The 57,671-nt window shown below is 36.2% G+C and carries 67 protein-coding genes (2 of these 67 running past the window's edge); 5 read left to right on the forward strand and 62 right to left on the reverse strand.

What is annotated here, in order from left to right:
• A protein-coding gene (locus ILS93_RS12815) for a PBP1A family penicillin-binding protein (protein ID WP_088048409.1) crosses the window boundary here: on the forward strand, positions 1-1,777 show its 3' portion. It extends 911 nt beyond the left edge of the window; the window shows 1,777 of its 2,688 coding nt (coding positions 912-2,688); its start codon lies beyond the left edge, outside the window; it ends in the stop codon at positions 1,775-1,777.
• A 23-nt stretch (positions 1,778-1,800) separates the two neighbouring features.
• Here the strand turns inward: ILS93_RS12815 and ILS93_RS12820 are convergent, their stop codons facing one another.
• The 10 genes from ILS93_RS12820 to panB form a co-directional block, all read right to left on the reverse strand.
• Positions 1,801-2,319 (reverse strand): YpoC family protein, encoded by a 519-nt coding sequence (locus ILS93_RS12820; protein ID WP_222660655.1) that lies wholly within the window; start codon positions 2,317-2,319, stop codon positions 1,801-1,803.
• Between the two features lie 3 nt (positions 2,320-2,322).
• Positions 2,323-2,970, reverse strand: a complete 648-nt coding sequence (gene nth, locus ILS93_RS12825; RefSeq protein WP_002158563.1) for an endonuclease III — start codon at positions 2,968-2,970, stop codon at positions 2,323-2,325.
• A gap of 15 nt (positions 2,971-2,985) precedes the next feature.
• Entirely contained in the window at positions 2,986-3,693 is a 708-nt protein-coding gene (gene dnaD / locus ILS93_RS12830; protein ID WP_064476605.1) for a DNA replication protein DnaD, read from the reverse strand.
• A gap of 121 nt (positions 3,694-3,814) precedes the next feature.
• Positions 3,815-5,002, reverse strand: coding sequence for an aspartate transaminase AspB (gene aspB / locus ILS93_RS12835; RefSeq protein ID WP_000761545.1), 1,188 nt, complete (start codon positions 5,000-5,002; stop codon positions 3,815-3,817).
• 18 nt (positions 5,003-5,020) lie between these two features.
• Complete coding sequence (locus ILS93_RS12840; protein ID WP_000758745.1) at positions 5,021-5,524, reverse strand: cell wall elongation regulator TseB-like domain-containing protein; 504 nt, start codon at positions 5,522-5,524, stop codon at positions 5,021-5,023.
• A gap of 7 nt (positions 5,525-5,531) precedes the next feature.
• Positions 5,532-5,702, reverse strand: a complete 171-nt coding sequence (locus ILS93_RS12845) for a YpmA family protein (protein WP_000358354.1) — start codon at positions 5,700-5,702, stop codon at positions 5,532-5,534.
• 250 nt (positions 5,703-5,952) lie between these two features.
• Positions 5,953-8,757, reverse strand: a complete 2,805-nt coding sequence (gene dinG / locus ILS93_RS12850; protein ID WP_222660657.1) for an ATP-dependent DNA helicase DinG — start codon at positions 8,755-8,757, stop codon at positions 5,953-5,955.
• Between the two features lie 128 nt (positions 8,758-8,885).
• Positions 8,886-9,269, reverse strand: coding sequence for an aspartate 1-decarboxylase (panD, locus tag ILS93_RS12855; RefSeq protein ID WP_000490178.1), 384 nt, complete (start codon positions 9,267-9,269; stop codon positions 8,886-8,888).
• Positions 9,270-9,281: 12 nt separating this feature from the next.
• Positions 9,282-10,130: a pantoate--beta-alanine ligase gene (gene panC / locus ILS93_RS12860; protein ID WP_098092965.1), complete on the reverse strand. Its 849-nt coding sequence runs from the start codon at positions 10,128-10,130 to the stop codon at positions 9,282-9,284.
• Entirely contained in the window at positions 10,130-10,966 is an 837-nt protein-coding gene (panB, locus tag ILS93_RS12865; protein ID WP_000853116.1) for a 3-methyl-2-oxobutanoate hydroxymethyltransferase, read from the reverse strand. Before panB ends, panC begins: the two co-directional genes overlap by 1 nt.
• A gap of 412 nt (positions 10,967-11,378) precedes the next feature.
• Between panB and ILS93_RS12870 the strand changes: the two genes are divergently transcribed.
• Positions 11,379-11,768 carry a cupredoxin domain-containing protein gene (locus tag ILS93_RS12870; protein ID WP_142315013.1) on the forward strand — a complete coding sequence of 130 codons (390 nt, stop codon included), beginning with the start codon at positions 11,379-11,381 and terminating at the stop codon, positions 11,766-11,768.
• A gap of 26 nt (positions 11,769-11,794) precedes the next feature.
• Here the strand turns inward: ILS93_RS12870 and ILS93_RS12875 are convergent, their stop codons facing one another.
• Genes ILS93_RS12875 through ILS93_RS12905 form a run of 7 tightly spaced genes read right to left on the reverse strand, consistent with a single transcriptional unit; the run spans position 11,795 to position 17,349 of the window.
• Positions 11,795-12,775: a biotin--[acetyl-CoA-carboxylase] ligase gene (locus ILS93_RS12875; protein ID WP_064476609.1), complete on the reverse strand. Its 981-nt coding sequence runs from the start codon at positions 12,773-12,775 to the stop codon at positions 11,795-11,797.
• Positions 12,760-13,953, reverse strand: a complete 1,194-nt coding sequence (locus ILS93_RS12880) for a CCA tRNA nucleotidyltransferase (RefSeq protein WP_098102158.1) — start codon at positions 13,951-13,953, stop codon at positions 12,760-12,762. Before ILS93_RS12880 ends, ILS93_RS12875 begins: the two co-directional genes overlap by 16 nt.
• The gene (gene bshA / locus ILS93_RS12885; protein WP_000768303.1) at positions 13,940-15,085 is read right to left on the reverse strand and encodes an N-acetyl-alpha-D-glucosaminyl L-malate synthase BshA; all 1,146 of its coding nucleotides are present in this window, start codon (positions 15,083-15,085) and stop codon (positions 13,940-13,942) included. The genes ILS93_RS12880 and bshA overlap by 14 nt, the downstream gene beginning before the upstream one ends.
• The gene (gene bshB1, locus ILS93_RS12890; RefSeq protein WP_087979995.1) at positions 15,082-15,786 is read right to left on the reverse strand and encodes a bacillithiol biosynthesis deacetylase BshB1; all 705 of its coding nucleotides are present in this window, start codon (positions 15,784-15,786) and stop codon (positions 15,082-15,084) included. The genes bshA and bshB1 overlap by 4 nt, the downstream gene beginning before the upstream one ends.
• 11 nt (positions 15,787-15,797) lie before the next feature.
• Positions 15,798-16,193 (reverse strand): methylglyoxal synthase, encoded by a 396-nt coding sequence (mgsA, locus tag ILS93_RS12895; protein WP_000684766.1) that lies wholly within the window; start codon positions 16,191-16,193, stop codon positions 15,798-15,800.
• A gap of 14 nt (positions 16,194-16,207) precedes the next feature.
• Positions 16,208-17,008, reverse strand: coding sequence for a dihydrodipicolinate reductase (gene dapB / locus ILS93_RS12900; protein ID WP_000658814.1), 801 nt, complete (start codon positions 17,006-17,008; stop codon positions 16,208-16,210).
• The gene (locus tag ILS93_RS12905) at positions 17,008-17,349 is read right to left on the reverse strand and encodes a nucleotide pyrophosphohydrolase (RefSeq protein WP_001992677.1); all 342 of its coding nucleotides are present in this window, start codon (positions 17,347-17,349) and stop codon (positions 17,008-17,010) included. Before ILS93_RS12905 ends, dapB begins: the two co-directional genes overlap by 1 nt.
• A 385-nt stretch (positions 17,350-17,734) precedes the next feature.
• Here ILS93_RS12905 and ILS93_RS12910 point away from each other — a divergent pair, with 385 nt between their 5' ends.
• Positions 17,735-18,616 (forward strand): YitT family protein, encoded by an 882-nt coding sequence (locus tag ILS93_RS12910; protein ID WP_064476612.1) that lies wholly within the window; start codon positions 17,735-17,737, stop codon positions 18,614-18,616.
• Between the two features lie 28 nt (positions 18,617-18,644).
• Here ILS93_RS12910 and ILS93_RS12915 read toward each other — a convergent pair whose 3' ends face one another.
• The 29 genes from ILS93_RS12915 to ILS93_RS13055 form a co-directional block, all read right to left on the reverse strand.
• Positions 18,645-19,286 (reverse strand): uracil-DNA glycosylase, encoded by a 642-nt coding sequence (locus ILS93_RS12915; RefSeq protein ID WP_088048408.1) that lies wholly within the window; start codon positions 19,284-19,286, stop codon positions 18,645-18,647.
• A 109-nt stretch (positions 19,287-19,395) separates the two neighbouring features.
• Positions 19,396-20,079: a zinc metallopeptidase gene (locus ILS93_RS12920; protein ID WP_073517780.1), complete on the reverse strand. Its 684-nt coding sequence runs from the start codon at positions 20,077-20,079 to the stop codon at positions 19,396-19,398.
• 101 nt (positions 20,080-20,180) lie between these two features.
• Complete coding sequence (gene ypjB / locus ILS93_RS12925) at positions 20,181-20,969, reverse strand: sporulation protein YpjB (protein ID WP_048561338.1); 789 nt, start codon at positions 20,967-20,969, stop codon at positions 20,181-20,183.
• 107 nt (positions 20,970-21,076) lie between these two features.
• Positions 21,077-21,763, reverse strand: coding sequence for a lipoprotein intramolecular transacylase Lit (gene lit / locus ILS93_RS12930; RefSeq protein ID WP_000739736.1), 687 nt, complete (start codon positions 21,761-21,763; stop codon positions 21,077-21,079).
• Positions 21,764-21,788: 25 nt separating this feature from the next.
• Complete coding sequence (gene lhaT, locus ILS93_RS12935) at positions 21,789-22,379, reverse strand: lipoprotein heptaprenylglyceryl N-acetyltransferase LhaT (RefSeq protein ID WP_098102214.1); 591 nt, start codon at positions 22,377-22,379, stop codon at positions 21,789-21,791.
• A 120-nt stretch (positions 22,380-22,499) separates the two neighbouring features.
• Positions 22,500-23,267, reverse strand: a complete 768-nt coding sequence (gene qcrC / locus ILS93_RS12940; RefSeq protein ID WP_000554600.1) for a menaquinol-cytochrome c reductase cytochrome b/c subunit — start codon at positions 23,265-23,267, stop codon at positions 22,500-22,502.
• A gap of 43 nt (positions 23,268-23,310) precedes the next feature.
• Positions 23,311-23,985 (reverse strand): menaquinol-cytochrome c reductase cytochrome b subunit, encoded by a 675-nt coding sequence (gene qcrB, locus ILS93_RS12945; RefSeq protein ID WP_000932700.1) that lies wholly within the window; start codon positions 23,983-23,985, stop codon positions 23,311-23,313.
• Positions 23,986-24,498: a menaquinol-cytochrome c reductase iron-sulfur subunit gene (qcrA, locus tag ILS93_RS12950; RefSeq protein ID WP_001290419.1), complete on the reverse strand. Its 513-nt coding sequence runs from the start codon at positions 24,496-24,498 to the stop codon at positions 23,986-23,988.
• A 143-nt stretch (positions 24,499-24,641) separates the two neighbouring features.
• Positions 24,642-25,097, reverse strand: coding sequence for a YpiF family protein (locus tag ILS93_RS12955; RefSeq protein ID WP_000872168.1), 456 nt, complete (start codon positions 25,095-25,097; stop codon positions 24,642-24,644).
• A 154-nt stretch (positions 25,098-25,251) separates the two neighbouring features.
• A complete protein-coding gene (locus ILS93_RS12960; protein ID WP_001095922.1) occupies positions 25,252-25,788 on the reverse strand; it encodes a ReoY family proteolytic degradation factor in 537 nt (178 codons plus the stop codon).
• Between the two features lie 73 nt (positions 25,789-25,861).
• Positions 25,862-27,124: a tetratricopeptide repeat protein gene (locus tag ILS93_RS12965; RefSeq protein ID WP_222660660.1), complete on the reverse strand. Its 1,263-nt coding sequence runs from the start codon at positions 27,122-27,124 to the stop codon at positions 25,862-25,864.
• A gap of 363 nt (positions 27,125-27,487) precedes the next feature.
• Positions 27,488-28,600: a histidinol-phosphate transaminase gene (gene hisC, locus ILS93_RS12970; protein WP_064476615.1), complete on the reverse strand. Its 1,113-nt coding sequence runs from the start codon at positions 28,598-28,600 to the stop codon at positions 27,488-27,490.
• Positions 28,601-28,716: 116 nt separating this feature from the next.
• Positions 28,717-29,802, reverse strand: a complete 1,086-nt coding sequence (gene aroB, locus ILS93_RS12975) for a 3-dehydroquinate synthase (RefSeq protein ID WP_064476616.1) — start codon at positions 29,800-29,802, stop codon at positions 28,717-28,719.
• Complete coding sequence (aroC, locus tag ILS93_RS12980; protein WP_064476617.1) at positions 29,802-30,974, reverse strand: chorismate synthase; 1,173 nt, start codon at positions 30,972-30,974, stop codon at positions 29,802-29,804. The genes aroB and aroC overlap by 1 nt, the downstream gene beginning before the upstream one ends.
• 273 nt (positions 30,975-31,247) lie before the next feature.
• Positions 31,248-31,694, reverse strand: coding sequence for a nucleoside-diphosphate kinase (gene ndk / locus ILS93_RS12985; RefSeq protein WP_000415885.1), 447 nt, complete (start codon positions 31,692-31,694; stop codon positions 31,248-31,250).
• 124 nt (positions 31,695-31,818) lie between these two features.
• Positions 31,819-32,781: a heptaprenyl diphosphate synthase component II gene (gene hepT / locus ILS93_RS12990; protein WP_064476618.1), complete on the reverse strand. Its 963-nt coding sequence runs from the start codon at positions 32,779-32,781 to the stop codon at positions 31,819-31,821.
• A 39-nt stretch (positions 32,782-32,820) separates the two neighbouring features.
• Positions 32,821-33,534, reverse strand: a complete 714-nt coding sequence (gene menG / locus ILS93_RS12995) for a 2-heptaprenyl-1,4-naphthoquinone methyltransferase (RefSeq protein ID WP_001187666.1) — start codon at positions 33,532-33,534, stop codon at positions 32,821-32,823.
• Between the two features lie 29 nt (positions 33,535-33,563).
• A complete protein-coding gene (locus ILS93_RS13000; RefSeq protein WP_002096763.1) occupies positions 33,564-34,313 on the reverse strand; it encodes a heptaprenyl diphosphate synthase component 1 in 750 nt (249 codons plus the stop codon).
• A gap of 212 nt (positions 34,314-34,525) precedes the next feature.
• Positions 34,526-35,095 (reverse strand): GTP cyclohydrolase I FolE, encoded by a 570-nt coding sequence (folE, locus tag ILS93_RS13005; protein WP_001151478.1) that lies wholly within the window; start codon positions 35,093-35,095, stop codon positions 34,526-34,528.
• A 120-nt stretch (positions 35,096-35,215) separates the two neighbouring features.
• Positions 35,216-35,488: an HU family DNA-binding protein gene (locus tag ILS93_RS13010; RefSeq protein ID WP_001043860.1), complete on the reverse strand. Its 273-nt coding sequence runs from the start codon at positions 35,486-35,488 to the stop codon at positions 35,216-35,218.
• 298 nt (positions 35,489-35,786) lie between these two features.
• Entirely contained in the window at positions 35,787-37,265 is a 1,479-nt protein-coding gene (gene spoIVA / locus ILS93_RS13015; protein WP_000416522.1) for a stage IV sporulation protein A, read from the reverse strand.
• A gap of 242 nt (positions 37,266-37,507) precedes the next feature.
• Positions 37,508-38,221, reverse strand: coding sequence for a hypothetical protein (locus tag ILS93_RS13020; RefSeq protein WP_064476619.1), 714 nt, complete (start codon positions 38,219-38,221; stop codon positions 37,508-37,510).
• Positions 38,222-38,285: 64 nt separating this feature from the next.
• Positions 38,286-38,489 (reverse strand): DUF2768 domain-containing protein, encoded by a 204-nt coding sequence (locus tag ILS93_RS13025; protein ID WP_001288995.1) that lies wholly within the window; start codon positions 38,487-38,489, stop codon positions 38,286-38,288.
• A 266-nt stretch (positions 38,490-38,755) separates the two neighbouring features.
• Complete coding sequence (locus tag ILS93_RS13030) at positions 38,756-39,007, reverse strand: stage VI sporulation protein F (RefSeq protein ID WP_000369753.1); 252 nt, start codon at positions 39,005-39,007, stop codon at positions 38,756-38,758.
• A gap of 115 nt (positions 39,008-39,122) precedes the next feature.
• Complete coding sequence (locus ILS93_RS13035) at positions 39,123-40,145, reverse strand: NAD(P)H-dependent glycerol-3-phosphate dehydrogenase (RefSeq protein WP_000161770.1); 1,023 nt, start codon at positions 40,143-40,145, stop codon at positions 39,123-39,125.
• An 18-nt stretch (positions 40,146-40,163) separates the two neighbouring features.
• Positions 40,164-41,474, reverse strand: coding sequence for a ribosome biogenesis GTPase Der (der, locus tag ILS93_RS13040; RefSeq protein ID WP_001125888.1), 1,311 nt, complete (start codon positions 41,472-41,474; stop codon positions 40,164-40,166).
• Positions 41,475-41,598: 124 nt separating this feature from the next.
• Positions 41,599-41,784 (reverse strand): capping complex subunit for YIEGIA, encoded by a 186-nt coding sequence (locus ILS93_RS13045; protein ID WP_000979052.1) that lies wholly within the window; start codon positions 41,782-41,784, stop codon positions 41,599-41,601.
• Positions 41,781-42,674 (reverse strand): YIEGIA family protein, encoded by an 894-nt coding sequence (locus ILS93_RS13050; protein WP_064476620.1) that lies wholly within the window; start codon positions 42,672-42,674, stop codon positions 41,781-41,783. Before ILS93_RS13050 ends, ILS93_RS13045 begins: the two co-directional genes overlap by 4 nt.
• Positions 42,667-43,278: a YphA family membrane protein gene (locus tag ILS93_RS13055; RefSeq protein ID WP_000399216.1), complete on the reverse strand. Its 612-nt coding sequence runs from the start codon at positions 43,276-43,278 to the stop codon at positions 42,667-42,669. Before ILS93_RS13055 ends, ILS93_RS13050 begins: the two co-directional genes overlap by 8 nt.
• Positions 43,279-43,394: 116 nt before the next feature.
• On the opposite strand from ILS93_RS13055, the gene ILS93_RS13060 reads away from it, so the two are divergent.
• Entirely contained in the window at positions 43,395-43,529 is a 135-nt protein-coding gene (locus ILS93_RS13060) for a YpzI family protein (RefSeq protein WP_000513900.1), read from the forward strand.
• Positions 43,530-43,860: 331 nt separating this feature from the next.
• Here ILS93_RS13060 and ILS93_RS13065 read toward each other — a convergent pair whose 3' ends face one another.
• The 4 genes from ILS93_RS13065 to ILS93_RS13080 form a co-directional block, all read right to left on the reverse strand.
• The gene (locus ILS93_RS13065; protein WP_222660662.1) at positions 43,861-44,910 is read right to left on the reverse strand and encodes a type 2 isopentenyl-diphosphate Delta-isomerase; all 1,050 of its coding nucleotides are present in this window, start codon (positions 44,908-44,910) and stop codon (positions 43,861-43,863) included.
• A gap of 12 nt (positions 44,911-44,922) precedes the next feature.
• Entirely contained in the window at positions 44,923-46,071 is a 1,149-nt protein-coding gene (gene rpsA / locus ILS93_RS13070; protein WP_000229549.1) for a 30S ribosomal protein S1, read from the reverse strand.
• A gap of 332 nt (positions 46,072-46,403) precedes the next feature.
• Positions 46,404-47,081: a (d)CMP kinase gene (gene cmk / locus ILS93_RS13075; RefSeq protein ID WP_000361262.1), complete on the reverse strand. Its 678-nt coding sequence runs from the start codon at positions 47,079-47,081 to the stop codon at positions 46,404-46,406.
• A gap of 128 nt (positions 47,082-47,209) precedes the next feature.
• Positions 47,210-47,383 (reverse strand): YpfB family protein, encoded by a 174-nt coding sequence (locus ILS93_RS13080; RefSeq protein WP_000738047.1) that lies wholly within the window; start codon positions 47,381-47,383, stop codon positions 47,210-47,212.
• Positions 47,384-47,563: 180 nt separating this feature from the next.
• On the opposite strand from ILS93_RS13080, the gene ansA reads away from it, so the two are divergent.
• Entirely contained in the window at positions 47,564-48,538 is a 975-nt protein-coding gene (gene ansA, locus ILS93_RS13085; RefSeq protein WP_081257388.1) for an asparaginase, read from the forward strand.
• 36 nt (positions 48,539-48,574) lie between these two features.
• Here the strand turns inward: ansA and ILS93_RS13090 are convergent, their stop codons facing one another.
• From ILS93_RS13090 to ILS93_RS13145, 12 genes are all read right to left on the reverse strand, one after another.
• The gene (locus ILS93_RS13090; protein ID WP_222660664.1) at positions 48,575-49,555 is read right to left on the reverse strand and encodes a YpdA family putative bacillithiol disulfide reductase; all 981 of its coding nucleotides are present in this window, start codon (positions 49,553-49,555) and stop codon (positions 48,575-48,577) included.
• 109 nt (positions 49,556-49,664) lie between these two features.
• The gene (locus ILS93_RS13095; protein WP_001240648.1) at positions 49,665-50,195 is read right to left on the reverse strand and encodes a peptidoglycan recognition protein family protein; all 531 of its coding nucleotides are present in this window, start codon (positions 50,193-50,195) and stop codon (positions 49,665-49,667) included.
• A gap of 79 nt (positions 50,196-50,274) precedes the next feature.
• Positions 50,275-50,511, reverse strand: coding sequence for a DUF3961 domain-containing protein (locus ILS93_RS13100; protein WP_001983018.1), 237 nt, complete (start codon positions 50,509-50,511; stop codon positions 50,275-50,277).
• 93 nt (positions 50,512-50,604) lie between these two features.
• Complete coding sequence (locus tag ILS93_RS13105; protein ID WP_000426773.1) at positions 50,605-50,814, reverse strand: hypothetical protein; 210 nt, start codon at positions 50,812-50,814, stop codon at positions 50,605-50,607.
• Positions 50,815-50,893: 79 nt separating this feature from the next.
• Positions 50,894-52,180, reverse strand: coding sequence for an NAD-specific glutamate dehydrogenase (gudB, locus tag ILS93_RS13110; RefSeq protein WP_000225171.1), 1,287 nt, complete (start codon positions 52,178-52,180; stop codon positions 50,894-50,896).
• Between the two features lie 351 nt (positions 52,181-52,531).
• Positions 52,532-53,140, reverse strand: a complete 609-nt coding sequence (locus ILS93_RS13115; protein ID WP_001235391.1) for a genetic competence negative regulator — start codon at positions 53,138-53,140, stop codon at positions 52,532-52,534.
• A 77-nt stretch (positions 53,141-53,217) separates the two neighbouring features.
• On the reverse strand, positions 53,218-54,093 hold the full coding sequence (locus tag ILS93_RS13120) for a MerR family transcriptional regulator (protein WP_064476623.1): 876 nt from the start codon (positions 54,091-54,093) through the stop codon (positions 53,218-53,220).
• Positions 54,093-54,869: a metallophosphoesterase gene (locus ILS93_RS13125; RefSeq protein ID WP_064476624.1), complete on the reverse strand. Its 777-nt coding sequence runs from the start codon at positions 54,867-54,869 to the stop codon at positions 54,093-54,095. The genes ILS93_RS13120 and ILS93_RS13125 overlap by 1 nt, the downstream gene beginning before the upstream one ends.
• A 58-nt stretch (positions 54,870-54,927) precedes the next feature.
• Positions 54,928-55,407, reverse strand: coding sequence for a LysM peptidoglycan-binding domain-containing protein (locus tag ILS93_RS13130; protein ID WP_001231546.1), 480 nt, complete (start codon positions 55,405-55,407; stop codon positions 54,928-54,930).
• A gap of 22 nt (positions 55,408-55,429) precedes the next feature.
• Positions 55,430-55,993 carry a CPBP family intramembrane glutamic endopeptidase gene (locus tag ILS93_RS13135; protein WP_001025763.1) on the reverse strand — a complete coding sequence of 188 codons (564 nt, stop codon included), beginning with the start codon at positions 55,991-55,993 and terminating at the stop codon, positions 55,430-55,432.
• Entirely contained in the window at positions 55,993-57,522 is a 1,530-nt protein-coding gene (locus tag ILS93_RS13140; protein WP_064476626.1) for a RecQ family ATP-dependent DNA helicase, read from the reverse strand. The genes ILS93_RS13135 and ILS93_RS13140 overlap by 1 nt, the downstream gene beginning before the upstream one ends.
• Positions 57,512-57,671, reverse strand: partial view of a YpbB family protein gene (locus ILS93_RS13145; protein WP_064476627.1) — the final stretch only. 902 nt of this gene lie beyond the right edge of the window; 160 of the gene's 1,062 nt are visible here — the last part of the coding sequence; its start codon lies off the right edge, out of view — the gene reads right to left on this strand; it ends in the stop codon at positions 57,512-57,514. The genes ILS93_RS13140 and ILS93_RS13145 overlap by 11 nt, the downstream gene beginning before the upstream one ends.

The raw sequence follows: 57,671 nt of genomic DNA on the forward strand, positions 1-57,671 counted from the left end.
AGTTGAAAAAGAATATCCCGATATAAATATCGGTTCAGATGGTTTAACGATTCATACAACACTTGACCAAGATGCTCAAGATTACGCTGACAAAATTATGGATGGCAATCTCATTAAGTATCCTAACGATCAATTCCAAGGATCATTCGTATTTATGGATACACAATCTGGAGAAGTTCGAGCAATTGGAGCTGGGCGTAAAGAAAGTAAGTCTACTTTCAAAGGTCATAATATGGCCATTGATCTAAAACGCCAAGTTGGTTCAACAATGAAACCAATTTTCGACTACGGTCCAGCAATTGAGAATTTACAATGGTCTACATACCATCAATTAAATGACTCAGAGTATACGTATTCCAATGGTAAAAAAATACGAAATGCAACAAATAGTTACAAAGGTGACGTTTCACTACGTGAAGCTTTGAAAAAATCATTAAACATCCCGGCTTTAAAAACAGCCCAAGCGGTGGGTCTTCCTAAGTCACAAGCGTTTGCTGAAGGGTTGGGTATGACATTTAAAGACGGCAAAACATATGAATCAACAGCAATTGGTAGTAACGATAGTTCTCCATTAGAACTAGCAGGTGCATATGCCGCATTTGGTAATGACGGTGTATATAATAAGCCTCACTTCGTAAAAGAAGTCATCTTCCCAGACGGGAAAAAGAAAAACTTTAAGCCGAAAGAACAACGTGCAATGCACGACTATACAGCATATATGGTTACTGACGTACTTCGTGACGTAATAAGACCTGGTTCTGGTGGTACAGGTCCAACAGCATACGTTTCCGGTATAGACGTAGCTGGTAAAACAGGAACACAAAACTTTGATGAAGACGTTATAAAAAAATATGGTATCCCAGCTGATGCAAACAGAGATAGCTGGTTTGCTGGATATTCACCGCAATATACAATGGCGGTGTGGACTGGTTACGAAAAAGATAGCTCAGAAAATTACATTGGCGATCGCTCTACTAGAATTGCGCAACAAATGTTCCAAGTAATGATGAGCAAATTCGCTACAGATAAATCTCGTTTCGAACGCCCTTCTTCTGTACAAGAATTATATGGTGAATTGTACGTAAAAGGTGCTAAGAAAGATGCGGTTAAACAAATTAAAGTAGATGCACCTAGTGGTCTTAATGTCGCTTTCGATGGCGCTAGCACAGTTACACTAAACTGGTCTGGACCAGCAGAAGTTGATGCGTATGCAGCAAGCTATAAAGCAACTGACGGTTCAAGTGGTAGCCTATCAATAAGTGGTACGACAGCTACTCTTGGTGGTATTAAACCAGGCGTTACTTACAGCTTCTCTGTAGTAGCGAAAAAAGGTAATGGAACAAGCCCTGCAGTTGGTGCATCCTTCACTGCACCTGGCGGAACTCCAGACCCGAAAAAAGCTGAAGAAGAGGCTAAGAAGAAGGCTGAAGAAGAAGCTAAGAAAAAAGCTGATGAGGAAACTCAGAAAAAAGCTAATGAAGATAAACTAAAACAAGAAGAAGCTAAGAAAAAGGCTGATGAAGAACAGCGTAAACAACAAGAGCAACAGCAACAACAAGAACAACAACGTAAACAACAAGAAGAAGCTCAGAAAAAGGCTGCTGAAGAAGAAGCCGCTAGAAAGAAAGCCGAAGAAGAAGCTGCTAGAAAGAAAGCTGAAGAAGAGGCTGCTAGAAAAAAAGCTGAAGAAGAACAACACAAGCAACAAGAACAACAACAAAATACCGGAGGAGATACACCTCACGCAGACGGAAATGTTGTTACAACAGAATCTTAATACAAAAAAAGAAGTCCTTTCTCTTAACGAGAAAAGGACTTCTTTTTTGTTATCATTTTCTTTACATATAGCTTTTCTATTTCAATATACAACTGCGCTAACTGAATGTAGGAATGATAATTATTCGGTTTCTTTATAATGAACGAATATCGCTCCATAAAATTAACTGGTTGTACTTCAAATTTACTCGTATAAGCTTCCATTTCATTCAAACTATGAACAGGTTGCTCATTTAACCAAAATACAATCGATAACAAATGTGCCGCCAAAAGAATCATTGGACCTTCAGCTTCTTGCTTATTTCTGTTTCGAAATAGTGTAGCAATGTCTTCATGCTTACTTTTCCACACTTTCAACAGTACAGGAATACTATTTTCAATTTCATTCCATGGCTCATATTGTCTTTCAATATCATGTATAAAGTAAGTATTTTGTATTATTTCTTCAAAAGATTGGTCTGTGTGATACGTAATCGAATTCGCACTCTCTTTAAAAAATGGTACGCACCGAAACTCTTTCGGTATTTCTATAACTCGCTCCATCCTTTATTTCCCCTTCATTCGTTTCTTTCCTTCGCGACATATTTCTAGTAATCGGCACTCTTCACATTGTGGTCGTTGCGCCTTACAGTAATAACGTCCAAAGAAAATCATACGGTGGTGTGTAACTCCCCACTCATCCATTGGAATTTTCTTCATCAATGTCTTTTCCACTTCTAACACAGAATCTTTCCATCTACAAATTGCTAACCGTTTACTCACTCTCTCTACATGCGTATCAACAGCAATCGCTGGAATTCCAAATGCAACCGAAACAACTACATTCGCTGTCTTTCTTCCTACTCCTGGTAGTTTCGTCAGCTCGTCCCGGTCTTCTGGAACTTTCCCGTTATAATCATCTAGCAACATCTGGCACAATTTTTGAATGTTTTTCGCCTTATTTCTAAACAATCCGATGGAACGTATATCTTGTTGTAATTCTTCTAAAGACACACTTAAATAATCCTCTGGTGTTTTGTATTTTTGAAATAAATTTTTCGTCACTTTATTTACAAGTGCATCTGTACATTGTGCAGATAATGCCACCGCGATTACTAATTCAAACGGATTATCATGAATTAATTCACAATGTGCTTCTGGATACATATCCGCCATTGTGTCTAAACAATAGCGAATTTGCGTTTTATTTAACATATACTTCCTCCTACATTACTGCTCCAACCAATTATAAAAAGGCACTTTCCCAGTAAATTTCGTCTCTTGTTTTGTCGTTTGCTGCGTTCGTTGTTGATTTGCTCTAAATTTCCGTCCTTGGTTTTGGGCTTGATCTACTGTTTTAATACCATTCTTTTTCCACTCAAATAAAATACGATCAATATATCGGAAATTAAGCTTACCACTCATTACAGCTTCCCTGAGGGCCGCTTGAATTAAATTCGGATGATGTTGATCTTGATCTTCCCACATACCCAACGTTTCACATTCAAACGGAGAAAGTGGTCTTCCAAATTCTTTTTCAAATACTGTATATAAATTTACTTGCAGTTGTTTTATTTCTTTTTGTTCTTCCTCTATTGATTCGTTCATTAAGAAATGCAATATTTTTTCCCATAGCGGTTGTAAAGAATAACTTTCACAAATCATCGCTTCTGATTTTTGTCCACCTTCTAATGATAAAAAACCTTTTTGAATCAATGTCTGAATTACTTCCATACATTTCATTTCAGTAATCGTCATCCGTTCTGAAATCTCTGACGGAGTCGGGAACGAATTGCCCGATTCTAAAAATGTGTGTACATGAAGTACAACCATAAATTCCACTTCATTTAACCCTAATTTTTTATAATGCATCATAAGTAATTTTGGAATTGCAATGCTTCCCTGCTCAAACCACTGTAACATCATTTTCTTTTTCATCACCAAACACCTCGCTCTCTAGTATAACACACCTTTCGCTATTTCTTTTTGTCACAATTCGTCAAAAAAACCTCCCTATTATGTAGGAAGGTTTTTTGTATTGCGTTAATAAAATATACAATTAAGCTTGCACTTTACTTTTCATAAACGTATGAATGCGTTCTAATGCTTTCTCTACTTGTTCAAGAGATGTCGCATATGATAAACGAACATTATTTGGAGCACCAAATCCTGTACCTGGTACAAGAGCCACTTTTTCCTCTTCTAATAGAGCTTTTGCCCAATCATCTACAGTTTCGTATCCTGATAAAGCTACAGCTTCTTTTACATTAGGGAATAAGTAAAATGCACCTTGTGGTTTAATGCAAGTAAAGCCAGGGATTTGAATTAATTTATCATAAATAATGTTTAATCTTTCTTCAAATGCTTGACGCATTGTTTCTACAGGTTCTTGTGAGCCTGCATATGCTGCAATTGCGCCGTATTGAGCGATTGAAGTAGGGTTTGACGTACTATGACTCGCTAAGTTCGTCATCGCTTTAATAAGCTGCTTATTTCCTGCTGCATATCCAATACGCCATCCTGTCATAGAATGAGATTTAGATACACCATTAATAATAAGTGTTTGTTCTTTTAATGCATTAGAAAGCTGGGCAATCGAAGTATATTCTGCTCCACCATAAATTAATTTTTCATAAATTTCATCTGAAACGATTAAAATATCGTGTTCTAAACATACTTCTCCAAGCTGTTGTAATTCCTCTTTGCTATAAATCATTCCTGTTGGATTGCTCGGTGAATTAATAATAACTGCTTTCGTTTTCTCTGTAATTGCCTCACGCAGCTGCTTCGCTGTAATTTTGTACTCATTGTCTTCCAGGCCTTCTACGTAAACTGGCTTACCTCCAGCAAGCTTTACTTGCTCAGGATAACTTACCCAATAAGGAGTTGGGATGATAACTTCATCTCCTTCATCAAGCAACACTTGGAATAATGTATATAATGCATGCTTTGCACCGTTACATACAATAATTTCAGATGGATCATACGCAATTCCTTGATCACGTGTAAACTTCTTCACAATTTCTTGTTTTAACGCTTGTAATCCACCTGTTGGTGTATACTTCGTATGTCCTTCTAACATCGCTTTATGTGCAGCATCCATAATATGTTCTGGCGTATTAAAGTCAGGTTCTCCTGCCCCTAATCCAATTACATCATGACCTTCTGCTTTTAATGCTTGTGCCTTTGCTGTAATTTCTAAAGTTGCAGATGGTGTTAAAGCAGCTACTCGCTTTGCTAATTTCATTTGTAGTTCCCCCTACATCTATTTTTCAATGCTGTAATGACCAGCATAAGCCCCATTTTGAAACTCTAAATAATAATACGTATAACGATCTTCCTGATCAATATATGTAATTTCCCACAACGGAATATCGTTTTGAGCACCTAATTTTACTTTTATAATTTCTTTTGGCTTTGGCTTCGGCTCATCGCCTTTTCCTGTAGCTTGTTCAGCCAACTTTTGCAAAGCTTCTTTTTCAGGAATACCTTCACTCTTTTTCTTCACAAGGACATTCCCTTTTTTATTTGGCACCCAAACAATAATTTGTTCTCCTTTTTCGTCTACACCTTGTACGACTGTATATGAAGAATTTCCGTTATAATAATCTACAGATTTTACTTTTGTAAGCTTTGCCTTTTCTTTTGCAATTTCTACAGATTTTTCCTCTTTATGGATTTTCTTTTCCATTGCTTTATTATAAACATACGCCCCATATATTCCGCTAGCAACGATTACGATAACGATTGCAAAGATCCACTTTTTCATTGTATCACTACGTTCTGTAAATCGTAAATACAGCTGTTTCTTTATCTTTTTCGTCTAATGCTAATCCGAACATGAGGTCCTGCTCTTTTAACGTACGATTCAAACTATCAACGATTTTATACAAATCAGACGAATATTTAAGACGCGTCGTTGATAGGACTTCGATTTTCTTATCCATGAAAAAACTCCTCCGTTACACAAAAATTTCTAATTATAGAAGAACGCAATACGGTTACAATAAGAGTACATTCTTTACAACCCCTGCTTCATCACCCATCTATTATAGCAGGACATGTACTGCAAAAAAAGGTTTCAAGTCGAAAACCAATACATTTTGTATACAAGAAGTAAGAAAAATAAAATTCCTCCTACCCACATTTTTTACGCCTGAAGCTTAAATGTACTTCAGGCGTATTTTTCTTCCAATTTTATTTATTTGGCCGTTCCTTTAATTGTTCTAATAATTCTTCTAAAGGGCCTTCATAAAGCGGAACAGTTGGGATTGATTGTAAAAAACGTTTTCCATAAGAAGCGCTTGTCAAACGACGGTCTAATACAAATACTGTTCCGGTATCTGTACTTGTTCTAATTAGACGACCAAATCCTTGTTTGAAACGCAAGATTGCTTGCGGGAGTGCTAACTTAGCGAATACGTCCTGTCCTTGATTTTGTAACCACTCTCCTTTTGCTTCCATCATCGGTTGATGCGGAGGTGTAAAGGGAAGTCGTACAATAACAAGACAACTAAGGGCATCTCCAGGTATATCTATCCCTTCCCAAAAACTACTTGTTCCTAACAAAATCGATTTGTCGAACTCTTGAAATTTACGAATGAGACGACTTCGGCTCTTATTATTCACACTTTGCGTTAATAATAAATACCCCTCTAATTCCTCATCATTTTTCAAATTCGTATACGCTTCTTTCAACATCTCATAAGAAGTGAATAAAACAAGCATTCTACCTTTTGTAGCTTTCGCTATTTTTGCAATATGTGCCGACACAGATTCAATATATTCTTCATTACTTGCTTGCTTAATAAAAGGCACATCTGTTGAAACCATTAATTTCATCTGTTCTTCAAAACGGAATGGTGACGGAACCTGTAATGTATTGGGAGCAAAATCATGTAAACCTAGCTCTTCTTTTATATAGTCAAATGAATCGTTTACTGTTAACGTTGCTGATGTGAAAATAACACTCTTTTTCTGTGTTAAAAATTCATCCGCAAGCCTTTCACCAATATGAACAGGCTGTGCATATAAAACGGTTGAATGAATTGTCCCCTTCGTTTCAGTCTCCATCCATGTCACGTATGAATTTTTTTCTAAAATGAGTAATTGTAAAGATTGTTCCATCTTTCTCAACAACTCAATTAAATGCATAAATTCACCTGTAACAACATGCATCTCCCATTCTAATTTACTTTGCAATATATCAACTTGCTTCTCAAGTGTAGTCAATAATTTTCTTACATCGTATACAAAACGATTTGTTAACTCGGTAATGCTATCCCATAACTTACCTTTCTCTACTTCCGTGTTATATCGATAAATGAGTGGCATATTGCTTATCCCTTGTTCCTGCTTTGTTTGTTTAAAGATGAAAGCACGTAACATTTGGAATAGCTCATCCGCATCAAATTTCAATTCCTTCAAACTATGACTCACCATACGGAAAGTCGAACGAGAGGCTTGCTCTGATTTTTTCATCATTTTATATACTTTAGAAAGTACATCATCTGTTTCTAGCGTACCAAGACGAGATAAAACTAATTGAAAATACATACAGGAGAACTGTTCACCTAATGTTCTACTCGCCGCTTCCTCGATATGATGAGCTTCATCAAAAATAATATGTTCACATGAAGCAAATAGTGGTTCTTCGCTTGAAAAATCTTGAAATAATAACGCATGATTTGTAATAACGATATCTGCAAATAATGCTTTATTCTTTGCTCGTTGATAAAAACAACGGCTATACCAGTTGCTTTGCATCCCGCCTGGACTATGTACATCACTACAAATACGGTTCCAAAGTAACTTTCCGCCCTCAGGAATATTTAATTCATCACGATCGCCAGTTTCTGTTTGCAATAACCACACTAAAATTTTTGCCTTTGTGAGCGCCATATCATAATTTTTCTCTTCCTCTTGCAAAGCATATTCAAATTTATGTAGACAAAGATAATGCTTTCTTCCTTTCAAAAGAGCTACTTCAAATGAAAATGGCATTATTTTCTGTAATAATGGAATTTCTTTTTCTAATATTTGTTGTTGCAGTTGTACTGTTTGGGTACTTATGATGACAGGTTCTTCTTTTTTCGTTGCAAAATAAACACTTGGAAGTAAATATGCAAGAGTCTTCCCTGTTCCTGTTCCTGCTTCAATTAGTGAAAACCTAGAATCTCTTAGTGCTGTATATATTTCCTTCATCATAATCTGTTGGCTTTCTCTTTTTTCAAACTTTGGCATATTCAATTCAAGTTTATCGATTGCCTTATGCAAGAAAGCATCAAATTTAGATGAACATGTTTCACTGAGATTTAAAGCATAATTTCGTTTTCGAAGCGCAATATTTCGATATACTTCATACCCCTCTGCCCCTTTTCTACCATGCATCATTTTCTTTAAAATATTTTCAGAAAGTACATCCGCTATATCACTTTGAAAAACATCGCTCAATTCATAAAGCGATTGCAAGGTGACAAGTGGCAAATTTTCAATTTCATTTAAAAATTGTAAAAATAATTCCGCTGTTGCAAGAGCATCACTATCCGCACGATGCGGTTGATCGTGCTCTAATTCATGTTGTTTAGCTAAATCACGTAATTTATAACTATCAGCCGTCGGCAAAAGAATTTGCGCCAACTCAACTGTATCAACTTTCGGACAATGTACTTCTGTATATCCAGCACGCCTTAATTCTTCTGTTAAAAAATTCCAATCAAAGTGAACGTTATGTGCAACGAAAGCTGCACCTTGCAATAGCTCAACAACCATCGGGGCTACATCTTGAAATAACGGGGCTTGCTTAACCATACTCTCATCAATCCCTGTTAATTCTGTAATAAATGGCGGAATCTCTCTCTTCGGATTAATAAAAGATGAAAAAATCTCTAGTATCTCTCCATCTTCCACTACAACAGCTGCGATTTGGGTAATTTTATCCTTCCCGTCCTTCCAGGAGTTCCCTGTCGTCTCTAAATCCACAACGACATAACGTTTACTCATATATGTAACACCTCAATTTCTTACCTATCAAACACAAAATTATATAATGTTACTATACCACGTTTTATCTCATCTTAATGAAAAGATGCACAAAAAAGCTATCTCCGTAATAGAGATAGCCTTCTTACTTATAATATCGTACCCGCTTTTTCAGCGCCTAACATTTGGATAATTTGATTATCATCGTCTAATACTGCAATTTTCGGCTCTTGGTTATGAATATTTTCTTCTGCCACTAAACCGTAGCAAATAATAATAACTTTATCCCCTGGCTGTACAAGCCTTGCAGCTGCACCATTTAAACAAACAACACCGCTACCTCGTTCTCCTTTAATAACATATGTCTCTAAGCGAGCACCATTATTGTTATTTACAATTTGTACTTTTTCATTTTCTACAATATTTACTGCATCCATTAAATCTTCATCAATTGTAATACTACCTACATAATTTAAATTTGCTTCTGTTACCGTAGCGCGATGTAACTTCGCTCTCATCATTGTGCGAAACATAGATGCTCCCCCTTATTTAACCGTTAATGTTATATTGTCAATTAATCGTACATTCTCAAATTTAACTGCAATTGCTAAAATCATTCGTCCTTCAATTTTATCTATTACTTGTAGTGAAGGATAGGCATATAAATCAGCATAATCTACAGTGCCTTTCGTATACGTCTCAATATACTCTTTCACAAGAGTTGTAATGATTTCTGCATTACGTTCGCCTGCTTCAATTCTTTCTTTCGCTTTACATAGACTGCTGTATAAATGAGGAGCCTCTTCACGCTCTTCTTGTGATAAATACACGTTACGAGAACTTTTCGCTAATCCATCTACTTCCCTCACAATATCCACTGGTACGATCGTAACCGGGATATTAAAATCAGCGACAAATCCTTCAATGACAGCAACTTGCTGTGCATCTTTCATACCAAAATAAGCACGCGTTGGCAATGTAATATTAAATAGTTTCATTAGTACAGTCGCAACTCCAGCGAAATGACCAGGTCTTTGTTTGCCACATAATACATCAGTACGTTTCACAACTGCTACTGTTGTCGTTTGTTCTGCTGGATACATTTCTTCTACGCTCGGATAAAATAAATAATCTACACCGTTTTCTTTTGCTACATTTTCATCTCTATCAATATCACGAGGGTATCGATCTAAATCTTCATTCGGCCCAAACTGTAGTGGATTGACAAACACGCTTAAAACTACAATTTCATTTTCTGCTCTTGCCTTACGTAATAAAGTCGCATGACCTTCATGTAAATAACCCATCGTTGGAACAAAACCAATACTTTTTCCACTTATACGAAGTTCGTTTGTAATTTGCTGCATCTCTTGCACTGTAGTTACGATTTTCATTATTGTTTTCCTCCGTATAACGCTAAGCATTCTTCCTCTTTCATTGTGAACGAATGTTTTTCTTCTGGAAATTGTCCCGTCTTTACTTCAGTAACGTATTGTGAAATCCCTCGCACAATCTCCTCTTGAACAGACGTATATTGCTTCACAAATTTCGGAACACGATTTACGCCGTATGAGATAAGATCATGATAGACAAGTACTTGCCCATCTACTTTTTTCCCTGCTCCAATTCCAATCGTCGGAATTGTTAGTTGCTTCGAAATTAATTCCGCTAACTGCATTGGCACACATTCTAACACAAGCGCTATCGCACCAGCTTCCTCACATCTCTTCGCATCTTCTATTAATTTTTTTGCACTTTCAGCATCTTTCCCTTGTACTTTATACCCACCTAGTACTCCTACAGATTGAGGAGTTAAGCCTAAGTGTGCCACGACAGGAATTCCCGCATTCGTCAAGTAATGAATAGTTGATACCACTTCCCCTGCACCTTCTACCTTCAATGCATGAGCACCACTCTCTTGAACAATGCGGCGTGCATTCACCATCGTATCTTGAGGCGACACATGATACGACATAAATGGCATATCAGTTACAATAAACGTCTCTTTCGCTCCTCGGCGTACAGCTTTCGTATGATGAATCATATCCTCTACTGTGACAGGTACTGTTGAATCGTAGCCGAGCACAACCATCCCAAGGGAATCTCCAACTAGAATCATATCAACTTCAGCTTCTTCTGCTAACTTAGCAGATGGATAATCATACGCCGTTAGCATCGTAATCGGCTCACCTTGCTCTTTCATCTTCAAAAAATCTGTTTTTGTTTTCAAAAACTACTCCTCCTTTATACAGGAGAGAGGAGATGGCCGAAATCATATAAAAAACCCCTCTGGCCATAAAAGGGCAGAAGGGTTGTGTGTTAGTCGGCATTATTCATCCCTCTGTCCCAGTCCGTTATTGGATCAAGGCAGAATCCAAGTTATTATTTTTCGTATTGCTTCGAATCATGGTGCAGTTCGCTCTGATACTGCCCACATTCGAACTAATTATAGCAAACTCCAAAAAGGAATTACTACATTTTTTTGAAAAAATAATTTTTTATTCCCATTACGGTATGTAAAAATTTCATAACTAACGAACTCATAGAAAGGGTAAATAGCTTTTAGTTTATATGCATTGTATAACTCGTGAACTAATGATGCAGGTTAATTGAGAAAAGTACTTACAAAAGGAGAATTGCGAATGTTTATGAACAAATGGTTATTTCCATCGACCGGTTTGCTTCTGATGATTGTAGTGATGATAACTTTTAGCTCCTTCCATGCATTTGCCTCAGTTAACGTCGTAACACAACCTATCGATTCAACGAAAGTAATTGAGGTCGAACTGAATGATGATTACTTTCATCCAAACGTCATCACCATTCCAATTGAAGAGTCAACAACATTGTTATTAAAAAACAAAGGTAAGAATGAACATACCTTTACAGTAAAAAAACTCGGCATTGATGTCGTAGTCGAGTCAGGAAAAGAAAAAAACATTACCGTGAAACCTAAAAATACTGGTACATATGAATTAATATGCCGGTACCATCTTCTTAAAGGAATGGAAGGCAAAGTAATAGTCAAATAAAAAGAAGTTCCTTTTTGGAACTTCTTTTACTTAATTTCGATATCTGCAGAATGAATGTGATGTACTTTCCCTTCATGGTCCTCCAGAAGCAATACACCATCCTCTGTAATTCCTTTTGCTACCCCTGTAATTGTCTCTCTCATCGTTCGAGCGGTAATTTCTTTCCCGACGCTCACAGCGTAACTTTCCCAAAGAATTTTAATGACAGAGAAACCATTTTGTAAATACTCTTCATATAATTTTTCTAGTTGTAAAAAGATTTGTTGCATAAGCTCTGCACGAACAATTGGCTCACCGGATTCAATCGCTAAAGAAGTAGCAATATGTTGAATTTCCTCATCAAAATGTTCTTGCTTTTGATTCGCATTAATACCAATGCCCATAATGACAGCATTAATTTTATCAGGATCTGCCTGCATTTCTGTTAATATACCTACAGCCTTTTTACCTTGAATTAAAATATCATTCGGCCATTTTATTCCTACGTTTACACCCGTGCACTTTTCAATTGCTTGTGCAACGCTAACAGCCGCTAATAAAGTAAGTTGTGGTGCATGATGAACCGGGATTGATGGACGTAAAATAATACTCATCCAAATTCCTGTTCCTTTTGGTGAATGCCATTTCCTGCTTAAACGACCTCTGCCAGCTGTTTGTTCTTCTGCAACAACAATCGTTCCTTCTTCCGCACCTTCATAAGCAAGTTTTGCTGCAATATGCTGCGTGGATTCGACAGTTTCTTCAAAATATACCGTTCTACCAATATGTTTCGTTTGTAACCCTAACTGAATTTCATTAGCAGTTACTTTGTCTGGCTTACTCGCAATGCGATAACCTAATCGACGCACAGCTTCAAGTTCATATCCCTCATTCCGAAGGTCCTCCATATGTTTCCACACAGCGGTTCTTGAACAACCAAGTTTATCACTAATCGTTTGGCCAGATACAAACGCGCCATCCGCTTCCGAAAAAACTTGCAATAACTGCTTTCTTATAGTAGATTGCATTCTTGCAGCCACTCCCTTATACACTCTTTCTCATTACCTACGTTTCCTTGTACGATTGCTTCCTCAATTTTTTGAATCATTTCAGCAACCCACGGACCGGGCTTTTTATTTGCCCAGTTTAATAAATCATTCCCAGTCACATTCATTTCTTGGCGACTCTTTATTGGCAATACTTCAAACAACATTTGTACTCGTTTAACAGATGTATGATCATAGCTTTCAATCATCGCTTCATATACTCTTTCGGCCATTTCAGCGATATGAAGTCCCGTTTTATAAAGAAGAACTGTATCCCAATCCTTCTCCTTTCTCGTACGAATTGTTAATAAAACTGCGACGATATCTTTTATTTTTTTATTCGAAAACTTCCATTGACGTAAAAAGACAGATGGATGCTCTTCCCCAATACAATATAAGAAGAATGCCCATGCCTCAATGTCCGTTTCAAAAGAATCCCAGTTATACTGCGTAGCTTTTAATAATCTCTCTTCTGACATTTGTAAATATGGCAGATGAGAAAATAGCTTCGTTTCTACTAATTCTTGCAAGCCCTTCACACAATATGTACCAGTTAACAGTTTCTCAAACTCCACTGTAATTCGCTCAATTGCAATATGTTCTAGCAAATGTCCATATGTTTCAATTGCTTGTTTCGTTTTCATTTCTAAAGAAAAACCTAACGTACTTACGAAACGAATACCACGCATCATTCGCAGGGCGTCTTCTTGAAAACGATCCGCAGCATTTCCAACCGTCACAACTTCTCTCTTTTGAATCGCTTCCTGTCCAGCAAATAAATCAACCATTTTGCCTTCTTCTGTCATCGCAATTGCATTCATTGTGAAATCACGACGTTTTAAATCCTCTTCTAATGAACGAACGAATTGAACACTACTAGGTCTTCGAAAATCTTCATATTCGCTCTCTGTTCGAAAAGTAGTTACCTCATAAGGTTCACCATTTTCTACCACAATTACAGTTCCATGCTCAAGACCAACAGGAACATGTCTTGGAAATATAGCCATCACTTCTTCTGGTAAAGCAGATGTCGCAATATCAATATCACCAATTGGCCTATCGATAATAAGATCTCGTACGCTTCCACCGACAAAGTAAGCCTCATGTCCTTGTTGCTTTAAAGTCTCAATAATAGAACTAGCTTTTTTAAATCTTTCCATTTTTGTCATCCCTTAGTACATCGTAGTAAATCGTTTCATATTGTGAGACGATTTTTTCAGAGCGGAACTGCTCGTAAACACTTTCTCTTGCTCGCTCTCCCATATTACGGTGAAGTTCTTCATCCTTTAATAGCTGAATGGCTTGATTTGCCACTCCTGTTGGATTGCCAACTTCACATAAATATCCTGTTTCACCATGTTGAATGACTTCCGGAATACCTCCAACCCTTGTTCCGATACAAGGTACACCACACGCCATCGCTTCTAATAAAACAAGACCAAAACTCTCCTTCTCTGAAAGAAGCAACATTAAATCACTCATCGCAAGTAGTTCTGCAACATTATCTTGCTTCCCTAAGAATAAGACGCGATCTTCAATATGTAGATTTTTCACTATCTGTAAAATCGTGCAAAATTCTGGTCCATCTCCAACAAGAAGCAACTTCGCATCTACTTCTGTAACAATTTTAGCAAATGCCTGAACAACATCTTGCACACGTTTCACTTTACGGAAATTTGAAATGTGAATTAGTATCTTTTCACTCTCACTTATACCGTATTCTTTCTTTAATTGAGACATATCACGCTTGAAATATACACGTTCGTCTATAAAGTTATATACCGTTTGAATGTTTTTATTTGGTTTTACAAGCTCATGCGTTTCGTTAATTAATGAATGCGAGACCGCCGTCACAACATCAGATTGCTCAATACCAAAACGAATTAAATTATTTAGCGAAGGGTCGGAACCTAACACAGTAATATCTGTTCCATGCAAGGTTGTAACAATTTTAATACGCTCTCCAATCATTTGTTTTGCTAAATAAGCACAAATTGCATGTGGTATTGCGTAATGCACATGTAAAATATCTAGGTTTTCTCTTTGTGCAACTTCTGCCATTTTACTCGCTAACGCTAAATCGTATGGTGGATATTGAAATACAGAGTATTGATTTACCGTCACTTCATGAAAATAAATGTTTGGATACACTTTATTTAACCGGAATGGTAAACCCGATGTAATAAAATGAATTTCATGCCCGCGTTCCGCTAATTGCTTTCCTAATTCTGTTCCAACAACTCCAGAACCACCTACAGAAGGATAACATGTAATACCTATTTTTAATTTCATTTACATCCCCCTATTAAATCAGCATGTAATAAAACCGGTTTCTTACTCATAAATCCCTCGGCATATAAGACTCCAACTTCTTTTCCAAACATTTTCTCTCGAGCGACCACAGTTTCAACATAACCTTCTGTTAACGGCGTTTTCACACCATCACTACTTGTTGAAAACTGACTTTCATATGCTTCTAATGCTTCCACTTTTATAGAAAGGTACTCACTTATATCTATACAAAAATTCGGTTTATGAAAACCATTAATCATATAATAATAAAAAGACTCCACACGATGTGGTGGAAGCTCTGGCATATATTTACGAATTCCCGCTGAAAAAATAGCTTCTTCCACAAGTTTTGCACAATTCGCATGATCTGGATGACGATCTTCATAATACGGCGCAAAAACTAGTTTTGGTTTATATGTACGAATCACCTTTACAATTTCACGTATATACTCTTCTTTCATATACAAACCACGGTCTGGCATCGCTAAATTCAGTCTCGTTTTTACTCCCATTATACGAGCTGCCGCCTTTGCTTCTTCTTTTCTCAATTCTATTGTTCCATTAGAAGAAAGATCAGCTTCTGTTAAATCACAAATACCTACTTCATACCCTTGCTTCGTATATTTAGCAATGGTACCGGCCATGCCGATTTCAACATCATCGGCATGAGCACCAAACGCTAATATATGTAATCCACTCATAATTGTTCCCCTCATTTTCTAAACTTACGGTAATCTAAATCTCCTCGCTCTAATGCGTGCATTAACATTTCAGCACTTGCCATGTTCGTTGCAAGTGGAATCGCATATACATCACATAGACGAAGCAATGCATTTACATCTGGTTCATGCGGCTGAGCAGTTAGTGGATCCCGGAAAAAAATCACCATATCCATATCATTTTTCGCAATCATGGCACCAATTTCTTGATCACCACCAAGAGGACCCGATTGATATCTTGTTACAACTAAACCAGTTGCCTCCATAATACGAAGTCCTGTCGTCCCTGTTGCAAACAATTCATGTTGTTCAAAAATTGGTTTATATGCGTATGCAAACGAAACCATGTCATTTTTCTTTTTGTCATGTGCGATTAAGGCAATTTTCATCCGTTGTCTCCCCTTTAGTCGATAATGTTTTCTAATCCGTACACAAGATGATCTAAATTCATTACTGTATCAATTGATAGTTTTACACCTGACATAAAGGATGCACGATTGAATGAATCATGGCGAACCGTTAACATTTGTCCATCTCCACCAAACATTACTTCTTGGTGTGCAATAAGTCCTGGTAAACGTACACTATGAATGTGAATGCCGTCTACATTTGCACCACGAGCACCTTCTAGTTGCTCTACTTCATTCGGGTGACCTTGCTGCTTTGATTCACGGTTTTGACGAATTAATTCTACTGTTTTTACAGCTGTACCAGATGGTGCATCTAATTTTTGATCATGATGCAATTCAATTACTTCAACATCTTGGAAGTACTTCGCTGCCATTTGTGAGAATTTCATCATAAGAACTGCACCAATTGCAAAGTTTGGAGCGATAATTGTTCCTACTGCTTTTTCTTTCGCATTCTCTGTTAATTGCTTTAGTTCTTCTTCTGTAAATCCAGTTGTACCAATAACAGAACGAAGTCCACGCTCAACTGCTAGTGTAACGTGTTGTTTTCCAACTTCTGGCGTTGTTAAATCTAACAACACATCTGCTTCTACTTCCTCTAAACAAGTATGTAAATCCGCGTAAATTGGCGCTTGTAACGCTGGCATGCCCGGTAAATCAGAGATTTTCTCTCCACCATGCTTATAATCCACTGCTGCTACTAAATTAAAATGTTCCGTTCTTTCCATAAGAAGGACTGCTTCATGTCCCATACGTCCTCTTGGTCCAGCGATAATTACTTTAATTTCTTTCATTATTCTTTCTCTCCCTCATCAATACGTGTCCAGCGATCTTTATCGCGAGTATTAAATTTATTCATTACAATGTTATGTGCCGTTTCTAAATCAATATTTAAACTATTTGCCATACAAATCATAACAAATAATACATCTCCAAGCTCTTCTTCAATACTACGTTCTGTTTCAGTTGTTTTCTTCGGTTTCTCACCATAATAATGATTAACCTCTCTTGCAAGCTCCCCCATTTCTTCCGTTAAACGAGCCATCATTGCAAGTGGACTGAAATAACCTTCTTTAAACTGACCAATATATGCATCTACTTCTTTCTGCATATCCTTCATCGTTTTTGCTTCCATACAATTCACCTCTAATCCTTCCTCTTTCATGTTAGCCAATTCATCGCGATTTGACAAATATTATTCCCCGCAAAACACCTATTTGCGCCCCTTTTTTGGATAGACTATAATAAAGTGAAACTTCTTTTGCATGCTTTTCGCAAAAGATTAGTTGAACCAATCGGGTTCCTACGGCTGGTTTGTCCTTCTTCAGAGCTTTATCCCCTACCAGCCGTTGGAACGGGGTAAAGTGAAACTTCTTTTGCATGCTTTTCGCAAAAGATTAGTTGAACCAATCGGATTTTTTTAGCCTTCACTATTTTTACTAACAACTAGAAATTACTTATCATTATGTTTTACCGTTTCAGCGGAGCAATGCAATCTACATAATTAGGGGGATTTCTATATGACATCAAATTTGAAGATTCGAAATATCATTTTCATTTTAATCGGTTCCGCTATTTTTTCTTTCGGTATTGTGAATATCAATATTGAAAATCACCTTGCGGAAGGTGGATTTACCGGTATTACACTATTATTGTATTTTCTATTTAAGTTTGACCCTTCTTACTCAAACTTAATTTTAAATATCCCTATATTTATTATTGGTTGGAAGTTACTTGGAAGAACGACATTTTTATATACACTAATCGGCACCTTTAGCGTATCTTTATTTCTATGGATTTTTCAGCGTTACGATGTTCTGAACTTACATTTAAATTTACAAAATGATATGACACTCGCGGCTTTATTCGCCGGGGCATTTATTGGTATCGGTCTTGGAATAATATTTAAATATGGCGGGACTACTGGCGGTGTAGATATTATCGCGAGACTCGCTCATAAATATGTTGGCTGGAGTATGGGGAAAACGATGTTTATGTTTGATGCTATCGTCATTATCGTCTCGATTCTTACATATTTATCATACCGCGAGGGCATGTATACGTTAGTTGCTGTTTTTATCGGTGCTAAGGTCATTGATTTTATGCAAGAAGGAGCTTATGCGGCGAAAGGAGCAACTATTATCTCAGATAAAAACGATGAAATTGCTGCCAAAATTTTATCTGATATGGAACGCGGAGCTACTTTTTTAAAAGCTGTTGGATCGTATACAAAAGTGGAACGGAACGTATTATATTGCGTTGTTGCTAAAAATGAAATCGTGAAATTAAAAAATATTATTACTTCTGTAGATCCTCATGCTTTTGTTGCAGTAAGTGATGTACATGATGTAGTTGGTGAAGGTTTTACGTTAGATGAAAATAAAAATCCGTTACATACATAAACGCAACTAGAAAAGCTCTCTAGCTTTTCTAGTTTTTTATTACATGTTTTTTAAGTTTCTCTAAATCCTCATAAATAAGCTCCAATAAACTCCGATTATAAAAAATGGACGCAGGATGAAAAGTCGGGAAAATATGATATTCTTTCTCTGACCATGTAAACTCTGCACTTTGCATATCCTTTACTTTTTGAATAGGCTGTTTTAATAATTGTCCGTGCACATCAGTTATTTTTTTATTTTTTCCTGTTAAACGTTGAAGGCCGATATTTCCAAGTGTGACGATAAGATTCGGGTTTATTTTCTCTAATTCATAATCTAACAAAGGTGCATGGGCAAGTATTTCTCCTTGATTTGGCGTTCTATTATACTTTTTCTGTATGATTTCACCATTTCGTTCTCTTTTCTCTCGCCACTTATAAGGTCTACTCCGAACAGCGCTCGTAATATATACTTCTTCCCTTGTAACGTGAATCCGTTCTAAAAAAACCATTAATTGTTTTCCCGCTCTCCCGCTAAACGGAATCCCATTATGAATTTCTGTTTCACCAGGCGCTTCTCCTAACAGCATAAATTTTGGATTTTCAGGACCTTGTCCACTTAAAAAGCCTTCTAACTGATAAGAAGCGCTTTGTTCTTTCACTTGTTTTACTATATGACTTGGATATTTCACTTCCCCCACCGCCTTTCCGCATTATTTCTATTCCTTCTATTATTTCTATTTGCAATACATTATATAATTCAATCCACAAAACAAAAAAGACTATCAAAATTGATAGTCTTTAGTCGTCGCTACGCTGCATACCAGTATACATTAATACGAGACGTAATAATTCAAATACCGCTACAGCTGCAGCCGCTACATATGTTAATGCCGCCGCATTTAATACTTTACGAGCTTGGCCATATTCATCTGTTGATACGATACCTAACGCTTCAATTTGTTGCATTGCACGCTTTGATGCATCAAACTCAACTGGTAATGTAACGAGTTGGAACACAACACCTGCTGCCATTAAAATAATTCCTAATAACAATAGTTTTGACATTGTCGCAAATATACCAATCATAATAAATACCCATGATATATTCGATCCAAAATTCGCCACAGGCACTAACGAATGACGAATACGCATAAAGTTATAATCTTTTGCATCTTGAATTGCGTGTCCTACTTCGTGTGCTGCCACTGCTGTACCAGCAACTGAATGACCGTAATAGTTATCTGTTGATAATCGAACTGTTTTGGCAGTTGGATCATAATGGTCTGATAAATGACCTGGTGTTTCTTCTACAGCTACGTTGTATAATCCATTTTCATCTAAAATCTTTCGAGCCACTTCCGCTCCTGTCATACCTGATGTTGAATAAACTTGTGAATACTTGCTATAAGCACTACGTACTCTTGACTGTGCATACAACGGTATGATCATTATGATCGCGAAGTAAATTAAATAAAACATCATGAACCTCCATTGAAGTTTTAATTATAGTACTTCTCATTCTATTTTCTTCTGTCATCATTGTCAATGAATAAACCTTACAATCCATATCTTTATTTATTGCATTATCTATTCTTAGAGTGTACATTACTTTTTCTTTTTTCTCTCTCTCCTTTATACTTTCTCCATCCAACATAAGTTAATGTGAATAAAATAAGACCTCCAGTAATTGTCATAAACCAAATGAGAGAGGGTGCAATTTCATCTTTTTTTACTGTGTGAAATATTTTTTGCAAATCCCCTTTAATGATTCCTACTTGCATTTGCCCCCCTTTCGTATTTAACATAACGTTACGAAATTCATCCAAATAAGATAAATGGGCATTTACACGCTGCACTTCATTTTCTGGCAGGGCGATCATTAAGCTTGGATAAATAATATTAAATTCATGTAAAAATGTGTTTAACGTTTGTTGAAACTGTCCCGTATCTTCTTTTTTCATCGCTTTTTCCATTTGAGAAAAGGCACCCATTACTTTTCTTTCTCTTTCCATCCAAAGTGGTTGATATTTCGACACTTGCGCATCAACAGCGAGCTGCAGGGCTAACACATTATCAATTTTAACTTGTTTACCTAAATCTGTTTCCGAGAGAGATTGTTTCGCCTTGTCGTAAGCTAAAGAAATAACTCTAACTTGATCTGGCGTTACTTCTTGCTTCTTTTCATTCCCCTTTATAACAAACTGCTCGGAGAAATGTTGTAATACTTGTACTGCTTTTTCATCTTCATTACGCTTCACTAATTGTAATGAGTCGTCTAACAACCCTGTTAGTTCACTCCACTCTTCAGCATATATACGTAACGGAAACATTATAATTAGAAATACTATTAATCCAATTAATGTTCTCTTCATCACGGTCCCCCCTATAACTACTAGTACAAAATATGTTAATTTGGACAAGAATAGAACAGTACTGGACCGAAAAATATATTATCGTTTTACAAACAAAAAAATTCTCTTTAAACAGAGAATTTTTCCTTTGAAATCCTTTTCTTTTTTACGAAATATCTATACAAGCTGTAACAAAGTATGCTGCCGCATAAAATAAATAATAAAATTGCACACGCAGCATGCATAAAGAATTCTTCTGGTAGCATTAATATAATTGGATCCGTTTCAATATCAAACATCCAATAATCATTACTGAATAAAAGCTTATGGAATAATACAAAACTCTTTTCAAAATTAATAGCGATCGGTAACATGAGCGCGATCGGTAAGATAATTGTTAAAATTGATCCGTGCAGTAAAAACTTTTCATTTTTCTTTTTTAATAAATAAATGCCGCCTATTATTGCAATCATAATTGTCGCATACATTACATATTGAATCTTTACTAAAATATTTTTAACATCTACAAAATGAATACGGCCATTTGTAGACATATCTAATGTTGGCAACTGCAATGCTCCATCATAAAACGGCGATAAATATGTAATAAGCACATCATAATTTCTTTTAATATCATCCTTCGTCATATCCGCTAAATCTGGAATGTTTAAAAAATCAATTTCAAAATAATATAGCCATTTTCCGTATACAACCGCCGTTGTTGCGAGTGCAAATATAGAAAATGCTATGCTATATGAAACAACTATAGTAATCAATCGATCCAATATTTTTGTACCACTCTTATTTTTCTTCATTTTCTCCCCCTACATGTTCTAACAATCATAAAGAAAACTGTTTTCGATTCTCACGCAAGCAATAATAATATGTAATACATAGTGTGGTGATACTTAGCCAAAACGTAAAGTAACCAATTTCTTCTACAAACAAATGCATAATTCCATATCTCGGCATTTGCCAAAATAAATAATCAATTGCATCATTATGTAATGTCCATATAGCCGCTACCGCAAAATGCCATTTTTCTATACGGTAAAACGGTGCATATAACAATCCTTGTACTGCCATCGCAAAATGCGAAAACATTAACAGATATCCGATAAGACCAATGGGACCTTTTACATAGATCATAATTGCATTTACAACAACAGCCCATATACCATATTTTATTAAAGTAACAATCGCTAACGCCTCTATTAACCCCCAATTTCTCTTTCTTAAAAAAGCAATTAAAACAAAGACAAAAAAGAGACTCGCCATCGGGCTATCAGGTACAAACGGCCAAAATATAGGTGAGGTCTCTTTTAATTGATTTCCATACCATATAAATCCGTATATTGTACCTAATATGTTAACAACTAATAAAAATAATAATACAGAGCGTTGTCTTAACATTGCATACAAATAAACCAAGCTGCATGTCCAACACCTTTCAAACAAAGTCATTCTTTCCTCAAACTCTACTCTATTATATAGTAAACTTTCTTTCATCAAAATAAAAAGCTGACTACAAATTTTGTAGTCAGCTTTTTATTATTTTTTATTATACTTAGCAATGAATTCCGAAAGCTTCTTCAATTCCTCATCCGTACCTTTAAATACGCCTTTAGGCATTGAACCTTTTCCATCTTTCGCAATTTTAGCAATTTCTTCTGGCTTTAAAGTTAAATTTTGCAGTGCCGGTGCTGCTGCCCCGCCTTGTAAATTGTCACCGTGACACGTTAAACAAGTATTTTTTTGCATTAATTTATAGCCGTCATCATTTTTATCAACTGGTGCTGTTTTTACAATTGCTCCTTGTTTTTTTGCAGCTTCCCAGTCGTGGTGTGCTACAGATTCCCAAGTTAAAAAGATAATTGATGCAATGGCTAAAAGCATAAATCCAGTTGCTACAGGACGCTTTAACGGGCGTCTTTCTGGTCCTCGATCAAGAAATGGAGCTAATAGTAATGCGCCAAACGCAATCCCTGGCATAATAAACGCTCCAATTACAGTAAATGAACCAGAAGCATAAGAATACTTTAATAACTGATACAAGAATAAGAAATACCAATCTGGAAGTGGTATATATCCGGCATCAGTTGGATCCGCCATTCTCTCAAGTGGTGACGGATGCGCCACTGTTAAACATAAATAACCGATTAAAAAAACTGCACCAACCATCCATTCTTTTAACAAGAAGTTCGGCCAAAACGCTTCTGTTTTTCCTGGGTATTCAGAATAGTCTTTCGGAATATTTGGTTTCCTAGCTACTGGTACCCGAGAATCTCCTACAAACTTCATCCCTTTGCCGCGATGCATAATCTCCCTCCTTTAGTTCTTTCCCCTTTAATTTAGCAATCTCTTATAGCGGACCGGAAATACCTTGTTTGCGAATCATGATGAAGTGGAAGGCCATTAAACCTAGAAGTGCTGCTGGTAAGAAGAAGACGTGAATAGCAAAGAAGCGAGTTAATGTTTGAGCGCCAACAATTTCGGAATGACCAGCGAGTAATGTTTTAATATAAGGACCAATGAGTGGCGTTTGCTCTGCAATTTGAATCCCTACTTTCGTAGCAAATAATGCTTTCATATCCCACGGTAGTAAATATCCGGTAAAACCAAGACCTAACATAACAAAGAAAATAAGAACACCAACAATCCAGTTTAACTCACGAGGCTTTTTATACGCACCCTGGAAGAAAACTCTAAGTGTATGTAAAAACATCATTACAATGACGAGACTAGCGCCCCAGTGGTGCATCCCACGAACAATTTGCCCATATGCAACTTCATTTTGTAAATAATAAACCGATTCCCAAGCATTTTTAATATCAGGCACATAATACATCGTCAAAAACATTCCTGATAAAATTTGAATTACAGTAACGAAAAAGGTAAGTCCTCCAAAGCAATAAACGAATGCAGAAAAGTGATGTGCCGGGTTTACATGTTCAGGTACTTCATGATCAGCGATATCACGCCATATTGGTGTAATATCTAACCTTTCATCTACCCAATCATAAATTTTATTTAGCATCTACTTTGCACCCCCTTTTGGCTTCGCTTTTCCTAAATACAGCGTTCCATCTTTTACTTTGGACTCGTATACATCAAGCGGAGCAAGGGGCGGCGTGCCTTTAATGTTCATCCCGTCTTTTGTGTAACGGCCCCCGTGACATGGACAAAAGAATTGATTCGGATGTGCTTTGTCCGAATTCCAGTTAACTGTACACCCTAAATGTTTACATACCGGAGAGAACGCAACAATGTCTCCGCTTTCATCTTTATGAACCCAAGCTGATTTTGGCTCTTCGGACTTGTACCAACCATCAACCTGCTTCACCTTAAAGTCGAAACGTTTCGGCTCTGTTGTAATATCCTTTACTTGTGCAACAGCAACCATATCCGTTCCCGCTTCTTTTCTTAACACCGGATCAAGCGCAAATCGCGTCATCGGCATTAAAATACCCGCTGCCATAAAGCCTCCTACCCCTGTAAGGGTGTAATTTAAAAACTGTCTTCTTGATACACGATGTTCTTTCTCGCTCACGAAAATTTCCCCCCTCTATCAGAAATTGTCCCCTCGTGATAAATTATATAAAAAATAAAAACTAGGACACTATCATGATATAATACGCTTAGGTACAGGTCAATATCATACTACTCATAATAATAAGAACTTTCTGTTTATTATTACTTTCCCCATTTTTCTTCTAACATCACCATTATATTTTTTATATGTGCATGAATAACTTCTCTTTTCGCTTGATCACTAAATTGTTCTAACGCTAATGAAGGAAACCAAAATAAATCTCCTTGTAACTCTTGCATATCTTCTTTCCATGAAAAATCACTTGTAACATAAGCAATATGCTTAAAACCTTGCTTTTGCAAATGATTTGTCCATTCTTGCAAACGACCTTTTTCATTTTTTTGACTTTCTACTAAATACGTAAATGCAGGTAGTAAAAGTACTCTTCCTTTATATTCTCTTTCCAACTCCATACTCAACAATTCGATAAATTCACCTTGTTCTACTACCATTTTCATTTCTTTTGCTGCCGAAATTGATAAAAGTGGTATAACACCGGTATCTACATACTCTCTTGCTTGCTCAAACTGCTCCACATCTTTTACACTCCATTTCAAATGTCTTCCCTCCCTTCATCTACAAATTACAGAACTTTCACTTTATATATATTAAACCATACTAAAAGAGGTAAAAAAAGAAAAACTACCTATATTAAGGTAGTTTTTCTTAAAAAGTCTGAAATTTGTAAAATTTTATGAATCCAAATGAATTCTATAACATCTTTAACTCAGCTGTTAACTTATGAAACGCTTCCTTATCTTGCTTATCCAGCGCTTCATCAATTTGTTTCAAAAGACGTTCTCTTCTAAAAGAAAATACACTTTCTTCTAAAAATCTTTCTGCAAGTAAACGATCTTTTTCATTTACTTCAATATGCTTTGGTAAATACGGGTTTTCTTCTAATACAGCTACATAATTGGCATTTTGAAACGATGATTTAAAATTGAGTTGAATATAAATATCTTCATCTCGATTTAAACGAATATCATGAAACGATTTTTCAGCATCTGTTGTCATAACATTTTGTTTAAAAAAGTGAAATGGTGTGTCCTTTACACAATTCGCGGACATCACTAAACCACGCGGACAATATTTTGCATGCTCTACGAAGTGGACTTTATGCATCAATTGGTCATGACTCATTAAATAATTCAAAATCCATACGCATTCACGCTGTTTCAGTTGGTAATTATTCAAAAACCATTTTACAAAATCCTTCTTCTCGTTTACAGAAACAGGGGTATTCATAGCAATTAAGTCCCTCCTCTGTCTTTCTCTTTTCTTTTTAGATTCAAGAAGCGGCATTCAGTTTCCTTCCAACTTATGAAAAATCCTCTAAATTATATAACAATTCTTCAATATGAATTTGTGTCGGGTCTAGTTGTATTAACTGAGTAAATACTTCTTTCGCCTCTTTTCGCATACCTTCTTCCAATAAGAAATAACCGTACTCTTCCAAGAAGTCTGGATGATTCTTAAAAGAAGTATATGCACTTTCATAGTGTTTTAATGCATCCGAATACATTTCTAATTGTTTTTTTGCAAACGCAAGATCCCAAAGTAGTTGTGTATCTGGTTCTCCGCTATCAATCGCACGCTCTACAACTGCAATTAACTCTTCATACTTTTCTTGTTCTTTTAAGATATACGCATATTTTAATATCGCACCTAAATGTCCTGGATCTAACTCAAGCGCTTTTTGAAGCACTTCCTCTGCTTCCGCTATTTTTCCTAATTTCGCCGCAATGTTCGCTAATTCTACATAAAATGGTACAGAAAGCTCATCTACTTTAATTCCTTCTTGAAGTGTTTCATAGCTTTCTTGAAGCATTCCTTCTTTTTCATAGCTTTTCGCCAAATACATGTAAAGCGATGCATACTCCGGATCTAATTCTTTTAGTTCTTGCCAAGCACCAATTGCTCTTTGGTATTCTTCACCTTGGTATAATGTGAAGGCATATCCAAATAATGAGTGGATATCTTTTTGTTCCTCTAAACCTGCTTCGTAGTAAGAGATCGCTTCTTCCCAATTCCCAATCGCACTTAACGTTTCTGCGAGGCGAAGTGCAATGACAACTCCACCCATTACTTTATGTTCCGCTAATAGCGACTCATAATGAGTGATTGCCTTTTGTTCTTCACCTTTACTACTATATAACTCTGCTAATCCAAACGTAATAACAGGTTCGTCAGGCATCATTTCTTTCGCCTTTAATAGTTTTTGTTCTGCTACATCATCGAAACCTTGCATTTGGAATAAATCTGCAACAAGTAATAACGATTGGACATATAAATCATCATTTTCTGGAATATCATGAAGCACTTCAATTGCTTCATCTTCTTTGTCTAGATCAATATATAATTCTGCTAAAAATACAGTGAATTCACTTTCTTCCGGATACAATAAACGCAAGTCTTCTGTAATCGCTAACGCTTCATCCGTAAATCCAAGTGTATGATAGTAACGAGCAATATCATATTTCTCTTCATCATCCGCAACTTTTAATTGCTCTTTTAATAATTGTAATCCTTTTTCCGCTTCACCATTTTCAATATATGAAACAGCTTGTTCAAACTTTTGCATAAACGTCTCCTTTAATTCTAAAAAATATTCTTTTCTGTTCATTTACCCCCGATTGGTGCGGGCTAATAATCAGTGAGAGAATGAGCATCCCCTCACTGATTAAAGTGTCACTTTATCATAAGCAACTATGTGTACGAACGCAACCTTTAGAATGAGCATACTTCTTCTTGTACTTTCACTGATAACATTCGAATATGACACCGATACCGCATTACTACTTTCTATTGTACCGTTTTCTTTCATTACCGTGCAAATAACTTCCCTTATTAATTATTAACACACACGGATCAAGCTTTACAGGCCTTCTCCACTTCGATCTTTATTTAAATAAAAAGACTCCTATATAGGAGCCTTCACACACTCTTAAGAGTATGTTTCTTCTTTCTTTACTTGCTCGTTTACAAGCTCTTTCAATAATTCTATAATTTCATCATTTTCTTCTTTCAAACCTACAGTAATACGAATACCATCATGTATACCAAATGCAGCACCAGAACGAACAATATAGCCTTTTTTCATTAATCGTTCGAAAGCTTCATTACCAGGAACACCGAGCTTTAAGAAAATGAAATTTGTTTGAGATGGATAATAGAATACGTTATATTCCTTACAAAATGCGTAATATTGATTTAATCCTTCTTCATTCTTTTTCACACATTCTTGTAAAAACGTTTGATCTTCTAATGCAGCGAGTGCTACAGATTGCGCTACAGTCGATGTATTAAATGGTAACCTTGCTACTTCTAGTTGCCCAATTAACTTCTCATTACCAACCGCATATCCGATACGGAAAGCAGCTAAACCATATGCTTTTGAAAACGTGCGTAAAACCATAAGATTTTCATACTTTTCAAGAAGTGGTAATGTTTGCGGATAGTCTTCTGCTCCGGCATATTCATAGTATGCTTCGTCCATAATAACGAGCGCTGACTTAGGAACTGATTCTAAAAATGAAAGTAATTTTTGTTTCTCTACATATGTACCTGTCGGATTATTTGGGTTACAAATCCATACAATCTTCGTTTTATCATCTACTTGCTGTAACATCGCATCTAAATCGTGAATGCCATCTTTTAGTGGTACTTCACGAACTTCTGCTCCTTCAATAACAGCATGGTGATGGTATTGCGAGAATGTTGGATTCGCCATTACAACATTTGTTCCTTCGTGTAGTAATGCACGGCTAATCATTTGAATGACTTCATCTAATCCACTACCAAATAACAGTTGTTCTGCTTTGACACCTAACTGCTCTGCTACTTTTGTCCGAAGTTCAAATGCATATCCATCTGGATAAAGAGCGTATTGACTCGCTAAAGAAGTTAATGCTTCTGTTACGCGTGCTGAGCAACCGAATGGATTTTCGTTCGATGCTAATTTCACAATTTTTGATAATCCATATTCCCTTTTTACTTCTTCAATATTTTTCCCAGGTACATATGCTCTCAAAGTTAACAATTGCTCTTTCACTCTCATTTTTCTTCCCCCAGTCATTTTATTCAATTACAATACGGTTATAATCCCTTACTATAATCGTTTATCATTACCGTCACTATTACGAGAATACCTCTAAACAAGCACTTCGCAACCTCTTAAGCCATATCCTTTTGAAATGCCTCTAACGCAAGATGAACAGTCTCATCTGGAATAGATACGACGTTCACTACCCCATATTCCTGCATTAGCACCATATGAATTGCTCCAGCATTCGCTTTCTTATCCTGTTTCATCAATTGAACGAGGCGTTCTACATTCAAATCACTCGGCATTTTTGGATAGCCGTACTTTAAGAACCACTGCTTCATCTCTTCATAAGAAAGATCAACTTTGTACACTTGCTCACTTAAAAACAAGGCAAATAACATTCCAACCGCTACTCCGTCACCGTGAGTAATATTTCCATATCCTAGTTCTTTTTCAAGAGCATGGCCTAACGTATGTCCAAAGTTCAAATGGGCACGTACACCTTTTTCTGTTTCATCTTGTGATACAATATTTGCCTTTACAGGAATTGCCTTCGTTAATATATGGATTAACTTCTCATCACGAAGATCCGCTAATGTTTGCACTTCTTCTTTTAGCCAATGATACAGCTTTACATCACCAATAAGAGCATGTTTTATCACTTCTGCATAACCTGAACGCCACTCTTTTTCAGGAAGTGACTGTAAAAACGGCGTATGATATACAACTGCTTCCGGTTGATGGAATGCACCGATCATATTTTTACCTAACAGATGATTGATCGCTACTTTCCCACCTACAGCGCTATCGTGAGCTAATAAAGTCGTTGGAACTTGAACGAAGCGAATTCCACGCATAAACGACGCAGCAACAAAACCAGCTAAATCTCCAATCATCCCGCCTCCAAGTGCGATAATTAAAGAATTTCTATCTAATTTATTTTCAAGAGCTGACGTATGAGCCGCATAGAAATTTTCAAAAGACTTCTCTTTTTCACCACTCGGTACGACAAATGAAAATACGTTTTGCTCTATTTGCAATGCATCTACAACTGTCTGTAAATGGAAAGATGCAACAGCTTCATCTGAAATGATCATGATATTTGATACAGATGGCTGCATGTTTTGAATGATTGTTGTCAAATGTGACAACGATTCTTTTCCTACATGTACATCATATTCTTTTGATTTCGTTTGAATATGTATGTTTCCCATTAAAATCCCCTCGCATATTCATTATGTTTCTCAATATTTTCACGAATAAGGTCCATACGATCTAATCCGAATTGTTCTATTAAAGCTGTCGCTAATTCCCAAGCCACAACCGCTTCTGCAACGACACTAGCTGCTGGCACAGCACAACTATCTGAACGTTCAATGCTCGCTGTAAAAGGCTCTTTCGTTTCAATATCTACACTTTGAAGAGGTTTATATAGTGTAGGTATCGGTTTCATCACACCTCGCACCACAATTGGCATTCCAGTCGTCATACCGCCTTCTAATCCACCTGCATTATTTGTTCTTCGTGTATATCCATGTTCCTCGTTCCACAGAATTTCATCATGAACTTCACTTCCCGGTCTATGCGCTGCTTCAAAACCAATTCCAATCTCGACGCCTTTAAAAGCATTAATGCTCATAATTGCGGCTGCTAATTTTGCATCCAGTTTTCGGTCATAATGCACATAGCTACCGATCCCAATTGGCATTCCTTCCACAATCACTTCAACGATTCCACCGATTGAATCACCATTTGCTTTCGCATCATCAATTGCTTTCATCATTTGGTTACCTGATTCTTCATCTAAGCAACGTACAGGTGATGCTTCTGTAATACTTTTTAATTCTTCAATTGAACTATACGTAATTTCCTGAGCCTCAACACCGCCAATTTCAATTACATGGCCAGCCACTGTAATACCAAGTTCTGCTAACACTTTTTTAGCAACCGAACCAGCAGCTACACGCACTGTCGTTTCGCGTGCTGAAGAACGCTCAAGTACATTTCTCATATCTCTATGACCATATTTAATCGCACCATTTAAATCAGCATGTCCAGGTCTTGGTTTTGTTACTTTCCTTTTCATTTCTTTTTCTTCTTGTTCCGTTAAAGGCTCTGCGCCCATAATTTTTGTCCAATGTGCAAAATCACGATTTTCAACAACAAGTGCAATTGGAGAACCTAATGTCTCTCCATGTCTAACACCACTTACAATTTGCGCTTGATCTGTTTCGATTTGCATGCGTCTACCACGCCCATACCCCTTTTGCCTTCTAGCTAACTCTTCATTTATATCATCCGCTACTAAAGGCAGTCCTGCCGGAACACCTTCTATAATCGTTGTAAGTTGTGGACCATGAGATTCACCAGCTGTAATATATCGCATACGTTATTCCTCTTTTCGTATATGTATTTATCCCGCTATATTAAGCAATGATATTATCTTTCCTTACTCTAAAAATATGAAAGAAATTATATATTTGATCAGCCATTCGCTTATTCTCCGATAGGCCTTTTACTTTACATATCAATATATCATAACAGCTCTAACTTCGTAACTAATTGAAATAAAAAAAGTGCAAGAAGAATACCCCTATTCTCCTTGCACTTTCTACTATTATCACAGTGATTAAAGCGTTTACAAATTATTTCAAAATAATTAGTAAATCCATTCATTCATTAATTTTGAGTAGTCAACTAATTCTTCTTCCTTAAAGAAAATAGCAATCTCGCGCTCTGCACTTTCTAACGAATCAGAACCATGGATAATGTTTTTCGCAACAGTTACACCGAAATCTCCACGAATTGTTCCAGGAGCTGCTTCATGTGGTCTTGTTTTACCCATCATGTTACGAGCTGTATCTACTACACCTTCACCTTGCCATACCATTGCGAATACAGGTCCAGATGTAATAAAGTCAACTAATTCACCAAAGAAAGGTTTTTCTGTGTGCTCAGCATAGTGTTGTCCAGCAATTTCCGGAGTGACTTGCATTAATTTTGCACCAACTAATTGAAAGCCTTTCTTCTCAAAACGAGCTACGATTTCCCCAATGAAGGCACGTTGTACACCGTCTGGTTTTACCATTAGAAATGTTTTTTCCATAAAAAATCTCTCCACTTCTGAATTATGTATGTAATTGTATATCCCCACACACATATTAACACCCTTATCACAATTGTGCAATAGTTTTGAAATAGAGAGATTATTTTATTTTTTAGAAAAAACACTAAAATTTTCGTTTTCCAATATACTTTGCTACATTTTGTAATGCATACTTCGCTTGTCCACGTGGGAGTGGTTTTATAATTTCTAATGCTTTATGTAAATAACGTTCACTAAACGCAAATGCTTGATCAATAGCGGTACTATTCTTTACAGCCTCAATAATTTCTTTCATTTCGTCCGCTGTTGTATTTTCATGTACAGATATGATTTTCTTACGAAGCACTGGATCTTCCATAGCGTATAGGGCAGGAAGCGTAATATTCCCTTGTAGTAAATCTCCGCCAGCAGGTTTTCCAAGCTTCTCTTCTGTGGAAACGAAGTCTAAAATATCATCAATAATTTGATACGACATTCCTACAAAATACCCATACCAAAATAGTCGATTTACCGTATCACGATTAGCACCAGCAGCAATCGCTCCTAGTTGACAACTCGCAGCAATTAATAATGCTGTTTTTCGCTTTATTCTTCTTAAATACGTTCGTAAATTTTGGTCATAATTGTATTTATCTTTAATTTGTTCAATTTCACCTTTACACACTTCTAAAATGGTATGCGATAGCGCCTGATGCGCCTCTGGAATTTCAATATTTGTAATACATTCAAGAGACTTAGCGAACAAATAGTCCCCTGTATACATTGCAATACGATCTCCCCATTTCGCATTCACAGTTGCACTACCACGTCGTAAAAATGCAGCATCAATAACATCATCGTGAACAAGAGAAGCCATATGAATAAGTTCTAACGCAACAGCTACATGCTTAATTGCATCTAACTTATAATCTCCAAATTTTCCCGCAAGCAACACAAATACAGGACGAATTCGCTTCCCACCAGCTTCAATAAGTTGTAATGCCGCCTCTTCTACCAATGGCTGTTCAGAAGCAACTGTCTTTTTTAATTCTTTTTCTATCACATTAATATCCGATCGTAAAAAAGAGTACATAAGTTGTAACTTCATATTGTTCACCTTAACCTAAAACTTCTTTTTTCTTTTTTTCTATTTTGATTCTGGTTTCATACCTAAATGCATCGCTGCTACCCCAAAAGTAAACGGCTTCACTTGTACATGTTCAAGTCCAGCTTTTTCAAACATATGAGCCAACTCTTTCATACCTGGGAATGTACTAGCAGATTCTTGCAGCCATGAATATTCTTTAAAACTTTTCGCAAATAACTTTCCAAATAACGGCATGATATATTTAAAGTATAAAATATACCCTTGTCGAAAACCAATCATTGTTGGTTGAGATGTTTCTAAACAAATTACTTTTCCACCTGGTTTTACTACACGTGTCATTTCTTTTAATACGTGCATATAATCCGGTACGTTACGTAAACCAAATCCAATCGTTACATAATCAAATGTGTTATCTTCAAATGGAAGCTCCATTGCATTCCCGTGTAAAAGTTCTACTTGTTTTAATTGTAACGCCTCTACCTTTTGCTTACCGACAGATAACATATTTTCACTGAAGTCTAAACCAACAACCTTGCCCTGTTCACCTACCGCCCCAGCTAGCGCAATTGTCCAGTCCGCTGTCCCGCAGCATACATCAAGAGCTTTGCTACCTGGTTTTACATCCATAATGCGCATCGTCTCTTTACGCCACGCTTTATGTCTTTGAAAACTAATGACAGAATTCATCACATCGTATTTATCAGAGATTTTCTCAAATACATCATGTACTCTTTCTTCTTTTGATTGTTGCATGCTCGTACCTTCTTCCAATGTAAAATTGCTTATGTCTTCGATTTATCTCTTAACACAGAGTTTATTTCGCTTATATCTGTGTGGTTTTCCAAATATTGATTTTCTTTCTTTCTGAGTTCCATCATCCATCCATGAATAACTGTTTCTACCTCCGCTTTATCCTTCATAATCCCTTGAACTGCTTGAAAAACAGGTGAATGTTGTTTATCAGCGTGCAGTTCACATTCTTTTTGAAGACGGTTTTTTCCTAGTACATACGTTATAAATGGTTTCCAATGCGATACATGAAAATGATCACATGTTTTTTGCAAGAGTGCAGACTCAATCGTTACTACACTTTCCATTATGTCATCCATCGTTTCATGCGCTTTTTGATATAACATTATTTTGTGTTCATTAATTTCTTTAATTCCTTCAGCAAGCGCGCGAATTAAAACAATATCACGATTCATAGACAATAAGTAATAATATAACCCACTATAGTAATCACCAGCAAGTACTGTTAACTGGCGACGTTTATGCGATTCAACCGCTTCTTCCCCTGCTTTATTTGATACTCTTTCATGTGTATCAAGCGCAATTTGCACAAGCATAATCGTTACTACATAATGCTCAATTTGTTCTATATGTAAATTTTCACTTTTTAAAGCACCATATAACAATGCTATTTTTTCTTCATCAATAAATGGTTCTTCAATATAGTTTATAAAATAAGGATGGCGTAATTTCTCCATCAATTTCTCTCTTATACCCGCATACCCTCCGTAGATGTCACACACAAAAATCACCCTTGTTTTCTAATTCATAAAACTTATTATAACACATACATTCTATTTTCTATAACCAAAACTTGACTACTCTTTCCAAACTTCCACCGAACTAAATAACATCTTCCATTCTTTTTAGTAGTCTTTCTATTCTCACTCTGCCTTGCTAAAACTATATCATTTATTTACATAAAAAAAAAAGAAAAGCAGTTTCCTACTTTTCTTTACTTTGTTTTAATAAAAGATAAAATTTCACTACGTGCCGCTGCATCATTTTCTAACACACCACGTACTGCTGTTGTTACAGTTTTCGCGCCCGGCTTTTTCACACCACGCATCGTCATGCACATATGTTCCGCTTCTACTACTACCATTACACCATGCGGCTCTAGTACTTCCATAATAGAGTTCGCTACTGTTGATGTAATACGTTCTTGCAGTTGTGGACGACGTGCAATTGTATCTACAGTTCGAGCTAATTTACTTAACCCTGTCACTTTTCCGCCTTGCGGAATATATGCAACGTGAGCAACTCCATAGAATGGAACTAAATGATGCTCACACATCGAATAAAACGGTATATCTTTTACTAATACAAGCTCCTCGTGATCTTCTCCGAACACTTTATGCAAATGTTCTTTCGGATCTTCATGCATACCCGCGAACACTTCTGCGTACATTTTTGCCACACGCTTTGGTGTATCAAGTACTCCCTCACGATTTGGGTCATCTCCGATTGCCTCTAAAATAAGGCGTACTGCATGTTCAATTTGTTCTAAATTAACTTTTGCCATCCGCTAGCCCTCCCGAAAACCTAAAAGTGATACGAACACATTCTAGCATATTTATGTTTTTAAAAGCAAAAAGAAGAGTTCCCAAAAAGGAAACTCTTCTTCCCTGTTAATATGTAAGGATTATTTAACCGCATCTTTTAACGCTTTACCAGGTTTGAATGCAGGTACTTTACTTGCAGCGATTTCAATCTCCTCACCTGTTTGTGGGTTACGACCTTTACGAGCCGCACGCTCACGAACTTCGAAGTTACCGAATCCGATCAGTTGTACTTTATCACCTTGTTTTAAAGCTTCTAAGATAGAATCAAAAACAGCGTCTACTGCTTTTGTTGCGTCCTTTTTAGAAAGGGAACTTGCTTCTGCAACAGCATTGATTAAATCTGTCTTGTTCATGCCATTCACCTCCTCCCAAAGATAAGACTGTATAATGATCATAAAATGAGTCTTACTTTCATTTGTAGGCAATTTTTACAAATTCTATACTACAAAGATGTAGATAAATCATTATCAACGCCTATATTATACGATTCTCCTTTATAATTCAATATTTTTAAGGAAATTGTTACTCTTAAAATGTGAAAATCTGATGAAACTTGACAATTTACAACAATATATTAGATAATGACTGTTTATTTCTCTATTCTATACGCGAAAATCAAAAAAATCCCTCTACGATGAGAGGGATTTTTTCTTATAATATAATCGCAATTAATCCGCCAGATCCTTCATTAATAATTCTTTCTAGCGTTTCTTTTAATTTATATCTCGCATTTTCTGGCATTAAAGATAGTTTCGCTTGAATGCCTTCTCGAACAATAGAGCTAAGTGAACGTCCGAATATATCAGAATTCCAAATTGATAATGGGTCATCTTCAAAATCCTGCATTAAATAACGAACTAATTCTTCACTTTGCTTTTCAGTACCAATGATCGGCTCAAACGTTGACTCCACATCTACTTTAATCATATGAATAGACGGAGCTACAGCTTTTAATTTTACACCAAACCTTGAACCGTGACGAATAATTTCCGGCTCATCCAAGCTCATGTCAGCTAACGCAGGCGCTGCTACACCATATCCTGTTTGCTTTACCATACGCAGAGCATCCGCCACTTGATCGTATTCTACTTTCGCATGAGATAAATCGAGCATAAGCTTCAATAAATGATCTTTCCCTCGAATTTCTACTCCTACTACTTCTTTTAAAATTTGATCATATAATTCATCTGGTGCATATAAATCAATCTCTGCTACACCTTGCCCCATATCAATGCCAGCTAGGCTCGCTCGATCAATAAATTCATACTGACTAAACTGCCAAACGACACGGTCCACATCACGAAGACGTTTTATATCCTTCACAGTCTCTTGAACAGCTTCTTGATAACTTTGGCGTAACCAATGTCCTTCATTTAACACCATCACCCAGCTCGGAAGGTTAACATTCACTTCTAAAACAGGGAACTCAAATAAAGCTTCTCGAAGCACATTGTACACATCTGTTTCCCTTAAACTCTCTACACTCATCGCAATGACTGGGATATCATATTCTTCAGATAAACTTTGGCGCAATTGCTCTGTATCTGGATGATACGGCTGTACAGTGTTGATGATCATAATGAAAGGTTTTCCGACTTCTTTTAACTCATTTACTACGCGTTCTTCTGCCTCTATATAATCTCTTCTTGGAATTTCACCAATCGTTCCATCTGTTGTAATTACAACACCAATTGTGGAATGTTCTTGAATTACTTTACGTGTTCCGATTTCTGCAGCTTCATGGAATGGAATAGGTTCTTCATACCAAGGAGTATTAATCATGCGTGGGCCATTCTCATCTTCATAGCCTTTTGCTCCTGGAACCGTATATCCAACGCAATCTACCAATCGAATATTCACTTCAAGACCTTCATCTACTTCGATAGAAACCGCTTGGTTTGGAACAAACTTCGGTTCCGTCGTCATGATTGTACGACCAGCAGCACTTTGAGGCAGTTCATCCTGCGCCCTTTGACGGTCAGACTCATTCTCAATATTAGGAATAACTACAAGTTCCATAAATTTTTTAATGAATGTTGATTTCCCTGTTCGAACAGCTCCTACAACTCCAAAATAAATATCACCGCCTGTGCGTTCCGCAATATCTTTAAAAATATCTACCTTTTCCAAGTGATTCCCTCCCTCAATATTTTTGGGAATAATTCCACATTTATAGTCAACTAATACCTTCTCTAACGTTGCCTATAATATCTGATATAATATAATGGTATTCTAGAAGTTCGGACAATATATCATATAATTTTGTCCAATTTCATATGACTATTAAAAAATACCTTTTGTTTGCATCGCAAGTTGTGTAACATAAAAAACCTTTCTTCTAGAACTTATTCACTAAAAGAAAGGTTCATGACTTATGATTTTAAAAAAATTGGTTCTCCATTCTTTACCGTATACGGTAAAGAATACGCAGGTACAAATGGAGAATCTTTCGAAAGTATATTCCGAATATCTTCCCCCTCCTTAAATTGCCCTTCATTTTTTTTCAACGCTTCATATAAATCGATTCGATAATCAACATAAATTTCTCCCTTTTCATTGATTACAAAAGGAAGCCCTTTACCAGAATACGGACTTGTCACTTGCGGTACATCTTTATATCCTAGTTTTTTGAAATCTAATTCATACACACCATCTGAAATTACCTTTTTAAAAGGTGGATATTGATGTTCATCTCGATACATTCTAAGCTTTAATGATAATTCCTGGATTTGTTCAGCCATCCTAACATCAATTAACTTTACTGTCGGGTTTGTTTCAACGTCTATTAATACGTATTGGTATACTCCTCCACTTTCATACGCATTTCCTGGCGCTTCTTGTATGTAGCGCGGAGCAATCTTTTGAAAATCAATTGGATACTTTTGATAAATAGGCGTACTCATATCCCGCGTCTTAATTGGCAATATACCCTCATTTTGCTCCTTAAATGTCACTATAGCTTTTTGAACAACCTGTATCTGATCTTCATAAGGAACGGCATTTTGTTTCATATTTTCTTTCGGATACAGACATCCTGTTAAAAGGCTCATACAACAAAATATTAAAATAATATGGACTTTTTTCACTAGCAATCACCTTTTCATACTAATATAACTTGCTCCGTATGTAGCATTTTCGAGACCATTCCCTTTACTGCTGTACAGGTCCACTAAATACAACAAGAAAAATAACAATTCCTGACACAATCATAAGGGTGTACGCTACTAACGCTGTAATCCCTTTCAAAAATTTATTCTTTATTTTGTATCTACTTAGTAAAATAAAACTTACTGCAAAAAACATAAATCCAATTGCTCCTAAAGCAAACCACATTTTTATGAGCCCTTCTGACATATACACACCCCTTTTTATTAATCTATTTTTATACTATTTTAACAAATTAAAATCTTTAAACAAATACAAAAAGAACATTTTACTACAAATTACGAATATATAACTTTAATCAACAGGTTTTTTCGCATCTTCCACTAATCTAGATAAAAATAAAACCGAAGCGAGTATATCTCTCGCTTCGGTTGACCAAATATGCCCAAAACAGCTCTATTCCCATACTTTCATGGCTATCATATGCAATCTACAAACTCTTTGTTTCTTATATTTTATTTTTTAAACATTTTGCTTAACGAGCCAAAATCAGCGGGCATATTATTGTTAATGATCGCTTTTACAATTTGATCCTCTTGTTCTTTCGGCACTTCACGTCCTGCCATAAGAGCCACTTGATGAATCAATTGACGAAGCACAGTCTCATCACGTAAGTTCGCATTCTGTACAGATGATGCTAATTTAAAAATATCTTCTTTATTCACTTTCGCTTCTTTTTCAATGTTATTAAAAATGTTATTATCCATTCTTTTCACCCTCTCCTCAAGTTACTCTTCATCCTATGCAAAATTAAAAAAATGGTGAAAAGACCCATAAAAATAAAAAGCGACAGAAGTACAAATGTACTTCTGTCGCTTTTCTTTAAAGTAAGTCAGGTATAGCTTCCACTTCATGTTTTCGAACACGTCCCATTAATGAGCCTACTGCATCTTTCACATTATTCCCATTGAACAGCACGTCATATAAAGCAGCTGTAATCGGCATTTCAACTTCCATTTTCTCTGCTAATTCGTGAGCAGCTTTCGTTGTTCTTACACCTTCTACAACCATACCCATGCTTTCTAACACCTCTTCTAAAGAGTGTCCTTTTCCAAGCATATTTCCAGCGCGCCAATTTCGGCTATGAACACTTGTACAAGTTACAATTAAGTCTCCCATACCAGTTAGACCAGCAAACGTTAATGGATTTCCGCCCATTTTTCTTCCTAAACGAGCAATCTCCGTTAAACCACGTGTCATTAATGCCGCTTTCGCATTATCACCTAATCCAAGTCCATCAGTTATCCCAGCAGCTAATGCGATAATATTTTTTAACGCACCACCAAGCTCAACCCCAACAATATCCGGATTTGTGTATACACGGAAGTAACTATTCATAAACAAATCTTGTACTTCCTCAGCAGCTTCCATACGCTTTGCTGCAGACGTAACCGTCGTCTCTTGACGTAAACCGACTTCTTCAGCATGACTCGGTCCAGACAGTACAACAACGTCTTTAATCAAGCCCTCTGGAATTTCTTCCTCAATCACTTCCGAAATACGTTTTGACGTACCAGGTTCAATCCCTTTACTTGCATGAATCCAAGTAGTCGGACCCGCTACATATTTCTTCATATCTTGTAATACCTCTCTATACGCTTTCGTTGGTACTACAAGAAGTACTACATTTACATCTACTAATGCTTCTTCTAAAGAAGAGTAGGCTGCGATTGTGCTTGGCAATGTAATTCCTGGAAGGTATCGACTATTCTCATGTTTTGTATTAATCTCATCCATAAGTTCAGAACGATTTCCCCAAATACGTACATCATGTCCATTGTCAGCTAATACCATCGCTAACGCTGTTCCCCAGCTACCTGCTCCAACTACTGTGATTTTTGTCATAAAATCACATCCTCTCCATTAGTCTCTTGCTCTAGCGATAATGTGAATCGGCGTTCCTACAAAACCGAACGCTTCACGTAAACGATTCTTTAAGAAGCGCTCATATGAAAAGTGCATTAATTCTGTATCGTTTACAAATATAACAAATGTTGGTGGTTTTACCGCAACCTGTGTCGCATAGAAGATTTTCAGACGGCTACCATTATGAGTTGGTGTTGGATTCATCGCTACCGCATCCATAATTACATCATTTAATACGTTCGTTTGAATACGGATACTATGACTTTCATTTACTTCATTAATAACTGGTAATAATGTTTGTGTACGTTTTTTCGTTTTCGCAGATAAGAATACAATCGGTGCGTACTCTAAAAATTGGAAATGAGCACGGATGTTTTCTTCAAATGCTTTCATTGTTTTTTCATCTTTTTTCACTGCATCCCATTTGTTTACGACGATAATAACAGCACGTCCTGAATCATGAGCATATCCAGCAATTTTTTTATCCTGTTCAATAATTCCTTCTTCTCCGTCTAAAACGACTAAAACAACGTCAGAACGTTCAATCGCTCTAAGCGCACGAAGTACACTATACTTTTCTGTGCTTTCGTATACTTTCCCTTTTTTACGCATACCAGCTGTATCGATGATTACATAATCTTGACCATCTTTACTATATGGTGTATCAACAGCATCACGTGTCGTTCCCGCTATATTACTTACAATTACACGTTCTTGACCAAGAAGTGCATTTACAAGTGATGATTTCCCTACATTTGGACGGCCAATTAAAGAGAAACGGATTGTTTCATCATCATACGCTTCTTCTTCAATCTTTGGAAAATGATTTGCAGCTTCATCTAACAAATCACCAAGTCCTAAACCGTGTGTACCTGAAATCGGGAATGGCTCGCCAAATCCTAATGCATAAAAATCATAAATATCACTACGCATTTCTGGATTATCAACCTTATTTACCGCAAGTACAATTGGTTTTTTAGAACGATATAAAATTTTAGCAACTTCTTCATCTGCTGCAGTTACACCATCGCGACCATTCGTCATAAAAATGATAACATCTGCTTCATCAATCGCTACTTCCGCTTGTTGACGAATTTGTGTCAAGAACGGCTCGTCTCCAATATCAATTCCACCTGTATCAATAATGTTAAATTCATGATTTAACCATTCTCCCGCACTATAAATACGGTCTCGTGTTATACCTGGTATATCTTCTACGATTGAAACTCTTTCTCCAACAATTCTATTGAAAATAGTAGATTTTCCTACGTTCGGGCGGCCTACTATTGCTATTACTGGTTTCGGCATATACTTTCATCCTTTCAACTTGCTTCTGTTTATTATGTAAAAAACCCTTCTTTGTGCAAGAAGGGATTTGCATTCCAGAATATTTCTCAGCGTATCAAAACACCTCACATTATACCACACGTTACTAATGTTTCACAATAATATATACATTCTCTTGTAAGCGATGCGCAATACCATCTAAAATTGCCTCTAAATTATTTGCAACAAATTCTAACTCATCTGTCGATTCACAAGTAAACAAAGGGGCACCACCAGCAAATTTCTCCGGCGTTGTTGTAATAACCGCGAGAATCACACTTTCTAACATCATCTTTTATCTCCCCTTCCTTTCGGGGCTTCCGATGACATATGAACAGCACTTTCTAACGTCGGCACATTCCCTATGACACCTATCGCTTTCTCTGCATCTTGATCTTGTGGCAAGACAAAAATCCCAACCCTACCATCTTCTAAATCACGCTTTGCCAACGGCACAAGCGCTGGCGTACCAGAATCTCTATAAATCCCTAAAGCAACAGAAACATCATGTAAAATAGCTTGTCGTTGTCCTAAGTTTGAGATTGTCACCATCGCATCAATTGTTTTCGGCCTTAAAATAAAGCCCATTCCATATTTCATAATTTCCTCTTGCCTTGCTGGCAATCCAATATTCATAATGTAAATGTTATCAATATACAGCCCCGCTCCTTCAAAACGAAGTGGAACATGCTCGATATCAACAAGATCATGTAACCTTCTGCCAGACATTAATTTTTTCGCGATAATAAATGCGATTATAGCCATAATTACTCCAGCAATCCACGAATGGAATCCTATATACGCAAACGTCGTTGCAAACGACGTTAACATCGCCAAATAGTTTCGACTTTCAAAAACTAACGCAATCCCTTCAATATATGTATTTCCACGCGGTACGAGCTCATATCCATCTAATTGTTGAAGGGTATTTCTTTCCATATTACGCACATCACGAAACTGTGTTGCTGCTAATGTAAGAAATGTAATAGCAGAAAAATCTTTTTTCAAAATTGACGGAATCGCAATCGCTCCTAAAGCCGCTGCAATTAACCCCATCGCAACGTGAATAATTTTTCCGTGGAGCCTCGTCGGATATTGACGCGTATCTGTCCGGAGCATTAGCACTCTCGTTATTGTCCCCGCTATTACTCCGCATAAAATGGCCGGTGTATATTCAATCATGTATTACCCTCGCCTTTCTTTTACGTGCTTTCCTCTTGAACTGTTCCATGTATACTGATGCTTTTGCAATCCAAAACAAAATTGCCATGAAAAATGTAGCAACGGCGACGATATCAAAAAACGCTAAACTTCCGTAATCATAAGGGAAATGTAGTTTTCGAAAAATAAGTGTCACTAACAATTCCCCCTGTAACATTCCTATATAAAGAGAACATAATCGCAATATGCGATCCTCATGCAATAAAACCGATGCATACACAAGAGCACCACTTAACAAAAACAACCTGTCCACCACAATCCAAATCGGATCATATACTTCTAACAAATGAAAACTTGTATATAACATTGCAATAATAAGTGCCGAAAGTAAGCTATATAATTTTTTCCAAATAGAATATAGTGCGATTCCTATAAAAGCAACAATACAAAGCAAAAGTGCATTTACTGATACCGTGAATGAAGCAATCGTTACATGTAACGGAGAGCAAATAATAAAAATCAATATACAAACGCTTATCTTCCAGCGCATAGAGTCTTTTTTCATAAAAAAAGTTACAACGATCCACCCTATCCAAGCTAAAAAATAAAAAGTACTCCCTTCCATCATTTCACCTCCTATGTTTTCCATTATGGGAACTTTTTATGAAAGTTAATCCACTTTCTTCGCGCATAGTTTTTTCATATAACAGCAACACTTTTAATAAGGAGGTGCTATTCATTATGGGTAAAGATCGTCAAGAACGAAAACTAAGAGAATCACGACGCGTTGAATCTGATCGTGACCAATCACTACAATATCCGGGTGCAACTGGACTGGATACACCAGAGCAAGCCCGAAAACAAAATCAGCACTAATGAACACAAAAAGACGGTTTCGATATTGTACGAAACCGTCTTTTACATAATTATTTTAATGATTTTTACTTATATCAAAATAACATTTAACATCCGAATTTTTCTATGGTTTATTTTTATCTCCACCTATTTTTTCCTTTGCGAAATTAAACCCTCCCCAATAATTCAGTAGCAAACTATCTACATTTTCCAGCCTCTTTTTCAGTCGCAACTTGCACAAGATAGTGTTTATATAGGAATAATTTTATTTTGATAGAATATTAATTCCATTCCTCACCTTATATTACTAAAACGAACAAAAAACAAAAAAATCAACCAAACGGTTGATTTTTTATCTTCTACTATAATGCGTCGTATCAATACCACGCTGCGTTAACCAATGATACGTTTCGCCCTTTACAACAAGAGGTACAGCCTGTAACTCTTCTATCGTCTTTGCACCAAGAGCTGTCATAATAAATTTCAAATCTGTATGTAAAAGATCAATTTCATCCACTAACTTCTCGATACCATCTTGCATTAAAATACGTAAAAAATATCCAGCAAACGCAGTTGTATTCGCCCCTAATGCGATTGCTTTCGCTACATCAAGCGCTGTTTGTATACCCCCAGATGCAATAAAAGAGAGGTTATTATTTGTAGAGGTTGCTTCAATAATCGAGGTTGCTGTTTGTATGCCCCAGTTATTAAAATAAGAAAGCACTCGCTGTCTTCTTTCATTTTCAACAGCAGCAAAATTTGTACCACCTTGTCCACCAATATCAATTGCCGTTACACCTATGCTCGCTAACTGTTGTACGGTTTCCTTACTCATCCCAAATCCAACTTCTTTCACAATGACAGGAACTTTACTATTTAATACAATTTTCTCAATGCGCTGAAGTACACCAGTAAAGTCACGGTCTCCTTCTGGCATCGTTAACTCTTGTATGACGTTTAAATGAATTTGCAATGCATTCGCTTCAATCATATTAACGGCACGCTCTGCTTGTTCGATAGTTGCCTCACTACCTAAATTAGCAAAGAAAACACCATTCGGGTTTACCTTTCTGATAATCTTATAAGAAGCAGCCTCACTTTCATCTTTTAACGCCGCCATTTGCGACCCTACAGCCATAGCAAGATTATGATGTTTCGCTACATATGCTAATTGCTCATTAATATGTAACGTTCTCTCTCCCCCACCACCAGTCATCGCATTGATAAAAATCGGCGAACTTAGTGAAAGTTCGCCGATTTTTGTTTCACATGTTATTGAGTCATAACTTGAATTTGGCAATCCTTGATGCACAAAATCAATATCATGAAAGCCATGCGTACGAGACTGACCAGTAGAAAGAGCGTATTCAATATGATCTAATTTACGTTTTGCCCTTACCACTTGTACCCCTCTTTATTTCTTTAATTTTTTCAGTTGTTCACCAATAATATCACTTAATTGGAAAGTAGCAGAATCAGCATTTGGTTCATACTGACTGTAATCCTCAATTACATTATTTTCCTCAAGCGTTTCTTTTATACTTAAAGAAATACGTTTCTCTGCAACATGGACTTCAAGCACTTTCACTTTTACTTCTTGTCCCATTTCCAATACTTCATTTGGATTTTTCACGTGACGATTTGCAATTTGAGATACATGCACAAGACCTTCAACGCCAGGTAAAATTTCAACGAATGCACCGAATGTAACAAGACGTTTTACTACTCCCTCACGAATATCTCCAGCTTTTATTTCGCCAGCAACATTCTCCCAAGGTCCTGGCTGAGCTGCTTTAATTGATAAAGAAATACGTTGTGTATCAGCATCAACAGATAATACCTTTACCTTTACCTTTTGACCTTGCTCTAATACTTCAGAAGGTTGCTCTACACGTTCGTGTGAAATTTGTGAAATATGAACTAAACCGTCCACACCACCAACGTTAACGAAAGCACCAAAATCCGTTAATCGTTGCACTGTTCCTTCAACAACGTCTCCTTCTTTTAATGAAGAAATCGCTTCTTTTTTCTTAGAATCTAGTTCTAATTCTACTACTGCTTTATGCGAAAGGATTACACGATTTTTTTCGCGGTCTAATTCAACAATTTTCACGGCTAATGTTTTGCCTTTATAGTCAGTAAAATCTTCTACATAATGTACTTCTACAAGTGAAGCTGGGATAAAACCACGAACACCAAGGTCCACAACTAATCCACCATTCACGATATCTTTTACAGTAACATCAAACACATGACCAGAAGTAAATTTCTCTTGTAATTCTACCCATGCTTTTTCTGCATCAACAGCACGTTTAGATAAGACAAGATCATCTTCTTCTAATTTAATAATTTTCAATTCTAGTATTTGATCTAATTCTACAACATCGCTTGCTTTTTCAATATGAACGTTAGCTAATTCACTAATTGGAATTACGCCATCTGTTTTGTATCCAACATTTACAAGCACTTGTTTCTCTTCAACTTTCGTTACAGAACCTGTAACAACGTCACCAACTTGTAATTCTTTTGAATCCATAACTTCTTCATTCATTTTCTCTACCATGGAAATACCTCCCTACAGAATTGACAAAGCATTTTTATGTATATACGAAATGAAAACATATGTTTTCATTTGCATGTTTAAGAATTTATCATCACATACTCAGTTTTCATACATTTCACTAGAAAATATATTAAACCTATATAAATAGTATACAGCAAAATCATCTTGAAGAAAGTATGTTTTGAAATATAATAGCGAATATATTCTGAAAGTTTTATCCTTCTTTTACTAACTTCTTACAAATCCGATCATTTGTCAAGGAAAGAGACTCACAATTCACGCATCCTTTACATTGCTATATAAACAATAAAGAAAGAGGTTATCCCCTTTCTTTATTTCGCAAACACTCCTGAAACAATACTCATAATTTTTTGGACAACTTCTTCAATTGATAAAGAAGTTGTATCTAATTCCAATGCATCATCAGCTTTCTTTAGAGGAGAAACTTCGCGTTCTGAATCTAATTTATCACGCTGAGCAATTTCTTTTTTTAACTGCTCTAAATTAGAATCGAAACCTTTATTTATATTTTCTAAATGTCTTCTTTCTGCTCTTTCTTCAACAGAAGCAAGCATAAAGATCTTCACTTCAGCATCTGGTAACACATGTGTACCAATATCACGGCCATCCATTACAACGCCGCCTTTTTCCGCTAACTCTTGTTGACGACGTACCATTTCTTCACGAACAAGGCGATGTTTCGCCACAATAGATACTCGATTCGTCACCTCAGGTGTACGAATTACTTCAGAAACATCTTGTCCATTTAAAAATACAAGTTGTGTATTTTCTCCTTGCTGAAACTCAATATTTACATTCTTTACAACTTCCATTAACTTCTCTTCATTTTCAATGTCCACTTTTTGTTCAAGGGCTGCATATGTAATCGTGCGGTACATTGCGCCTGTATCAATATAAACGTAAGAAAGTTTCTTTGCCACAACTTTTGCAACCGTACTTTTTCCAGCAGCTGCTGGACCATCTATAGCAATTGAAATTCGTTTATCCATTGTAACACCTCATTTTTTCACTTATAAAACAAAACGAAAAGCAGGTATTCTCCTGCTTCTTCTCATTTGCTTCACGTCATTAAATCCTCAATTATTGTAGCATAATCCTCCATAGAAGAAAATGAAAACTACCTATTCACCTGTAAGATTTCTGCTTTGTTTTTTACCATGACACCTTCATAATAAACAATTTTAGATAAATATTTCACTGATGACTTATGTATAAATAACAATTGCACAACAGAAAGACAAATGAATTGTATTACTAATATACGAATAAAAATTTTCTCCATCTTTTTCAATGTAATTGCTCCCTCCTATCCTACATTTACACATTTCGTTTCGTGATTTTATACATCGTATATATAGCAGCTAACTTTATTGTCATTTTCGAGGCATACTTTTATACATTTCCATTGTCGAATTTACTCAAAACATGTTATGTTCTAAATGTATTTTTCAACTTGAAAGGGGTATAAGCATTGAAAAGAATCCTAGTTTTACACACAGGTGGAACAATTGCAATGGAGGAAGATAAAGAAACTGGGGTCGTACAACCAGGTGAAAAAAATCCTCTTTTAAAATTTATTCCTGATTTAGAAGGCGATGTTGATTTAATCGTTGAAGACGTGTTCCATCTACCATCTCCTCATATGACACCGAGCGAAATGTTACAATTACAAGTCATCATTGATGAAAGAGTAAAACAAGACAACATTCATGGCGTAGTCATTACGCATGGTACGGATACATTAGAAGAAACAGCCTATTTCTTAGATTTAACAGTGCAAGCAACTATTCCAATCGTTGTAACAGGTGCAATGCGTTCTAGTAATGAATTAGGTGCTGATGGTCTATATAACTTCTTATCGGCTGTAAAAGTAGCTAGCTGTAGTGAAGCTGCTGAAAAAGGTGTTTTAGTCGTATTAAACGACGAAATCCATTGCGCTACAAATGTAACGAAAACACATACAAGTAACGTGGCAACATTCCAGAGTCCACAGTATGGACCAATTGGTATGGTAACAAAGCGCGGCGTTGTATTCCATCACGCTTTAGTACACCATGAAACATATTCAGTAAATAAGGTTTCTAAAAACGTAGTTGTTCTAAAAGCATACGCTGGTATGGACGATACATTGTTAGGAGCAATTGAAAACCTTCCAGTAGATGGGATTGTTATTGAAGCACTTGGACAAGGTAATTTACCTCCAAGAACACTTCCTAGTCTAGAACGATTAATCGACAAAGGAATTCCTGTCGTATTAGTTTCTCGCTGTTTCAATGGCATCGTGCAAGATGTATATTCATATGAAGGTGGCGGCAAACAATTAAAAGATATGGGTATTGTATTCACATACGGTTTAAATGCTCAAAAAGCACGTATTAAATTATTAGTTGCATTAGAGAATACAAATTCTCATGAAACAATCCAAAATATGTTTATGCACAATTAAAAAGAAGCTGTCGAAGTTTATTTCGACAGCTTCTTTTTATATTTCCCTTGACGCAATGGTTTGCGCAATCGCATCCCCATGAAATCGACCGTTCTCAATAAATATTTCATTTGCATTATTTCCAGCAGCAATTACACCTGCAATGAAAATATTTTCAGCGTTCGTTTCCATTGTATCCTCTGCATAAATCGGACGTCCTGTTTCTTCATCAATCCGAACACCCATCTTCGTTAAGAAACTATGATCAGGATGGTAACCAGTCATCGCAAATACAAAATCATTTTGGATTGTATATGCCTCATCATCGACTGTAAACGTTACTGTATGTTCAGTAATTTCTTTCATGTGAGCCCTGAAATGCATTTGAATTGTGCCGCTTCGTACTAACGCCTCAAACTCCGGCAAAATCCACGGCTTAATGCTTGGTGAATACTCACTTCCGCGATATAAAACCGTTACACGCGCACCGGTTTTAACAAGTTCTAACGCGGCATCTATACTCGAGTTTTTCCCACCTATAACTACTACATCTCGATCAAAATAAGGATGTCCCTCTTTAAAATAGTGAGCTACTTTCTTCAGTTCCTCGCCAGGAACATTCATATAATTTGGATTGTCATAATATCCAGTTGCTACAACAACATATTTCGCTATATATATTTCTTTACTTCCGTCACGCTTTGTTGTCTCAACATGAAAAACTTCTCCATCTTTTTGTACTTTCTCCACTCGCTCAAAAGCATTTACACGTACAGATTTACGCTTTACTACTTCACGATAATACGCAAGCGCTTGATTTCGAACTGGCTTACGATTTTCTGTAATAAAAGCTACATCACCAATTTCTAATTTTTCACTAGAAGAGAAAAATGTTTGATGAGTTGGATAATTATAAATCGCATTTACAATGTTTCCTTTTTCAATTACTAACGGATTTATCCCTACCTTTTGCAACGAAATCGCTGCTGCTAATCCGCACGGACCGCCTCCAATTATGATAGCTGTTTCTTTCTGCATACTCAGCTCACTCCTAGTCTTCTACCAATACGCTATTTATAAAAACAAGAAAAAACCTACTTACAGCAGTAGGCACCTATCTTTATTGTATTCATTTTTCATATATTTGTCATCTAAACGAAACGTACATCCGATAGACATCTGCTAAAAACTGCTGAAATTTAATACCTTGTTTCCCTAATACATTTTCAGGATCAATCTTTCTAGCTGGGTCAAGTGTTTTATGTGATACGATATCTTTCTTCGGATTCAAGCCGAAGTTTTGACATAAATACGCATGATACCACGTAAAACGGGTATATGCTTCCCAAAAGTTAACATCACCGCCATAACAAAGTTCCACTCCAATGGCAGCCTTATTGGCATCATAACCATATAAGTCATTATCTGTCGGCACACCATATCGAACGTGATAGGCAACTTCATTTATAGGAACAATTTCCAATATTGTTTTATCATCTATAAATGTATGTGCCGAAGCTTTCGGTTGTATTTCATTAAAATAATCCCGATTCCCTATCGCATTGCTACCAGGGTTCCCCGTATCATGACTTACAATAAACCTTACTTTAGAAAGAGGAATTCCCGGTCGTGAACTTCCATACCCAATATAGTTACGCTCTATAGGAAACATCGCCATTACTACCAACTCCCACTTCAGAAGATTACCTTACTTCTTTATATATGTATTCGGTAGCAATGTCCTTATCGCATATTTCTTACGCGAAGAGAAAATCGAAAATATTTGATGTGAACACCATAAATAATAAAATACTTACAGCAACTCCATAAAAACCGTAAAACCAAACACAATCTTCTTTCGTATCTAAACCGAAAAATTTATTTACAGATTGTAATAATGTGCCGCGCTTACTTTGTTTGTTTCTTAATACTTCCACTCGTTCTACAACATCTGCTGGCATCATAAATCTTTGGTCTACTGTCATTTTCATCATTTATCTCTCCTTAAAATCATTTCCGTTTTGTTTATCTAAGGAAAGTATAGCACGTTTGTTCGTGCAGAACAAGCGTTCTTTTTTGTTTTTATTTTATTTTTCAACAATCCAAGTAAGAATCGAGATTACAAAAGCGATAATCGGCCCTACTACAACTGCACCAAATATTAAAAACAGTAGTCCTTCTCCGAACATCCGAACGTTACTTGTTTTTCGGGCTTTCATCGTTCTTGAGAGTTCTCCCTCTAACCTCTTAACCTTTTCTTCTAATTGTTCTACTCGTTCCATCATTTCATTTTCCATATACAACACCTCACACTAATACTTCAACAAAAAAAACGTGATTCCCTCGAAAGGAATCACGTTTTCTCACGATATAATATTATACCCAACCTCTGAAGCGACTTGCTTCAGCCATTTTACGAACACCGACCATATACGCAGCTAAGCGCATGTTCACTTTACGAACTTGTGCTGTTTCATAAATAGAATCAAATGATCTTACCATTACTTTTTCTAAACGTTGTTCTACTTCTTCTTCAGTCCAGTAGTAACCTTGGTTATTTTGTACCCACTCAAAGTAAGATACTGTCACACCGCCAGCACTTGCTAATACGTCTGGAACAAGTAAAATTCCGCGATCTGTTAAAATTTTAGTTGCTTCTAATGTTGTTGGACCATTTGCAGCTTCAACAACGATTTTCGCTTTAATATTATTAGCATTTTCTTCTGTAATTTGGTTCTCAATTGCAGCTGGAACTAAAATGTCGCAATCCAGTTCTAACAATTCTTTGTTTGAAATTGTATTATTAAATAGTTTTGTTACTGTACCGAAGCTATCACGACGGTCTAATAAATAATCAATATCTAATCCGTTTGGATCATGCAATGCACCGTAAGCATCCGAGATTGCAATAACTTTCGCGCCTGCATCATGCATAAATTTAGCTAAGAAGCTACCAGCATTACCGAATCCTTGAACAACAACGCGTGCACCTTTAATATCAATATCGCGTTTTTTTGCAGCTTCGCGAATACAAATTGTTACACCTTTCGCCGTTGCTGTTTCACGTCCATGTGATCCACCTAATACAAGTGGCTTACCTGTAATAAATCCTGGTGAATTAAATTCATCAATACGGCTATATTCATCCATCATCCATGCCATGATTTGAGAGTTTGTGAATACATCTGGAGCTGGAATATCTTTCGTCGGTCCTACGATTTGGCTAATTGCTCGTACATAACCGCGGCTTAATCTTTCTAACTCACGGAATGACATTTCACGTGGGTCACAGATAATTCCACCTTTACCTCCACCGTATGGTAAATCAACAATACCACATTTTAAACTCATCCAAATTGAAAGTGCTTTCACTTCATTTTCTGTTACATTCGGATGGAAGCGAATTCCACCTTTCGTTGGACCAACAGCATCATTATGTTGTGCACGATATCCTGTAAATATTTTAACAGTCCCGTCATCCATACGAACTGGTATTTTCACTGTCATCATACGAATTGGTTCTTTTAATAATTCATATACTTCGTTTGGATAACCCAATTTTTCTAATGCTTCACTAATAACAATTTGTGTCGAATTCAATAGTTCAAAATGTTGTTCCCTTTGTTGTTGTGTTTTTGTTTGAGTTCCCTTTTCGGCTACCATAGTAAGTAAACCCCCTGTAATTTCACTTGTTTAGTAAACCTTCATTGCCTAGTATACACCGTTAAATTTGGAATGCAATAGAAAACGCTAACAAATATATACAAACTATTTCCTGTTGCAAGCGTTTTCACTATCATTATAGTCCTTTTATCGCTTTTAGAAAAGTAAAATACTTAAATATTTAAATATTTTTTATTTTACTTATATATAACAACTTAAGAAGATATTTTTAAGTATAGTAAAGAGCACCCAAATATTTATGATTCCCGCTATACCATCAATCGTTTTGACATTTTCAGACCAACATTTTAGGTTTCTCCAAATAAAAAACAAAACCTTAGCTTTGTTATATTAGCTAAGGTTTTGTTTTTTCACAAAGTAATTGTGTATTTGTTCAATTGCTTGAGAAGCCATTAATTCTTTACCATACTCCATTAGACGATAAATAGTTGCTGTAGACGGATTACCATATTCCGCTAAAATAGCTATAAAATCTGCCTTCAGTAATTGAACTTGCTCCTCTTCTTCCATCCAAAGATAGAAACGCCCATCCCACGTATATAGTTTTCCGCCAGTTACATCAAGGTTATATAAACGATTCGACAGGTTAATTACGTCATCTAGTGTAGCAAACTCATAAAGTATATGCTCGCTTTCATCTAGAGTCACTTGCATTTCAATAAACTCGTCACGGAACTCATCATCTGTATCCACATCTTGATGTTCTTTCGTTACAATTACGACCATTCCTTGCGCTTGTAGAGAAAATACTTCAACTGCAATCGGGCCATCCGCTTCAAACCCTAGTTCCTTATTTGCTTCTTGCATCATATCACGAAATAATTGCTGTACTTTCGGTGCATTTCTCCACAAATCTTCTTTTGTTAACCCTCGTTCAGATAAATCATCAAATGTTAAGAAAATTTTTATCTTATTGTAATTTAATCGTTCCAGCCTCATCTCATACCCTCCCTACGTAACCAATGAATATAATTTTTATTATATGAAATAGAAAATAGATGGTTCTTTTCGAACAACTATTCTAACATTTTTAACCAATCATCCCATTCTTCTTTCGTATCACCAATTAGGCATGTTTGAATGTTCAACTGATCTCGAGCACCTATTTCTCCTATAAATCCAACAGAAAGTTTCTCACTTTTTTCTTGCAACAAATTCATGTCTTTCATCGCGTTCTTAAGTTCTCGTTCCTCATTAAAAGAGACTACTACATATGTAGGTTGTATTTGCTCAACAGCTAACAAAATACCATCTTCCACTAAGCTTGACCTAATATATATCGCCTCATATCCTTTTAAGCGTAAATACGTTGAGAAAACAAACCCTTTCAACATATTATTTTCTAACACGACAACTTTGTGTATAGAAGAAAATGATGATGCATTATGATACACCATTCCTAGACGAGTTTGTAAAAATGATACGACATATTGGAATTGCACCATTGTAACTTCATTATTATTTTTTAACGTTAACAATTTATTTGACACTTGAAGAACAATACTTGCTATGACTTTTTCTGTTGCATAAATACTGAAAGCCTCGTTTAACAATGCAGAAGTTGTAATTTCATCAAATTTTAACAAAGCTTGCAGTAAATCGTCCACTAAAACAACTTCTCTATCGTAATGTATTTCTTTTTGAACATTACTCTGCAAACGATTCTCTTCTAATAATTGAACTGCTTGTCCAATCATCATGCCGGAAGAAACCTTGTCCATTAACCATTTCAAAATTTGAATATGTTCTTCTGTATATAATCGATGCCCCGCATGATTCCGCTTTGGGGCAATAATTTGATATCGTCTTTCCCATGCACGAAGCGTACTCGGCTGAATTCCAATTATATTCGAAACAGCTTTTATGTTATATTTCCCGTTTAGAGTTGGCATCATTTCCCTCCGCATAACGTAATAATATGTGTTTGAGCAGGTGCTCGGAAGCGAAGTGGAATCAACGTTGTTCCATACCCATTACTAACAAAAAGAGTCATATTTGAATGCTTATATACGCCACCTTTTAAATATTTTTTAGATGGGAATAATCGAATCTGTCCTCCATGTGTATGTCCACTTAACACAAGTGAAATTTGTTCTTTTCCAGACATTTTATTTATTATATCAGGGTTGTGGCTAATTAATATGCGAAAACCATCTTCTTTGCAATCAGCCAACGCTAAATCTAAACGATCACGCTTCAAACCAACATCATCTATACCGAGTAAACAAATTTTTTCTCCTAGTTCAGACTCAAATACAACTCTTGTATTATCTAAAACTTTCACATTATTTTCTAATAACAAAGCATCTAATTCATGATATTCAATCTCATAATCATTATTTCCCCATACAAAATATACAGGAGCTATCGCTCTTAACTTTTGTATATTTGCAGAAATTTTCGATAAAGGGACGCCTCTTTCCGCTAAATCACCGCCAATAATTACAAGGTCTACTTTTCCTTTTACTTGTTCAATTAATGAACTTGAAATGACCCTTCTATGAATATCAGAAATAAAAAACACCTTTACTTTTTGAAAACTTTTCGGAAATTCTTCAAAAAGTAAAGTATGTTCTAACACAGTATTACGCATCGCTTCTGTATACATTACAAGAAGAAATATAATACCAATACATATGAGAGCACTTAATAAGATAATCCATATCATATATTTTTTACTCCCTTCCTCATAAAGATAATCCTCCGTTTTTATAGTAGGTATGTTACTAGCTATCCTGCTTTGCGGACTTATCTTTTATCGGAATTTTTATTTCTTGACCTACATTCACTTCATCTTCTTGTAAATCATTATACTTTTTAATCACTTCAATCCCAGTTTCATCTGAAAAATATTGCTTCGCTATACTTTCTAAAGTTTCCCCTTCTTTCACTGTATGCGTTACTACTTTCTCAGATGTTGCCTCAGACTCAGATTTAGCTGAATCAAAGAAAATGACCTCAAACGCACTTTTCCCAGCGTTATTACCATCACTTTTCACCTGAATATATTTATCTGTATACCATAAGATACTAATTGGTAGTAATATGAATAGAAATGTTAAAACTCGGACGAAAATATGATTCATTTTAAACTTTTCTTTTTTCTCTTTATTTCTATGAATTTCACTACGCGGCGGTAAACTTTCTTTTTCTTCCACTCGCTCAACTTCTAATTCCTCTTCGAAATCAGGAATTCGTTTTCTCATGTTGTTCACCACCACCTTCCATTTATTTTCTTAATTGGAGTCCCATTATAAAATCAACAAGAAAGTGTGCAAAGATTGTTATAAATAAATTCCCTGTCCATTCAAATACATAACCAAAGACAAAACTAATGAAACAGACGAAACAAAACAAAAATGGCTTTGTTATATACCGAATATGTAACACTGCAAATACTAAACTGGCTATTACAATTCCAAAGTGCGTCTGCACTACACCTCTAAATAAAAATTCTTCTGCAAAGCCGATAATGAACGTAATAACGAGTAGGTGCATAACTGACATTCCTTGAAACATCTTATCGTTAATACCACCATCATCAAACCAAGACTCTGGAAATACTCGCATTGCAACATAATCTAATAACACAATACCAATCGCCAACAAGCCACCTATTATAAGTATAGACACCGGTTCCCACTTCCACAGACTATACACCGATTTTATATCTCGGAATAATATATATGCTAGTAAACAACCGATACCGATAATAATGAACTGTGTGATATACAGATTCAGCCTTATTTCTTTCGGACTCATATCTTCAATATTATGCCTTTGAATGTTCATCATTCCCCCATCTTTTCTAGACCGAAAAGCTTTTGTAACTCTGTTTCCCAATTATAGTCGAAATCCGATTGTTGCGCTTGTCTTTTTTTATAATCTGTTTTTGTAATACCACAATAGTCACAGCAATTTTTCAACTCGTTCTCTTTTCTATAACCGAACTGTTGCAACAAATATTCACGCCTACATTCTTTCACTTGTATCCACGATTTCATGTTTTCTAGCTCACTATATTTATTACGTAGCCTTATTTCTACTTCAGCTATTAATCTGTTCATAATTTCATCTGACAAGCTCTCTAATTTTAATTTTCGCTGTTGTATGATTCCAAGCTGTTCGAGATGATAGCGGATGAAACGCCAATACTGTTCATTAAATCTTGCTGCATTATAACAAATTTCTTCTACCTCTTCTATTGGTAATTCTTTCGTTGGAAACATTCTTTCTTGTAGTAAAGAGAATAAAAATTGTATTTGCGACTGACTTGGCAATTCATCTTCAATTATTGAAATTGGTAAATCGTGATCTAACGGACTACATAGTAAGATAGCTATACTCGGTTCACCGTCTCTTCCAGCTCTTCCGATTTCTTGTAAATAGGAAGCTACATTAGTCGGATAATGAAAATGAATAATATAGCTCGTATTCGACTTATTTACTCCCATACCAAAAGCACTTGTACATATTACAAGCTGCAACTGGTCATTCATAAACTGCTGTTGAATTAACATACGCTCTTCATGTTCCATACCACCATGATAAAAAGCGACACCAGTCACGCCTTTTCCTCTTAAATATTCCGTTAAACGTTCTGTCCACGCTCTGCTTGAACAATATACAATCCCTGGCCCTTGTAAATACATCACCTGGTCCAAAAGTGCTTCTTTCTTCTCTTCTATCGTCTCCACAAATTGTACTTCCATTGCGATATTTGGACGATCAATAGAGTATACATGCTGCGTCACTTTCTTCAAATCTAAACTTTCTGCTATATCCCGGAGTACATCTTTTGTCGCTGTTGCCGTTAATGCTAGCACCGTAGGAGACCCGATATTCTCAATGACTACATTTAGTTTTTTATAGTCTGGTCTAAAATCATAACCCCATTGTGAAATACAATGAGCCTCATCCACAACAAACAATGAAATATGAACTTTCTTCAATTCTCTTATTAACACTTCCGACTGCAACATCTCTGGTGAAACAAAAATAAATTTATATGAAGCTAATTTTTTCATCGCTTCTCTTTTTTCATGTAATGTCCGAAAACTATTAAATGCTATTACTCGGTTTTTCACAACATACTTTAATTGTGTAACCTGATCTTCCATCAAAGATAATAATGGTGATACAACAAGCACGGTTCCTTCTTGCATTAACCCAGGAAGTTGATAGCACATAGACTTCCCTCTTCCAGTCGGGAGCATTGCTATAACATCTTTTCCTTCTAACAAATCTGTAATTACCCCTTTTTGTCCTGGACGAAATTCAGAATATCCAAACCATCTATATAAATATTCCTCAAGCTTCATTTATACCCTCCATCCGCGCCAATACAAGACGAACTTCAAAATAAGAGATACCCTCTCCAACCGCTTGTTTCAACTCACGCAACTTACGTGTTTGTAATGCCTCAATTACTTTTGTCACTTTATCTATTTTGTCTTTTTCCATAAACATC

The organism is Bacillus sp. 16GRE42 (assembly GCF_019837435.1).
Classification (GTDB): domain Bacteria; phylum Bacillota; class Bacilli; order Bacillales; family Bacillaceae_G; genus Bacillus_A; species Bacillus_A wiedmannii.

Coding starts and splice junctions, on each gene's coding strand:
- ILS93_RS12820 (WP_222660655.1), bottom strand. CDS start 2,319: ATGGAGCGAGTTATAGAAATACCGAAAGAGTTTCGGTGCGTACCATTT.
- nth (WP_002158563.1), bottom strand. CDS start 2,970: ATGTTAAATAAAACGCAAATTCGCTATTGTTTAGACACAATGGCGGAT.
- dnaD (WP_064476605.1), bottom strand. CDS start 3,693: ATGAAAAAGAAAATGATGTTACAGTGGTTTGAGCAGGGAAGCATTGCA.
- aspB (WP_000761545.1), bottom strand. CDS start 5,002: ATGAAATTAGCAAAGCGAGTAGCTGCTTTAACACCATCTGCAACTTTA.
- ILS93_RS12840 (WP_000758745.1), bottom strand. CDS start 5,524: ATGAAAAAGTGGATCTTTGCAATCGTTATCGTAATCGTTGCTAGCGGA.
- ILS93_RS12845 (WP_000358354.1), bottom strand. CDS start 5,702: ATGGATAAGAAAATCGAAGTCCTATCAACGACGCGTCTTAAATATTCG.
- dinG (WP_222660657.1), bottom strand. CDS start 8,757: ATGAGTAAACGTTATGTCGTTGTGGATTTAGAGACGACAGGGAACTCC.
- panD (WP_000490178.1), bottom strand. CDS start 9,269: ATGTTTCGCACAATGATGAGAGCGAAGTTACATCGCGCTACGGTAACA.
- panC (WP_098092965.1), bottom strand. CDS start 10,130: ATGAAAATCGTAACTACAGTGCAAGAGATGCAGCAAATTACAAACGAA.
- ILS93_RS12870 (WP_142315013.1), top strand. CDS start 11,379: ATGTTTATGAACAAATGGTTATTTCCATCGACCGGTTTGCTTCTGATG.
- ILS93_RS12875 (WP_064476609.1), bottom strand. CDS start 12,775: ATGCAATCTACTATAAGAAAGCAGTTATTGCAAGTTTTTTCGGAAGCG.
- ILS93_RS12880 (WP_098102158.1), bottom strand. CDS start 13,953: ATGGAAAGATTTAAAAAAGCTAGTTCTATTATTGAGACTTTAAAGCAA.
- bshA (WP_000768303.1), bottom strand. CDS start 15,085: ATGAAATTAAAAATAGGTATTACATGTTATCCTTCTGTAGGTGGTTCT.
- bshB1 (WP_087979995.1), bottom strand. CDS start 15,786: ATGAGTGGATTACATATATTAGCGTTTGGTGCTCATGCCGATGATGTT.
- mgsA (WP_000684766.1), bottom strand. CDS start 16,193: ATGAAAATTGCCTTAATCGCACATGACAAAAAGAAAAATGACATGGTT.
- dapB (WP_000658814.1), bottom strand. CDS start 17,008: ATGAAAGAAATTAAAGTAATTATCGCTGGACCAAGAGGACGTATGGGA.
- ILS93_RS12905 (WP_001992677.1), bottom strand. CDS start 17,349: ATGGAAGCAAAAACGATGAAGGATATGCAGAAAGAAGTAGATGCATAT.
- ILS93_RS12910 (WP_064476612.1), top strand. CDS start 17,735: ATGACATCAAATTTGAAGATTCGAAATATCATTTTCATTTTAATCGGT.
- ILS93_RS12920 (WP_073517780.1), bottom strand. CDS start 20,079: ATGATGTTTTATTTAATTTACTTCGCGATCATAATGATCATACCGTTG.
- ypjB (WP_048561338.1), bottom strand. CDS start 20,969: ATGAAGAGAACATTAATTGGATTAATAGTATTTCTAATTATAATGTTT.
- lit (WP_000739736.1), bottom strand. CDS start 21,763: ATGAAGAAAAATAAGAGTGGTACAAAAATATTGGATCGATTGATTACT.
- qcrC (WP_000554600.1), bottom strand. CDS start 23,267: ATGCATCGCGGCAAAGGGATGAAGTTTGTAGGAGATTCTCGGGTACCA.
- qcrB (WP_000932700.1), bottom strand. CDS start 23,985: ATGCTAAATAAAATTTATGATTGGGTAGATGAAAGGTTAGATATTACA.
- ILS93_RS12960 (WP_001095922.1), bottom strand. CDS start 25,788: ATGAATACCCCTGTTTCTGTAAACGAGAAGAAGGATTTTGTAAAATGG.
- ILS93_RS12965 (WP_222660660.1), bottom strand. CDS start 27,124: ATGCAAAAGTTTGAACAAGCTGTTTCATATATTGAAAATGGTGAAGCG.
- hisC (WP_064476615.1), bottom strand. CDS start 28,600: ATGAGAGTGAAAGAGCAATTGTTAACTTTGAGAGCATATGTACCTGGG.
- aroB (WP_064476616.1), bottom strand. CDS start 29,802: ATGGGAAACATACATATTCAAACGAAATCAAAAGAATATGATGTACAT.
- aroC (WP_064476617.1), bottom strand. CDS start 30,974: ATGCGATATATTACAGCTGGTGAATCTCATGGTCCACAACTTACAACG.
- ndk (WP_000415885.1), bottom strand. CDS start 31,694: ATGGAAAAAACATTTCTAATGGTAAAACCAGACGGTGTACAACGTGCC.
- hepT (WP_064476618.1), bottom strand. CDS start 32,781: ATGAAGTTACAACTTATGTACTCTTTTTTACGATCGGATATTAATGTG.
- menG (WP_001187666.1), bottom strand. CDS start 33,534: ATGCAACAATCAAAAGAAGAAAGAGTACATGATGTATTTGAGAAAATC.
- folE (WP_001151478.1), bottom strand. CDS start 35,095: ATGGCAAAAGTTAATTTAGAACAAATTGAACATGCAGTACGCCTTATT.
- ILS93_RS13010 (WP_001043860.1), bottom strand. CDS start 35,488: ATGAACAAGACAGATTTAATCAATGCTGTTGCAGAAGCAAGTTCCCTT.
- ILS93_RS13025 (WP_001288995.1), bottom strand. CDS start 38,489: ATGTCAGAAGGGCTCATAAAAATGTGGTTTGCTTTAGGAGCAATTGGA.
- ILS93_RS13030 (WP_000369753.1), bottom strand. CDS start 39,007: ATGGATAATAACATTTTTAATAACATTGAAAAAGAAGCGAAAGTGAAT.
- ILS93_RS13035 (WP_000161770.1), bottom strand. CDS start 40,145: ATGACAAAAATCACAGTAGTTGGAGCAGGTAGCTGGGGAACAGCGTTA.
- der (WP_001125888.1), bottom strand. CDS start 41,474: ATGCCGAAACCAGTAATAGCAATAGTAGGCCGCCCGAACGTAGGAAAA.
- ILS93_RS13045 (WP_000979052.1), bottom strand. CDS start 41,784: ATGATGTTAGAAAGTGTGATTCTCGCGGTTATTACAACAACGCCGGAG.
- ILS93_RS13050 (WP_064476620.1), bottom strand. CDS start 42,674: ATGATTGAATATACACCGGCCATTTTATGCGGAGTAATAGCGGGGACA.
- ILS93_RS13055 (WP_000399216.1), bottom strand. CDS start 43,278: ATGGAAGGGAGTACTTTTTATTTTTTAGCTTGGATAGGGTGGATCGTT.
- ILS93_RS13060 (WP_000513900.1), top strand. CDS start 43,395: ATGGGTAAAGATCGTCAAGAACGAAAACTAAGAGAATCACGACGCGTT.
- rpsA (WP_000229549.1), bottom strand. CDS start 46,071: ATGGTAGAGAAAATGAATGAAGAAGTTATGGATTCAAAAGAATTACAA.
- cmk (WP_000361262.1), bottom strand. CDS start 47,081: ATGGATAAACGAATTTCAATTGCTATAGATGGTCCAGCAGCTGCTGGA.
- ILS93_RS13090 (WP_222660664.1), bottom strand. CDS start 49,555: ATGCAGAAAGAAACAGCTATCATAATTGGAGGCGGTCCGTGCGGATTA.
- ILS93_RS13095 (WP_001240648.1), bottom strand. CDS start 50,195: ATGGCGATGTTTCCTATAGAGCGTAACTATATTGGGTATGGAAGTTCA.
- ILS93_RS13100 (WP_001983018.1), bottom strand. CDS start 50,511: ATGATGAAAATGACAGTAGACCAAAGATTTATGATGCCAGCAGATGTT.
- ILS93_RS13105 (WP_000426773.1), bottom strand. CDS start 50,814: ATGGAAAATGAAATGATGGAACGAGTAGAACAATTAGAAGAAAAGGTT.
- gudB (WP_000225171.1), bottom strand. CDS start 52,180: ATGGTAGCCGAAAAGGGAACTCAAACAAAAACACAACAACAAAGGGAA.
- ILS93_RS13115 (WP_001235391.1), bottom strand. CDS start 53,140: ATGAGGCTGGAACGATTAAATTACAATAAGATAAAAATTTTCTTAACA.
- ILS93_RS13120 (WP_064476623.1), bottom strand. CDS start 54,093: ATGCCAACTCTAAACGGGAAATATAACATAAAAGCTGTTTCGAATATA.
- ILS93_RS13125 (WP_064476624.1), bottom strand. CDS start 54,869: ATGATATGGATTATCTTATTAAGTGCTCTCATATGTATTGGTATTATA.
- ILS93_RS13130 (WP_001231546.1), bottom strand. CDS start 55,407: ATGAGAAAACGAATTCCTGATTTCGAAGAGGAATTAGAAGTTGAGCGA.
- ILS93_RS13135 (WP_001025763.1), bottom strand. CDS start 55,993: ATGAACATTCAAAGGCATAATATTGAAGATATGAGTCCGAAAGAAATA.
- ILS93_RS13140 (WP_064476626.1), bottom strand. CDS start 57,522: ATGAAGCTTGAGGAATATTTATATAGATGGTTTGGATATTCTGAATTT.